We start from the raw sequence: 43,976 nt of genomic DNA, 5'->3' as shown, positions 1-43,976 counted from the left end.
TTTTAAATGTAAAAACTGTAGTTACCAATCTAATGATGATAGAATTGGAGCTATGAATCTTTGGAGAAAAGGTATTGAGTATATAGAAACTAACTCCAAAGAGACCGTAGAGTAAACTTTGTGGTCTTGGGCTACTGTCAACTAGCCTATCGTAACCTACGCTTGAGGAAGGAGATACAGAGTATCGTTTGTACTTCGTGTAGTAGAGTTACAAGCTTCCATCCTCTTTAGGTGGGAGTAGTTGACACTTACTATAGATGGTTGTTAGGAGAAACTTAAAGTATGGAGGAATAAAAATGAATTTAGACGAATTTGATTTAAATAAAGATAATTTAAAGATTCAGCCAGTTTTACTAGGAGGAGATATAAACTGTTATAGCGTAGCAAGAGCTTTTCATGAAGCTTATGGTGTAGCGTCTATTGCATTTGGAAGGATTGAACTGGGAGCTACTCAAGATAGTAAAATAATTGACTTTAGGATAAACAAAAATATGGATAAAGCAGATGAGCTTATAAAAACACTTATAAAACTTTCTAAAGAAATTAGAAAAGATGAGAAAGTTCCTATTTTAATGGGATGTACAGATGAATATGCAGAACTTATAATTGACTATAGGGATACTTTATCCGAGATTTATATAACTCCATATATAGATAAGGAATTAAAAGATAAGCTTATAGAAAAAGAATCTTTTTATAAGATGTGTGAAGAAAAAGGGCTCTATTATCCAAAGACATATATATTTTCTAAGGGAGATAAAATAACAGATTTTGAATTTAGCTATCCTGTTATAATAAAACCATCAGATAGTGTACTATATTGGCAATTTCCATTTGAAGGAATGAATAAAGTATATACTGCTAAAGATAAAGATGAATTTGTAGAGATTACAAATAAAATATACTCAGGAAAATATGATAAGAATCTAATAATACAAGACTTTATACCTGGTGATGATTCTCATATGAGAGTTCTTACCTGTTATTCAGATAGAAATGCAAAAGTTAAAATGATGTGTTTAGGTCATGTGCTTTTAGAAGAACATACTCCTACAGGTATTGGAAATCATGCTGCTATAATAACAGAATATGATGAAGATCTTATGAACAAAATAAAAAGATTTTTAGAGAGCATAAACTATGTAGGATTTTCTAACTTTGATATAAAGTTTGATTCAAGAGATAATAAATATAAATTGTTTGAAATCAATTTAAGACAGGGAAGAAGCAATTTTTATGTGACATCATCTGGAAATAATATAGCTAAATATGTAGTCGAAGATAGAATTTTAAAAAAAGATTTAGAATTAAAACTTCAAAAAGAACCATTTTATTGGCACGTGGTACCAAATGGAGTGGTGTTTAAATATGTAAAAGATGAGAAACTAGTTAAAAGAGTAAAAAAACTTATATCTGAAGGTAAAGAAGCTACATCTTTTGGATATAATAAAGACTTAAGTGGGAACTTTAAAAGAAGTCTTTATGTTTTCCTATATAACTTAAATCATTTTAAAAAGTATAAAAAATATCTAGGATAATAAATAATAAAACAAGAATATAACTTAATAATATTTAACGGGAGAAAATGATGAAATTAAAAGATATATTAAAAAACATTGATTTTAGTTCAGATAAAGAGCTAGTAGAATTATATGATATAGAAATAGAAGATATATCATATAATTCAAATAATGCAAAAAAAAACTATATATTCGTGGCCATAGAAGGTGAAGTAACTGATGGACACAAATATATAGATAGTGCATATGAAAATGGTAGTAGGATATTTGTATTAAGTAAGGAGATAGACTTGCCTAAAGGATGCATAAAGATTTTAGTAAAAGATACTAGAAAAGCTTTATCAAAGATGTCTGCTAACTTATTTAATAATCCTTCAAAAGAACTTAAGATTATTGGAATAACTGGAACTAAGGGAAAGACTACTACTAGTAATTATATTAAAGCTATACTTGAAGCTGGGGGACATAGCACAGGTATAATTGGTACAAATGGAGTGTTTTATAAAGATATAGTGGAAGATACAGAAAATACAACGCCTGAAAGCTACGAAACACAGAGAATTTTAAGGAAAATGTTAGATAATGGTATAGAATATGTAGTTATGGAAGCCTCTTCAGGTGGTCTAAAAATGAATCGTGTAGAAGATGTGGAGTTTGATTTAGGAGTATTTACAAATATATCTAAAGATCATATAGGTCCTAGAGAACATCCTGATTTTGAAGATTATCTTAATTCTAAATTAAGATTATTTAAACTGGCTAAACATGGAATTGTAAATATAGACGATAAATATGGTCAATATATAATAGATAATGCTACCTGTGATATTGATACAATTTCAATAGAAAAAGATTCAGATTTTAAAGCTAAAGACATAGAAATATCTAAAGACATAGAATCTCTAGGTTCTAATTTTGTGTGTGCAACTAGAGAAGATGAATATGACTATTATATTTCTTCACCAGGTATTTTTACTATATATAATGCACTTTTAAGTATAGTAGCTGTTACACACTTTGGAATTGATTATAAAGTTATAAAAGATGCGTTAAAGGATATAAAAGTAAGCGGAAGAGTAGAACTTTTACCTCTATTAGATTATGCACATATTGTATTGGATTTTGCTCATAATGGAGTAAGCCTTAAAAACATAGTTGAAACTTTAAAAGACTATAAACCAAATAGACTGATTTGTATGACAGGCTCTGTGGGAGGAAGATCTAATGTAAGAAGAAAGGAAATGGCAGATATTGCAGCTAAAGAATGCGATGTATGTATATTGACATCAGATAATCCAGACTTTGAAGATCCTATGAACATAATAAACGAGATGGCTCAGTCTTTTGAGGGTTCTAATTGTTTAGTAATAAAAGAGGCAGACCGAAAAGAAGCCATTAAAAAAGGAGTAAATATGTTAAAGAAAAATGATATATTATTGCTTGCAGGAAAGGGTCATGAAACTTATCAGCTGGTAAAGGGTGAAAAATTATATTTTAATGATAAAGAAGAGGCAATAAAGTCTGTCAATGAACTTCTTGGGAGAAAATAAGAGGTGATGGGATGAAAAAAGGTTTATTATATTTTTTAATATTGATTCTTAGTTTATCCTTTTTAACTGGATGCACTAAAGATAAATATAAAAAGTATGAAGATAGTTTTTTCGATACATTTGATACTGTTACACAGATAATAGGATATGCTAAAAGTGAAGATGAGTTTGAAGTTTATATGGATAAAATCCATAGTAGGTTTTTAGTACTTCACAAACTATTTGATAAGTATAAAACTTATGAAGGAATAAATAATATTAAGACTATAAATGATAATGCAGGAATAAAACCTGTGAAAGTGGAAAAAGAGATTATAGATTTAATCATCTTTTCTAAAGAATGGTACTATAAAGTTGGAAAAGAAACAAATATAGCCATGGGTCCGGTAATAAATATTTGGTCGAAATATAGAGATAAAGCAATTGAGAATCCTAAAAATGCAAAAATCCCACCTATGGAAGAGCTTAAAGAAGCATCTAAACACACTGATATTGAAAAAGTAATAGTAGATAAAGAAAAAGGCACTGTGTTTTTAGAAGATGCTAATATGTCATTAGATGTAGGAGCCGTAGCAAAGGGATATGCAGTAGAACTAGTAGCCCGAGAGATAGAAAAAGAGGGACTTGGATCGGTACTTATAAGTGGTGGCGGAAATATAAAAGCCATAGGAAAACCTATGGAAAAGACAAAAGAGAAATGGGGTATAGGTATTCAAAACCCCGATAAAGATTTGATAGACACAGGAAGCATACTTGAAACTCTATTTGTAAAAGATTATTCGGTAGTAAGTAGTGGAGATTATCAAAGGTACTTTATAGTAGATGGAGAAGTTTACCACCATATTATAGATCCCGATACTTTGATGCCAGGAGATTATTATAGAGCAATTACAATAGTTACTCCTGATTCAGGAGTCGCAGACTTCCTATCTACTTCAGCTTTTTTACTTCCATTAGAAGAAAGCAAAAAGCTTATAGAATCCATTGATGATACAGAAGCGTTTTGGGTTATGAACGATGGAAAGATAGAGACTACTAAAGGAATGGAAAAGATAATGTTAAGCAAAGGGGCTACGGGAGGAAAAGGGAAATAAAGATTAAAAGGCGGAATGTTTATGCAAGTACTTGGAATTTTAGGTGGAATGGGACCATTAGCCACTGTGAAATTATTTGAGATGATCGTGTCTATGACAGATGCAAACAATGATCAGGAACATATTCATATAATAGTAGACAATAATACTAAGGTTCCTGATAGAACTTCATTTTTATTAGATAAAAACAAAGAAAATCCAAACCTTTTATTGATAGAATCGGCTAAACGTTTGGAAAAAGCAGGCGTAGATTTAATAGTTATGCCTTGCAATACTGCTCATTATTATTATGAGGAAATAAAATCATATATAAATATACCATTTTTAAATATGATAGAAGAAACTGCTATTTGGATAAAAGAAAATTATCCAAGTTTAAAAAAGATAGGTCTTCTTGCAACTGATGGAACTATAAAAGCTGGGATATATGATGAAATATTTCTAAAATATGATATAGAGATAATAACACCTTCTAAAGATAAACAAAAGTATATATATGAACTTATATATAATATGAAAGAAAATAAAAATCAAAAGAGTTTAGATGGAATTTATAGTGCAATGAGTGAGATCGAAAACGAAGGAGCAGAAATATTTATTGCGGGGTGCACGGAAGTTTCTGTTGCACTAAATACTTTTAAAATAGAGGGCGAGTTTGTAGACCCTATGAAAATAATATCAGAAAAAGCTATAAAGCTTGTAGGTGCAAAACTAAAGGATAAAAACAACTAGAAACATTTAAAATTCTAGTTGTTTTTTAAATCTATAGTACAAATTCTATAATAACTAAATATAATAATAGATAGTTTACGAATAAAATGGATATCTATATTATAGGGAAAATTTTAAGATATAATATTAAAACAAAGGGAGAATAGTAGATGTCTAAATATTTTTATGCTGTAAGAATAGGAAATGCTCCAGGGGTATATACTACTTGGAGTGAGTGTGAAAGAGAAGTAAAGGGGTTTAAAGGTGCCCAGTATAAGAAGTTTAAAACATATCAAGAAGCTTTAGGTTTTGTAGAAAATAAAACTAGTATTCCGTTACAAGATAATATAGAGGGAAAAGAATTAGAAGAAGAAATAAAAGAAGAGATAAAAGAAGATGAGGAAAAAACTATATCAGAAGATGAAATGGTAGCATATGTAGATGGAAGCTTTGATCTTTCTACCATGACTTTTAGTTATGGAGTTGTTATTATAACCAGTGAAGATATAGAAACATTTAAGGGTATAGATAGAGATGAAGAACTTGCTAAAATGAGAAATGTTTCGGGAGAGCTAAAGGCGGCCATGGTAGCGATGGATATTGCAATAGATAAAGGATATAAAAAACTATTTCTCCATTATGATTATGCAGGAATAGAAAAATGGGCTATAGGAGAATGGAAAACTAATAAAAATGGAACACGTGCTTATAAACAATATTATGATTGTGTAAAAGGAAAATTAGATGTAAAATTTGTTAAAGTTGCAGCTCATACAGGTGTAAAATATAATGAATTAGCAGATAAATTGGCTAAAGAAGCAATTGATGAAAGCTTTATTTAAGGGATAATTTTTCGATATTTATACCATTTATATTTAAAAGTTCCATTGCATATTCGTCAACTCTATAATCGTTTTGGAAGTATATTTTTTTAATTCCAGCTTGAATAAGTGCTTTAGTACAATTTAGACAAGGAAAATGAGTTACGTATGCTGTGCAATCTTTTACAGAAATACCTTCCTTGGCACAATACAAAAGTGCATTTATTTCTGCATGAATAGTTGCTATACAGTGGCTATCTCTTATTTTGTGTCCTATATCATCGCAGTGAGGGTTCTTCTTAACAGAGCCATTGTAACCGGTAGATACTATTCTATTATCATCATTTACTAATAGACACCCTACAAGAGCCCTATCACAAGTAGAACGTGTGGCTACTAAATTTGTTATTTCCATAAAATATTCTTTCCAACTTTTTCTATTTGACATAAGCTTTCCTCCGTTTAATAATATTTTTCTCATAAATGGATAAGTGCAACCTTAATTTACTCCGTAGGACTAAAATGCGGAGTACCCGCGGTACAACATTAATTTACTCCGTAGGACTAAAATGCGGAGTGCCTGCGGTACAACAAGGCAATCAGAAAAGCATCTGATACAAGTTTTCTTTATATAAAAATTATACCATAAAAACATAGCATAGGATAGGAGATGATTTTTTATGTATGGCTTAGTTTTAGAGGGAGGTGGAGCTAAAGGTTCTTACCATATGGGGGTTTATAAGGCAATATTAGAAGAGGGTATAGAGATAAAAGCTATAGCTGGAACATCTATTGGTGCATTAAATGGTGCTATGATAGTACAAGGGGATTACGAACTTGGTTTAGAACTGTGGAATAATATTTCATATACTGATATTATACAAGCTAATGAAGAAGAGATTGATAGAATAATTAATTCTAAGCTAAAATTGGAAGACCTTAAACATTTGTCAAAGAAACTCCTTTCTTTGATATCAGATAGGGGTTTTGATATATCGCCATTTAAGCAAATGATACAAAAGTATTTAGATGAAGAAAAGATTAGAAATTCACCAATAGACTTTGGGGTTGTAACGGTAAATATTACAGATTTTGCTCCCATAGAGGTCTTTGTAGAAGATATTCCCAATGGAAGTGTTGGTGATTACCTATTAGCTTCTGCATACCTACCTATTTTTAAACTTGAAAGACTTGGCGGAAAACTTTATTTAGATGGAGGATTTTATGATAATTTACCTTTTAAATTGTTACAAAAAAAAGGCTATAATGACTTGATCTTAGTTAGAACTCATGCTAAGGGACTTATCAGGAAACCGCCTAATAGTGGAAATGTGATAATAATTTCACCTTCAAGAGATATAGGAAGATCGTATATATGTGATAGAGACAAGGTAAAAGAAAATATAAATATGGGTTATTATGATGCTTTAAAGATATTTAGAGGTTTAAAGGGAAATCTATATTATATAAAACCTAAAGTTGAAGAGTATTATATTCGTTATTTACTAGATTTAAGTGAAGAAAGAATTAAACAAATATTAAAAGAGCTCAATATAAATGCGCCTCCTACCAAAAGGGTACTCTTTGAATATATAATTCCAAAGATTGGCTCGTTAATGGGCTTAAAAGAAGACTTTAGCTATGAAGAACTATTGATAGCTTTACTCGAGAAAAAGGCAAAAATGTTAAAAGTGGAAGAATTTCAAATATATAGTTTTGAAGATTTGCTTGAAGAGGTAAGAACTGTAGAACCACCAGAAGAAGAAAATGTAGATAATGTAAAATCTATAGAAAAATTTTTAGAAAAAGTTGATTTGTCAAAGTATTTTAATAAAGAAGCATCTATATTAGAAATTGCAAATATAATATTTATGAATGAGCTATAATTTCATATAAGAACTCACCTAGAAATTATCTGATAATTTCTAGGTGAGTTCTTATATGAAAATTAATTTGTAAACATCTGTGTCCAGTAAATCGTTCCATTTGAAGAAGTAAATGAACCTACTCCTATAGTATTAAAACTAGAATTTAAAATGTTTTCTCTATGACCTTGTGAATTCATCCATCCTTTAACTACAGATTCTGCTGAATTATAACCCTTTGCTATATTTTCTCCTGCTGTTTTGTAACTTATTCCAAATGATTTCATCATATCAAATGGACTTCCATACTTTGGTGATTGATGGCTAAAATAATTTCCTTCTGCCATATCTTGTGACTTTAGTCTTGCAACATTAGATAATTTATTGCTAGGGGTAAAGGCCGAAAGAGAGTTTTTTTGCCTTTCAATATTTACAAGTCTTACAACTTCTGCTTCCATTTGTGATAGCCCTGTTTCTGTTGAAGGCACTTCTGGCTTAGGTGTTTCGGGTTTAGAAGGCACTTCAGGTTTAGGTTCAACCGGCTTTGGTATTTCTGGAACACTCGGCACTTCAGGTTTAGGCATCTCTGGTTTTGGTTTTACTGGTACTGATGGTACATTGGGTTTTACTATTGTTCCTGGTTTATTCCATATGTTCACATTCCAGCTATAATTATAATCTCTATTTGTATATGTATCATAGAAATTGGAATCCACCTTATAATTTGTAAACTTATTATAATTATAGTTAGATGCAGAAGCTACATTACTCCCTAACATAATTATACCTAAAGATAAAAATAATACTTTGAATCTTTTTAACATAATATTCCTCCTAAATTAATTTTGTAATAATTTTGTAACTTTTTAAAGTATAACATTTAATTTAAGGAGGATAAACCCTCAAACTATGGTTTATAAGGAAATTTATGTAAAAAAATACAAGCTCTAATTAGAGCTTATATTTTTACTTGATGATAAACTTTTTTACCTTTTTTGATTAAGATTTTTCCATCGTTAAAGTCTTCTAATGATATATTTTTATCTATTGAATTTACCTTTTGATCATCTATACTGATTCCACCTTGTTCAATGAGTCTTCTACCTTCACTATTAGACTTTATAAGACCTAACTCTCTTAATAAATCTAATATACCGATCCCTTCTTCAAATATTGAAGAACTCATCTCTGTAAATGGTATAGAACCTTGCTCATCTCCTCCTTTAAATAGAGCTTTTGAAGCATCTTGAGCGGCTTTTGCTTTTTCTTCGCCATGGATAGAACGTGTTACTTCAAAAGCTAAAATTTCTTTAGCTTTATTTATTTCAGCTCCTTCTAAAGCTCCCAATCTTTTTACTTCTTTCATAGGAAGGAATGTAAGTAGGCTTAAGAATTTTTCTACATCTCTATCATCTGTATTTCGCATATACTGGAATAATTCATAAGGAGGGGTCTTTTCTTCATCTAACCAAATGGTTCCAGCTTCAGTTTTACCCATTTTAGTTCCAGAAGCAGTAGCTAAAAGTTTAAAGGTCATTGCATATACCTTATCTTCTTCTATCTTTCTAACTAATTCGTATCCACCTATCATGTTTGACCATTGGTCGCTACCGCCAAGTTGCAATTTACAATTATAATCCCTATATAGTTTTAAGAAGTCATAAGATTGCATTAGCATATAGCTAAACTCGAAAAATGTAAGTCCTTTGTCTATTCTATTTTTATAGCAGTCAAAGTTAAGCATTCTATTTACATTAAAATGAACTCCGATGTCTCTCATAAACTCTAAAAAGTTTAAATCAAGTAGCCAATCTGCGTTGTTTACTATAATAGCTTTTCCTTCTCCAAAATCTATAAAGTTGCTAAGTTGATCTTTAAATTTTGAAGCATTATAATCTATCATCTCACGTGTTAATATCTTTCGCATATCTGTTTTTCCAGAAGGGTCACCTACCATAGTAGTACCTCCACCTAGAAGTGCTATAGGTCTATGCCCTGCCTTTTGCATATGAATCATAACCATTATTTGCAAGTAATGACCAAGGGTTAAACTATCTGCGGTAGCATCAAAACCAATATAAAATGGAACTGATTCTTTTCCTAAAAGTTCTCTTAATTCTTCTTCAAAAGTAACTTGGTCGATATATCCACGTTCTTTTAAAATGTCAAAAACATTTTCCATCTAAATTCTCTCCTTTAAAATAAAATAAAAAAAGGGCATTTCTCTCCTAAAAGGACGAGAAACACCCGTGGTACCACCTTAATTTGCATAAAGCCTCAAGTTTTCCGTAACGTGGAATAAGACGCAATAGTAATTGCTATTGAAACTCTAGATATGTAATTCACTTTAAATTAAGTTATAGACATTCCACCAGTAGTCTATTCTCTATATTTAACTAAATTAAGCTACTTTTATCCTTCACAGTTTTATATTAATTTACCCCACTGCACTATATAAGTATACTAATATATTTTCTTTTCTTTGTCAAGAATAAAGATTTAGCCTTCTACTATTAATTCTTGACTATTTTCCCAAAGACCATGAATATTGCAATAGGAAGTTGCAAAGATAGTTCCAGATTTTTCAGTATTAAATCTTACACTCATATCTGAAGATGTAAATAGTCCATTTTCTCCATGGGCTGAGAAATTATAAGTACCTATTTCTACTGGGAATTTAGAGCCTTCTGCTAAAAAATAAATCTTTATCCATGCTATATGATGTTCTAATGTGTTAGGATGAGGTATTTCTTCTCCTATAATAACTTTAACTTCTACTTCTTCGCCTTTTTGTATAGTTTCAGGCGCATGAATTACAGGGACGTGCTTTTCGCCTTTCCAATCTCCACTTTGATATAAATTTCCAATACTTTTCATAAAAAAACCTCCATAGTTGTTTATATTTTACCGCTTAATAGTATTCTTACCCAAAATTATTTATAAAAAACTAAAATAACTTTTTATTGATAAAAATATGAGATATAATAAACATATATTTAAAAGGAGAGATAATTGATGAATAATATAGAACTTATTGCAACAACTACATTTGGCTTAGAGGCAATAGCCAAAAGAGAATTAGAAGCGCTTGGATATAAGAACTTAAAGGTTGAAAATGGTAAAGTTATATTTTCGGGAAGTGAAAGAGATATCCCTAAAGCAAATATATGGCTTAGAACTGCAGAGAGGATACTTTTAAAGATGGGAGAATTTAAAGCATTTTCTTTTGATGAATTATTTGAAAAGACTAAAGCACTTCCATGGGATGAGTGGATAGAAGAAGATGCAAACTTTGTAGTAGAAGGAAAAAGCATAAATTCCAAATTATATAGTATATCTGATTGTCAAAGAATAGTAGAAAAAGCTGTAGTTGAAAAATTAAAGACAAAATATGATGTGGATTGGTTTCCAAAAACTGGAGCAAAGTATACTATAGAGGTTGCTTTGTTAAAGGATGTAGCAACGCTAACAATAGATACCTCAGGTGCTGGTCTTCACAAAAGAGGATATAGAGATAGAGCTGGAGATGCTCCTATCAAAGAGACTTTAGCTGCTGCTATGGTGCTTTTAAGTTTCTGGAATAAAGATAGAGTTTTATTTGATCCTTTTTGTGGATCAGGAACAATTCCCATAGAAGCTGCTATGATTGCAAGAAATATAGCTCCAGGACTTGACAGAAATTTTGCAGCAGAAGAGTGGAGTAGAGTTGATAAAAGTTATTGGGCTGAAGTAAAAAGAGAAGCTATGAAAAAAATAGACAACGACACCCAGCTTCAGATACTTGGTTCAGATACAGATAAAAGATCTATATTAAGAGCAAGAGACAATGCTGCAAATTTAGGACTTGAAGATGATATACAATTTTTTATGAAAGATATGAGAGATGTTGATTTAAAAGATGAATACGGTGTAGTAATTACAAATCCTCCGTATGGTGAAAGAATGGGAGAAGTAGAAGAAATTAATATGCTCTATAAAGACTTTGGTGAAAAGTTTAAAGAACTTAAAACTTGGTCAGTTTATGCAATTACTTCTAGTAAAAACTTTGAGGCGCTATATGATAGAAGAGCTGATAGAAAGAGAAAGCTTTACAATGGGAGGATTGAAACTACTTATTACCAGTTTTATGGTCCAAGGCCTGATAAAGGATTAAAATAGAAAGGAAGATTAAAATGGATATATATACTAAAACAGGAGATAGAGGAAAAACTTCTTTATATGACAATACAAGACTCTTCAAAGATGATATAAGGGTAGAGAGTTATGGAACAATCGATGAACTCATATCTTTTCTAGGTATAGCTAAAAACTATGTAGATGATAAAGAAATATATAATATACTAGAAGAGATACAAAATAAGCTATTTACTGTAACTACAAATTTAGCTACAAAAGATAAAACAAAGATTAAATTCTATATTGAAGAAATAGATATAAAAAGATTAGAGGAAATAGTAGATATATATATGGGAAGACTGGATAATCCTAAAGGTTTTATAGTCCCGGGTTCTAGTAAAAAATCTGCATACGTTCATGTTGCTAGAACTATATGTAGAAGAGGAGAAAGAAGAATTATAACTCTTGCAAGAAACGAAGATATAGATCAACTAGTGATAAAGTATGTAAATAGATTATCTGATACACTCTATGCAATAGGAAGATATCTAGAAGAAGATGAAATAAAAGTAAAATATTAATTTAAATTGATCTTTATCTATAGAAATAATTTATAATATAATATACAATGATAATATAAATAAAAATTTATCAGATGTGGTTTTAATCCTCATCTGACCTAAGCTATCGGATAAAATAAACGAATTGGGTGAGTGTATGTTAAAAGAAACTGATTTTATAAAGATAGATAAAAGATCGGAAAAATTAGATTATGGAAAGCTCAATTACCATGTCTTAGAAGGTATGGCTGATTGGGTTAGAGTTATAGATGAAGATGGTATAGTGATTTATGCAAATAAGGCTATGAAAGATGATTTAGGTGAAGATATTATTGGTAGAAAATGTTATGAAGTTATTTGTAATTCTAAGGCTTGTCGTAGTTGTATTACTAATAGAAGTATGGCAACAGGTGAAATAATACAAAAGGAAGAAATCATACAAGGGAAAACTTATTCTGTTAAAAGTTCTCCTGTAAAGAATTCAAAAGGTGTTATAATAGCTGCAGTAGAAGTGTTTAGAAATGTAACGCGTGAAAGAAAACTAGAACTAGAACTTATAAACAAAAATAGAAAGATGAATAGTGATTTAGAGTTTTCTAAAAGGCTCCAACAAAAGATGCTTCCTAAAAATGGAAAGATAAGAAATGTAAATTTAGATTATATATATAAACCTTCTGAGACATTAAGTGGGGACATGTTTGACATCTATACAATAGATGAAGAACATATAGGGGTTTATATAAGTGATGTTGTTGGAAATGGAGTGGCAGCTAGTCTTATGACTATGTTTATTCGACAAACTATGAGGGTTATGACAGATGACCCTGCTAGTCCATCAGATAGATTACAAGAGCTTCATAAGAGGTTTTTAAGCCTTAGTTTAGAAGCTGAATACTATTTTACTATATTTTATGGAATCTTAAATACTAGAACGAAAAAATTTAGATATGTAAATGCTGGTCATAATTGTATGCCTATAAGATATAATATAGAAAAGGATATAATAGAGGTAATAGAAAATAAAGGATACCCAATTTCTTCACTACTAAAGAAAATCACCTTTAAAGAGAAAGAGATACAAATAGATTCAGGGGACAAAATTCTATTTTATACCGATGGAGTAACAGAGGCAAGAGATTATTCAGGTAGAGAATTTGGAATAGAAAGGCTTATTGATGTGATAAAAACAAATCCTGATGAAATGCTTAGATCTATAGAAGATACAGTATTTAAACATAGCTTTGGAGAAATAGCAGATGACTTTGCACTAATGCTATTAGAAATATTATATTAAAGGGGGATGATTTTATCATAGATATTAAATTTAATTATGAAGATTCTTTTATAACAAAAGAAGAAATTGAAAAATTAAAACCATTTGTAAATATAAGTCATAACTTACTTCATGAAAAAAGTGGTCCTGGAAACGACTACTTAGGATTTATGAATTTACCCAAAGAATACGATAGGGAAGAATTTAACAGAATAAAAAGTTCGGCTAAAAAAATCAGAGATAATTCAGATATATTAATTGTAATAGGAATAGGTGGCTCATATTTAGGTGCTAGGGCTTGTATAGATGCTTTAAGTCATAACTTTTATAATAGCTTAGAAAAGGAAAAAAGAAATGGACCTGAAATCTATTATTTAGGAAATAGCATTTCAACATCTTACATGCTTCATTTACTTGAGCTAATAGAAGGCAAAGATATAAGTGTAAATGTTATATCTAAATCAGGAACTACTACAGAACCTGCTATAGCATTTAGGGTTCTAAAAGAGTATATGGAAAAAAGGTATGGAAAAGAAGAAGCTAAAGAGCGAATATATGCGACTACTGATAGAGAAAAAGGAGCTTTAAAAGAATTATCTGATATAGAAGGTTATGAAACTTTTATAATTCCAGATGATGTAGGAGGAAGATTTTCAGTGCTTACTCCCGTGGGACTTCTACCTATTGCTGTAAGCGGTATAGATATAGAAAAGATCATGGAAGGCGCAAAAAATGGTATGGAAGAATATTCTAATGAAGATTTAAATAAAAACATAGCTTATAAATATGCTACTGTAAGAAATATATTATACAATAAAGGCAAAGAAATTGAAATACTTGTAAATTATGAACCATCTTTAAATTACTTTTCAGAATGGTGGAAACAACTCTATGGTGAGTCAGAAGGAAAGGATGGAAAGGGGCTTTTTCCTGCATCTGTAAACTTTACTACTGATCTTCACTCTATGGGGCAATTTATACAAGATGGAAGAAGAAACTTATTTGAAACAGTTATAAGCATAGAAAATCAAGGTGAAGATATATTTATAAAAGCTACAGATGATAATTTAGATGAGTTAAACTTTTTAGAGGGAAAGAGTTTAAACTTTATAAACAAGAAAGCTCTTGAAGGCACAAAAGAAGCTCATGTAAAGGGAGGAGTTCCAAATTTACTCATAACAATACCAGAGTTAAATGAGTTTTATATTGGAAAGCTAATCTACTTCTTTGAAAAAGCATGTGCAGTTTCAGGTTATCTTTTAGGAGTAAATCCATTTGATCAGCCTGGGGTAGAGGAATATAAAAAGAATATGTTTAGACTTCTTGAAAAGCCAGGATACTAAAAAATGCATTAGGTTTATATAAACCTAATGCATTTTTTATACAACAGCTTTTTCTAAGATGTCTATGCTTTTAATATTAAGTAGAGATTCTCCCACCAAGTATATATTTCCCGCTCCCATGGTAAGAATTATATCACCTTTTTTAACCTTTAAAATTAAATAGTCTTCTACTTCTTTAAAAGTAGAAAGATAAATAGAGTTTGTTCCTTTCTCTTTTATCTTTTCTGATAAATCTCTAGAATGTATTTCTCCTGTATCTCGTTCTCTAGCGGCATATATATCAGTTATAATTACATTGTCTGCAAGTGTAAAAGAATCTGAAAAACTTTCAAGCAATGCTTTAGTTCTTGTAAATGTGTGGGGTTGAAATATGCAGTATAATTCTCCGCCCTTTTTATTATTCAAAGCTTCAAGTGTTGCTTTTATCTCAGTTGGATGATGAGCATAGTCGTCTAATACATCTATTCCACTAAAATTTCCCTTGTATTCAAGCCTTCTATGAACTCCACCATAAAGACTCATATATTTTAATATCTCTTCTATAGGAACACCATAAGTATCAGCTGAGGCCATACTTGCTATTGAATTATAGATATTGTGTTTACCCATAACTTTTAGTTTTATTGGGAACTTGCCTTTTCCTTTGATATTTAAGTTAAAAGAAGGATAGCCCTCTTTTGAAAATTTAATATCTTCAGCTCTATAATCTGCATCCTTTTTAATACCAAATGTTATAACTTTTGCTTTTGTGCTATCTATAACCCTTCCCATGTGAGGGTCATCTATATTTGCTATAAGATAAGAATCTTCTTTTAAATTTTCCCCATATTCTACAAATGTATCTACTATATGATTAATATTTTTAAAATAATCTAAATGATCTTCATCTATATTTAGAATAATTGCCATTGTAGGAAAATATTTCAATATATTTCCTTTATATTCACAAGCTTCAGTTAAGATATAATCATCTGAATCTATTTTTACATTTCCACCTATATCATCTAGTTGACCGCCTAAAAGTACTGTGGGTTCCAAATTTCCATGATTTGTAATACTTGCTAACATACTAGTTGTAGTAGTTTTTCCGTGCGTTCCAGAAACTGCTATAGAATATGTATAGTTTTTCATTAACGCACCAAGAAAACTAGCTCTGTCTATAGTTTCTATATTTGACTCTTTAGCTGCATTTAATTCTATATTGTCATTTGAAATAGCATCTGTATAAACTATTAAATCTGCACCGGAGATATTTTTCACATCATGATTTAAAAATACAACTGCTCCTAAACTTTTAAGTCTTGTAATTATAGAACTATCATTTGAGTCAGTACCGGTTACTTTATAGCCTTTGTTTAAAAGGATTTCGGCCAGGCCACTCATACTTATTCCACCTATTCCTATAAAATGTATATGGTTATGGTCTCTAGATTTTAAATTAAATTCAAACATAATTATTTCCTCCTGAATTTCTATTTGTATTTTATTATTACCAAGTTATATTTTAATATTATTGTATTCTAGTATGAAAAAAATGTCACTGATTGATTATATCATATCAAATTTAAATTTAAAGAACAATTTTAGACATATTTTAAAAAAGTCATAAAAATTTAAAAATAATCAAAACAAAAAGAAGGAATTTCAAAAGTTTTATAGAATAGTTTAAGTAAGCATTATCAGGTGGCTTACAATCTTACTAAAACAGAGATTTATACCTATAGCATTTCTGAATTTATTCCTAGATATAGTATTATTGGAATATTGTATAGCCACTAGATAAGTGTTAGTTTTGCTCTTTGCAAAGCATCTTATGCAAGTTTTCTTTATCCTGCAAAGCTAGATAAGTAAGAGTCTTGCAATCAGAAAAGCATCTGATACAAGTTTTCTTTAAATTGTCTTATGAAAGGTGGTGAAAGAGAGTGGAAGTTACAGATGTAAGAATTAGAAAGGTGACTGAAGAATCTAAGATGAAAGCTATTGTATCTGTTACTTTTGATGATGAATTTGTAGTTCATGATATAAAAGTAATAGATGGTCTTAATGGTATATTTATTGCTATGCCTAGTAGAAAGATGGCTGATGGAGAATTTAGAGACATAGTTCATCCTATTAATGCCACCACAAGAAAGAAAATTCAAGATGCAGTATTTTTAGAGTATCACAAAAGCTTAGCTGAATTAGAAAATTTGGTTACAGCAGAGTAAGATAGAGCCCTTATGGCTCTATTTTTCTTTTAAAATGGATAAAAGTATAGACATATCTTATAAATAGTATAAAATAAGAGTAGATAAGAAAAATTTGAAAGATGGAGTGGGAAGATGGATATTTCAATTATACTTGCAGCAGGTGAAGGAACAAGAATGAAATCAAAAATGCCTAAAGTACTTCATAAGGTATGTGGGAAACCTATTTTAGAGTATGTAATAGATGCTAGCTTAGGTGCTGGAATAGAGAAAAATATTGTAATAGTAGGACATGGAGGCGACATTATAAAGGATTTCTTCAAAGAAGAACCGATCACATTTAAAAATCAGCCTTTAGGAAAAGACGCTCCATATGGAACAGGATTTGCAGTTATGCAAGCAATAGAAGAGATAAAAGATGAAGATACAGTTGTTATTCTTTGTGGAGATACACCTCTTATAACTGAGAAAAGCATAAAACTTTTATTAGATTATCATAAAACAGAAGGTTTACATGGAACAGTTCTAACAACACTATTGGATGATGCAACAGGATATGGTAGAATAAAGAGAGATGTCTATGGTAAGGTTTCTAATATAGTAGAAGAAAAGGATGCAACAGAACTTGAAAAAGAAATTAAAGAAATAAACTCAGGGGTATTTTGCTTTAATGGAAAAGTTTTGAGATCTTTTTTAAAAAAGCTAGATAACAATAATGCTCAAAATGAATATTATATTACAGATATAATAGGTATCTTAAAAGAAGAAGGATATAGTTTAGGTGCAGTTATTATAGAAGATAAAAATGAAATTCATGGCGTTAATTCCAGAGAGCAACTTAGTTTTAGCGAAAAACTAATGAAAAGCAGAATAAATAACTTCCATATGAGAGAAGGAGTTACAATTATAGACCCGGAGAATACTTATATTGGGAAGAATGTCAAAATAGGAAGAGATACTGTTATTTACCCTGGAGTTTTCTTAGAAGGAGATACAAATATTGGAGAAGATTGTATTATAAGAGGAAATACAAGGGTTTTTAATAGTGATATAGAAAGCTTCGTGAAAATTGAAGGTTCAGTTATAGAAGATAGTACAGTAGAGATGGGAGCTTCACTAGGTCCTAATGCTCATTTAAGACCTAAAAGTTATATAGGTAAAAATGTACATATAGGTAATTTTGTAGAAGTTAAAAATGCTCGTATTGGAAACAACTCTAAGGCTGGACATTTAGCTTATATAGGAGATGCTATAGTAGGTGAGAATGTAAATATAGGATGTGGTGTTATATTTGCAAATTATAATGGGATAGAAAAATCTCAAACTATAGTAGGGGACAATTGTTTTATTGGGAGTAATTCTAATTTAGTTGCACCTGTAAAGATTAAGGATTGGGGATATGTTGCTGCAGGCTCTACCATTACTAAAGAAGTAGAAGAGGGTTCTTTATCAATTGAAAGAGCTACTCAGGTAAATATAAAGGGATGGGTAGAGAGAAAAGGATTAAAAAACAAATAATACATTGAAAACTTAGGAGGAAAAATTAAAAATGCAATTGCTTAGAGGAGAAATAAAACTTATTACAGGTAACGCCAATGTTGATTTAGCTAAAAAGATAGCTGAAAAATTAGGAAGAAAGATTGCTGATTCTCCAGTAAAAACCTTTTTAGATGGTGAAATAAACCTAAACATAAGCGAAACAGTTAGAGGACAAGATGTTTTTATAATTCAGCCAACTTGTAGTCCAGTAAATGATAATTTAATGGAAATCTTAATTTTAATAGATGCAGTTAAGAGAGCATCTGCAGGAAGAATAAATGCAGTTATTCCTTATTATGGATATGCTAGACAAGATAGAAAGACGAAGGCTCGTGAACCTATCACTGCAAAACTTGTAGCAAATCTTTTAACTACAGCAGGAGCTGATAGAGTTATTACAATGGACTTACACGCGGGTCAAATACAAGGATATTTTGATATCCCAGTAGATCATCTAACTGGCATTCCATTACTTGCCAATTATTTTAAAGATAAAATTGGAAAGGATGCTGTGGTTGTTTCTCCAGACTTAGGTGGAGTAACTCGTGCACGCCGTTTTGCAAATATACTAGATCTTCCAATTGCTATAATTGAAAAAAGAAGACCAAGACCAAACGAATCTGAAGTTATGAATATTATAGGAGATATAGATGGTAAAGATGTTATTTTAGTAGATGATATAATAGATACTGCAGGAACCATTACAAGTGCAGCAACTGTATTAAAACAACAAGGAGCTAAAAAAGTTTATGGTTGTGCAACTCATGGTGTACTTTCTGGTCCTGCTATAGATAGAATTTGTAATTCTGAACTAGACAAATTCGTTATAACTGATACTATCCCTTTAAAAAGAAATTGTGAAAAAAATAAAATTGAAGTTGTAAGTGTTGCAGAAACCTTTGCTGAAGCTATAAGAAGAATAAATGGCAACGAATCTATAAGTATAATATTTGATTAGAGCAGGAGATGATTTTTTGTATGTAGTTGTAGGTTTAGGTAATCCTGGAAAGGAGTATACTAATACTAGACACAATATAGGATTCAATACAATAGAGTTATTAGCTAAAAGAAATGATATAAAATTAAACAAATTAAAGTTTAAAGGGGTTTACGGAGAAGGAACTATTGGAAGTGAAAAGGTACTTTTAGTAAAACCACAAACCTATATGAATAATAGTGGAATAACAGTAGGAGAGATTGTTAGATTTTATAAACTGCCTATTGAAAACTTAATTGTTATAGTAGATGATATAGATATAGAATTCTCTAGCATAAGAATAAAGAAAAAAGGTAGTAGTGGTTCTCATAATGGATTAAAATCTATTATTTATCATTTAAATGATGATAATTTTCCGAGAGTTAAAATAGGAATAGGCAAAAAACATGCTAATGAGGATTTAGCAAACTTTGTACTGGGTAACTTTTCTAAAGAAGAAACTTCACCAATAGAAGAAGCGGTGCTAAGGGCTTCAGAAGCTGTTGAAACTATTATAAAAAGTGATATTAATAAAGCTATGAATAGCTATAATAAAAAATAGATATAGCCCAGGGGAAATTCCTGGGCTTAAAAAAGTTGTGAAGGAGTAAAATGATGAAAGACTTTTTAATTGACCCTTTAAAAAATTTAGATTCTTATAAAAAGATATTAGAGACAGTAAAAGATGGTATAAGTCCTATTGCAACTTATGGAATCATAGATGAATCTTTAAGCCAAATTGTTATGGGCTTGAACATTCACACTAAGAATCAAGTTCTACTTATAACTGAAAATGAACAAAAAAGTAGAATGATTTATGAAGATATTATAAATCTTTCAAGCCTAGATGTAGAATTACTTCCACAAAAAGAGACATTTTTTTATGATATAGATATATCAAGTGATGAAAATTTAAATCAGAGACTAAAAGTTATTTCAAAACTCAACCAGGGTGATGATTTTATAATAGTAGCTTCTATAGAGGCTTTATTAGATAAAATGGTAAAAAAAGATGTATTTGAAGAATTTACTTTAGAAATAACAAAAGATTCTATAATAGATTTAAGAAGTTTTTCACAAAAACTAATTTTATCTGGATATGAGAGAACTGCTACAGTAGAAGGAGTGGGATCTTTTAGTATAAGGGGTGGTATATTAGATATATTCTCTCCAGAGTCAGATTTTCCATATAGAATAGAGTTATTTGATGATGAAGTAGATAGTATTAGAAAATTTGATATAATAACTCAAAGATCACTAGATAGAGTAGATGAGATAAAAATTTCTCCAACAAAAGAAATGCTTATACTCGATAGAGATAGAGAGTTGATAATAGATTCGATAAAAAAGGATTTAAAATTATATAAAAAAAATGAAAAAATATTAGATAAATTTAATAATTATATAGAACTGTTGAAACAAGAATCTAGTTTAAAAAATAAAGATATAATAACTCCTTTTATTCCTAAGGAAAATTTAAGCTCAATTATAGACTATTTAAAAAAAGAAGCCATAATATTTATACAAGAGCCTCAGAGAATAGAGAATAAGTTTAAAAGATTAAATGAAGAAAGAATGCTTAAGATTACAGATTTACTAAGTGCTGGAGAGGTTACTAGGCGTCATATAGATACAAACTATAGATATGAAGAAATAATACCTTCTATAAAGGAAAGAAGTGTCATTACCAATAGTGTGATTTTAAAGGGAGAAGCATATTTTCATCCAAAAGCAATATATAATTTTTCAATGAAAGCAACTAATAGTTATCATAGTAAGATTGATTTACTCGTTGAAGATTTAAATCATTATAAATATAGAGGTTATAAGATAATCCTTCTCTCTGGAACAAAGGAAAGGGGGCTTAGGCTTAAAAAATCTCTAGAGGATTTTAAATTTGAAGCTAGTTTTTCCCAAGATAGAGAAAAGGAAATAAAATCAAACCAAGCAATCATAACTCCAGGAAGTATTCATGGAGGATTTGAATATTCAAATCTAAAATTTATAGTCATAAGTGATAAAGAAATATTTGGAGCTCAAAAGAAAAAACTTCAAAAGACTAAGAAAGAGAAACAGAAACAAACTATAAACTTAGGAGACTTAGAAGTAGGTTCTTTTATAGTGCATGAAAATCATGGAATCGGAAGATATGAGGGGATAGAACAACTTGATATCCAAGGAGTAAAAAAAGACTATCTCACTATAAGGTATAAAAATGATGACAAACTTTATATAGCAATAGATCAAATGAACTTAGTTCAAAAGTATATAGGCTCTGATACTATAAAGCCCAAATTAAATAAACTTAATAGTGTTGAATGGAAAAATACAAAAGCTCGTGCAAAAAAAGAAGTAGAAGATATGGCAGTTGATTTATTAAACCTTTATGCAAAGAGGGAGAGTCAAAAAGGATTTAGCTTTAGCAAAGATACAATTTGGCAAAGGCAATTTGAAGACCTCTTTCCCTATGAGGATACACCTGGACAGGCGAGTTCTTCCTTAGAAATAAAAAAAGATATGGAAAAGGAAAAACCTATGGATAGACTGCTTTGTGGAGATGTAGGTTATGGTAAGACTGAAGTTGCACTTAGGGCTGCTTTTAAAGCTATAATGGATGGAAAACAGGTAGCAATACTTGTGCCTACTACAATTCTAGCTCAACAGCATTATAATTCCATGGTGGAGAGATTTAGTGATTTTCCTATAAATATAGGGCTATTAAGTAGATTTAGAACACCGAAACTTCAAAAGTTAACAACTGAAGGATTGATGAATGGGAGTGTAGATATAGTAGTTGGAACCCATAGAATATTATCTAAAGATATAAAATTTAAAAACTTAGGGCTTTTAATAATTGACGAAGAACAAAGATTTGGAGTTAAACATAAAGAAGTTCTAAAGGAACTAAAAACAAATATAGATGTTCTTACTTTAACTGCAACACCTATTCCTAGAACACTGCACATGTCACTTGTAGGAATAAGAGATATGAGTGTTATAGAAGATCCACCTGAAGAAAGATATCCTATACAAACATACATAGTAGAGTTTAATCCTCAGATGATAAAAGATGCAATATTAAAAGAAATGTCAAGGGGAGGTCAAGTTTACTTTGTTTACAATAGGGTTGAAACAATAGATAAAATGGCTAACGAAATAAGAAAACTAGTTCCCCAGGCTAGGATAGTGATAGGTCACGGTCAAATGGGAGAGAGACAACTTGAAAAAGTTATGATGGATTTTTTAGATAAACAATATGATGTATTAGTTTGTACTACTATTATAGAAACGGGACTTGATATACCAAATGTAAATACCATAATAGTATATGATGCAGACAAGATGGGTTTATCGCAACTTTATCAACTCAGAGGAAGGGTTGGAAGAACTAATAGAATGGCCTATGGATACTTTACTTATCAGCCCAATAAAGTATTATCTGAAGTAGCAGAAAAAAGGCTTCGTGCTATCAAAGAATTTACTGAGTTTGGATCAGGCTTTAAGATAGCTATGAGAGATTTGGAGATAAGAGGTTCTGGAAATCTTCTAGGGCTTAAACAACATGGTCATATTGAAGCGATAGGCTATGATTTATATGTAAAGTTTTTAGGAATTGCTATTAGAAGATTAAAAGGTGAAGAAGTAGAAGAAGAAATAGAAACTACAGTAGATCTAAAAGTAGATAGTTTTATACCGTCTAAATTTATAGAAGATGAAGAAATAAAAATAGAAGTTTATAAAAAAATTGCAGTAATTGAAAACCTAGATGACTATAGTGAACTATTAGATGAACTTATAGATAGGTTTGGAGATATTCCAATTCAGATAGAAAACCTTATGAATATATCTTTAATAAAATCAATTGCAAATAAAAACAAGATAAAAAACATTATTCAAATAGATGACAGATTAAAAATAGAACTAGTTACAAATAAAGATATGCCACTTCCGCTAATAAATGAGCTATCAAAAGAATATGGTAAAAAACTTACATTTAGCTTATCAGAAAATCCATATCTAGAGTTAAAGATAGAGGGAGATATATTAAAGATAATAAAAGAATTCCTTGAAAAAATTAATGATTTCAATAAAGAGGAAAATAATGTATAATAAATAAAAGAAGTACAAGTTAAACAAAAGAAAGGATGTTTTAATTGCACAAACTTAAAAGAAAAGGTTTACTCTTTATATTTACGATTATAGCAATGTCTATTATAATAAATGGATGCACTAATAAAGCACCTGAAGGAGTAGTTGCAACTGTAAATAAAGAGGATATAAAAAAAGAAACTTTGGATAGAGAATATAGTATTGAAGCTAATCTAGTTCAAAAACAATTAGGAGAAGGAGTTTTGGACCAAGTAGGCCCAGATGGGAAAATATATAAAGACAGTCTTAAAGATAGTGTTTTAAGTAAGCTAATAATAGAAAGAGTAATTCTTCAAGATGCTAAGAAAAATAAGATAGAAGCAACTGAGGAAGAAATAGATACTCAGATAAATAATATAAAAGAAGGCATGGGTGGAGAAGAAAAGTTAAATGAATTTATAAAAGATTCCGGAATAGATAAAGACTATTTTAGAAATTATATTAAAAAGCAACTACTAGCACAAAAACATAAAGAAAATTTTATTGAAAAATTCAATCTAGAGGATAAAGACGCAGAAAAGTTTTTTAATGAAAATAAAGAAAAGTTAATAATTTTAAAGGCTAGACATATATTGGTTGAGACAGAAGAAAAAGGTAATGAAATCTTAGAGAAGCTAAAAAATGGTGAAGATTTTAAAAAACTAGCAATAGAAAACTCTCAAGACACAAGCACTCCATTAGCTGGTGGAGAATCTGGATATTTTTCTAGAGGATATTATCCAGAAGAATTTGATAAAGTTGTATTTGGATTAAAAGAAGGAGAATTAAGTCCTTTAATCCATACTGAAATAGGTTATCATATAGTAGAATTAGAAGAGAGAAAAGATACTTTTAAAGCGTTGAAGTCTGACCTTACACCATATATAAAAGAAAACAAATATGATGAATATATTAAAAAATTACAAGATGATGCAAAGATAAAAAATTATGTAAAAAAAGAGAATAAAGATAAAGAAAAGAAATAAATTTAGCAAGTTTTATAAAATACGAATAAAATCTTCCATTTAGTGAACAATAAGTTTACTATATTTACTCTTAGAAGGAGGATTAATTTGAAAGCTACAGGAATAGTTCGTAGAATAGATGATTTAGGAAGAGTTGTTGTACCAAAAGAAATTAGAAGAACTTTAAGAATAAGAGAGGGTGATCCTCTTGAAATATTTACCGATAGAGAAGGTCAAGTTATACTTAAAAAATACTCTCCTATTGGAGAATTAACTGAATTTGCTAATGAGTATTGTGAATCTCTTAATGAAAATACAAGTTATATTTCTATTATAACAGATAGAGATAATGTTATAGCAATTTCTGGTGGTTCAAAAAAAGAGTTTTTAGAAAAGAGGATTAGTCCAGATTTAGAAAAGATAGTAGAATCTAGAGATACTTTTATAACTGACGAAAAAAATCTTCCTATAAAACTTTTATATGAAGATGAGAGTCCAGAAGTATATACAGCACAGGTTGTTTGTCCCATTGTAATGCAAGGAGACCCTATTGGCTCCCTAATTTTACTCTCTAAAGACAAAGAGAAGACCATGGGGAATTTAGAAAAAGTATTACTAGAAACTGCTTCAAAGTTTTTAGCCAAACAATTAGAACATTAATACCTACTTTCAAGTAGGTATTTTTTATTCTTCTTTAGAGTATATTTTAATTATGATATACTATTTTAGTAGAGTAAGAAGTGGGGGTAAATATATGAGCAAGAATAATAATTTTGTAAAGGGTGCGATTGTTTTAAGTATAGCTGGAGTAATAGTAAAAATACTTGGAGCTCTTTATAGAATACCAATAGGTAATATTATAAAGTCAGAAGGCATGGGTTATTATTCTACTGCCCATCCATTTTATACACTTATGCTTACAATAGCAACTGCAGGATTTCCCGTAGCAATAGCAAAACTTGTCTCTGAAAAAAGAGCAATTGGAGATTTTAAAGGTGCATTTAGAGTATTTAAAATTGCTTTAACTCTTCTTACATTTGGAGGCATTTTTTCTTTTTTATTTTTAACTTTTAAAGCAAAAGACATAGTAAAATCCCTTGAAAATGAAAATGCATATTATTCTCTTATATCTCTTGCTCCAGCACTCTTTTTTGTACCTATAATGTCAGCTTTTAGAGGCTTCTTTCAAGGACAGTCAAATATGTTTCCTACTGCGATTTCTCAGATAGTAGAACAACTTCTAAGAGTATCTGGTGGCTTATTTTTAACCATCTACCTTTTAGACAAGGGAATACCTATAGCAGCTGGAGGAGCATCCTTTGCAGGTTCTATAGGTGCGTTCTTTGGGTGTGTTATTATAATCTTTATATTTTTAAGGAAGATAGGAACAATCAAAGAAGAAATAAAGTTAAATCCCTCAGAAAAAGAATATCCATTAAATGATATTCTCTATGATTTAATGATCATAGCAATTCCAATAACAATAGGATCTGCCATTGTTCCTATAATGGATACTATAGATGCAGGGATTGTACTTAAAAGACTTCAGGCTATAAACTATAGTAAAGAAATGGCAAATGATATGTACGGACAGTTAAAAGGATATGCTCAAACACTTATAAACTTACCTCAAGTGTTTTCTATGGCAATAGGAATAAGCTTAGTCCCTGCTATCGCCTCTTCATATGCAAGAAATAATAAAAGAGAGGTTCAAAGAACTATAGGTTCTGGTATCAGAATAACTCTTCTTTTAGGATTACCTTGTGCTTTTGGACTCTTTGTTCTGGCTAAGCCTATAATAGAACTTTTGTTTTTCAACAATACAGATGAAGTTATAAGAAACACAGGAGAAATACTCAAAGTTCTTTCGTTTGGAGTCATATTTTTAACTATTACTCAGACATTAACTTCTATACTTCAAGGATTAGGAAAACCCTTAATACCAGTTATAAATTTGATTATAGGAGCTGGTTTAAAGGTGATTTTAACTTTTGTATTGACATCTATTCCTAGTGTAAATATAAAGGGAGCAGCTATAAGTACTGTAGCAGCTTTTGCTACAGCTGCAATTTTAGATTTAATAATACTTATAAAAAGATTTAAAATAAAATTAAGATATAAAGATGTGTTTTTAAAACCATTTATATGTGCATTAAGTATGGCAGTTATAACTTCATTGTCCTATAGTTTTTTATTTAGAATATTAAATAGTAGACTTACAACAGTTATATCTATTTTAATAGGTGCTTTTACTTATATATTATTACTTATAATTACAAAGACTATAACAGAAGATGATTTGAGCTTTATACCTAAGTCAGAAAAAGTTTTAAAAAAAGTAAAATCAAAAACAAAAGAATAAGGAGAAAAATAAAATGGCTAAAATTTATGTAATAGGACTTGGACCAGGAAGCATAGAGGATTTAACGCTTGGAGCAATTAATAGAATTCATAATGAAAATAAAAATTTTTTAAGGACTGAAAATCATCCTACGATAAAATATTTTAAAGATAATGATATTCTTTATAAATCTTTTGATTATTTATATGAAACTAAAGAAGAATTTCAAGATGTATATGAAACAATAGTTGACTCTCTAGTGGAAGAAGCGTTAAAGGGCGAAAATATAAACTACTTTGTTCCCGGAAATCCATTAGTTGCAGAAAGAACAGTAGAAATATTGCTAGAGCGAGAAGAAGATATAGAAATAATTACAGGTATGAGTTTTATAGATCCTCTTATAATGAGTGTTAAGAGAGATCCTATAAATGGACTTAAGATAGTTGATGGAACAGTATTTGACTTTTCTATGATTGACATAAATACAGATATGATAATAACCCAAGTTTATAACAAAAGAATAATATCTGAAATAAAGTTAATTCTATCAGAGATATATGGGGATGAATACAATATTTTTATAGTAGATAGTGCAGGAATAAAAGGACAAGAAAAGGTAAACAATACACCTATATATTCATTGGATAGGTTTGAAGATATTGGGTATTTAACAAGTATATACATTCCTAGAATAGAAAAAGAAAAGAAAAACATCTTCGATTTTAATGATATTACAAACATAATGAAAAGACTTAGAGGAGAGGATGGTTGCCAATGGGATATAAAACAAACTCATAGCTCCTTGAGAAAATGTATCATTGAAGAGGCCTATGAAGTAGTAGATGCAATAGATAAAGGTGATATAGATTCTCTTATGGAAGAACTAGGGGATGTTCTTTTACAAGTAATATTCCATGCAGAAATAGCTTTTGATGAGGGAGAATTTAATATAATAGACATAACAACTTCTTTAGCAAATAAATTAATCTATAGACATCCACATATTTTTTTAAATGAAAAGGTGGTAAATTCAGAGGAAGTAGTATATAATTGGGATAGACTAAAGGATTTACAACGAGGATTTAAAACCATAGGAGAAAAACTAGATAATATTTCTAGTCTACCATCTTTAATGAAAGGCTTAAAAATTCAACAAGTTGCTGCTAAAGTTGGATTTGATTGGACAGATATAAAAGGTGCTTTAGAAAAAATAGAAGAAGAATATAACGAAGTATTAGAAGTTATAGACTCTTTGGAAGAAAACTGGGAAAGACAAGAAGAAGAAATAGGAGATTTGTTTTTCTCTATAGTAAATTTAGCTAGATTTTTAAAAATAGATCCGGAAGTTGCTATGAATAAATCTAATAATAAGTTTATAAATAGATTTAAATTTATGGAAAAAGAATGCTTAGAGCAAAATGTCAAATTAGAAGATTTGACTCTAGAAGAAATGGAAAGTTTATGGAGTTTAGCTAAAAAAAATAAATTTTAGTTGTAAAATTATTAAATGTTTATTAAAATGTAACAATAGTATAAACAATTATTATAAGGAGGAATTTATAATGAACAAAGCTGAATTAATAGCAAGTATGGCAGATAAGAGTGAACTTACTAAGAAAGATGCAGAAGCTGCTCTAAATGGTTTTATAAAATCAGTGGAGGAAGCATTAGAAAATGGAGAAAAAGTTCAACTTGTTGGATTTGGTACATTTGAAGTTAGACAAAGAAAAGCTAGAGAAGGTAGAAATCCAAGAGATCCTGAAGAAGTAATTCAAATACCAGCATCTAATGCTCCTGTTTTCAAAGCTGGTAAATCTTTAAAAGAAACTGTAAACAAAAAGTAGATTTTTAAAATCAGGTCTTAGACCTGATTTTTGTTTTTCAAAGGAGAGGGAGTTATGAGAATTGATAAATTCTTGAAAAATTCTAGAATCATAAAAAGAAGAACTATAGCAAAAGAAGCATGTGAACAAGGTAAAGTTACTATAAATGGCAAAACAGCTAAACCGGGAGATGAAGTTAAAGTATTAGATGAGGTTACCATTAACTTTGGAAACGGTAGCAAATCATTTCAAATACTAGAGATAAAAGAGAATGTCCAAAAAAGTGAAGCAACAAATTTATATAAAATATTAGATTAGAGCTTTTGTCATAAAAGCTCTTTTGTTTTCATAAATATTATTATGAAGAGGAGTGATAGTATGAGTGAAAATAAATTAAGTCTAAAGCCACAAAATATTACTTTACAAGATAGAGAGCGATTAAATATTACAGGGGTAAACAATGTAGATAGTTACAATGATACTACCATAATTCTCTCTACAATAAAGGGAGGATTAAATATAAAAGGAGAAAATTTAAATATAAGTAAGTTGAATTTAGATGATGGGTCTCTTAAAATCTCAGGTACTATTAATAGCTTAACATATATAAGTAAAGAAGGAGCCCCCAAAAATCTCTTAGAAAGACTTTTTAAATAGATGGAGGATTCTTTATGATAGATATAGATTCATCTAAAGAACTTTATATTTTTTTGTTTTCTATAAACCAAGGCATTGTTTTAGGGCTATTATATGATGCCTATAGGGCTATGAGGAAGATTTTCAAACCTAAAAAAGTTTTAGGGATTGTAGAAGATTTGCTATTATGGGTAATTATAACTTTTGTAGTATTTATCTTTTTATTAAGATATTTAAATGGAGTATTTAGGGCATTTGTCTTTATAGGATTTATAATTGGTGCATTTTTTTATCTTAAAATATTATCATATTTTATTTTTCCTATCATATTTAAAACTTTCGAGTTGATATTTTACTTTATTAGTGAGATAATTGAAATAATATCATATCCTTTTAGAGCTACAGTCAATATATTTAAAAAAGGAAAAGATAAAAACAAAAAAATGTTTTCTAGTTTTCTGCATGAAACTAAAAAGTATTTAAAGATTATTTCTAAAAAAAAATAAACTATAAACATAAAACTCAAATTGGTGGGATAATTATGATTAAGAAGAAAAACAAAAGGAAAATAAAATTACGTCATTTTATGATGTTGTTTCTTATAATATATATTTCTATAATAGTTATAAATCAAAACAAATTAAAGAAAGATTTAAGAGCTAAAGAAAAAGAAGTAGAACAAGATATAACTGTTCTTCAAGAAGATATAGAAGAACTAAATAAACAAATTGAAAAAAGAGGTAGTATTGAATTTTTAGAAAATGTAGCCAGGGAAGAACTTGGAATGGTAAAACCTAATGAAGTAATATATATTGACAGAGGGCGATTTAAAAATACTGTTTTTAACTTTTTTAATAAGCCAAGAGATTGACATTAAAGGGTTTCTAATATATACTAAAATTGAAAATATTATTAAGGAGGAATTATTTATCTATGCCTGTATCTGTTGGAGAAATAATTGAAGGCACTGTAACTGGCATTACAAATTTTGGTGCATTTGTTCAGTTGCCAGAGGGAAAAAATGGTTTAGTTCATATTTCAGAAATATCCCATGACTATGTGGAGAAAGTAGGAGATTACTTAAAAAGAAATGAAAAGGTTAGGGTGAAGGTACTTTCTATAACGACAGATGGTAAAATCAGTCTTTCTATTAGGCAAGCAAAACCTAAGACTAAAAAACCTGTTGAAATAGATTGGGACAAAACTGAAGATGTACAAAAAAATATGTCTTTTGAAGATAAACTAAATTATTTTTTAAAGGATAGTAATGATAAAATGGATCAATTAAAATCAAGAGAACCTAAAAGAAGTACTATAAAAGCAAGAAAAGATATTTAGATAATGAAAAAGATAAAAAGCTATAAATTTATAGTTTTTTATCTTTTTTTATCTGTCATAAAATTACATTTAAAGGACAAAGATTGCTTTAAGGCTTTGAAGTCAGTAAATTCCCATGTTATAAGCTTAAGGTAAAATATTAAAGCATTAAGTTTTATTTTTAATTTAAACTTAAAGAAAGGTATATTTATCACTTGTTTCACTAAAAAGACTACGATTAAATGACAAAATAATAAATTGTTTTTTGCTATGATAGACTCAACAACAAAATCGTAAGGAGTGGTATAAGTGATTAGGATGGAATCGGTAACTAAGAAAAGGGATTTGGAAGTTGGATTAAATGATATCATGTTGGTTTTTATCGGCTTTTTTATAAGTAGAGTAAGCATATTAAATGAATTAACCCCTTTTGGAATTGCATTTTTGGGAACTTATCTTTTAATGAAAAGAGCAAATGCAGCATTACTTATAAGTGTTATATTTGGAATGTTTACAATTCATGGATTTTCTGGATCACCATATTATATAATAGCTATTATAAGCTACTATATTTTTACAAACATTTTAAGAGAAAAAGAATACACTCTATTAAAGTCTTCATTTATATTAAGTCAGATCTTTTTAAGTATAAGAATTTTGACATTTATATTGTTTGAAAAGGTATTATTATATAATATGTTTGTGATTGGATTTGAAAGTGTATTAGTTTTTACTCTCTCCTATATATTTTCTTTTAGTTTGCCAATTGAAAAGATGTATATGGATAAGGCTAATAAAGAAAAACTTGCATGTACCTTTATAACTATGGCCTTAGTATTATCTGGTTTTAATAATATGGAAATATTAGGAGTTTCACTTAAAAACATTTTAAGTATAATGACTATAATTTATTTTAGCTATTATAGTGGAATCTTAATGGGTGTAACAAGTGGTGTAATAATAGGGATGATAGCTTTTATATCTAATACAGAAATGCCATTTATAATATCAATTTTAGCTGCAGGAGGACTTCTTGCTGGACTCTTTAGAGATCTGGGTAAATCCGGTTCTATATTAGGTTTTATTCTTGGAAATGGAATTATAAGCTTTTATATAAATTCACTTGGTACAAGTTTCTTAGATTATAGAGAACTATTTATTGCTTCTATTATGTTTTTAATAGCATCTAAATTTATAAAAATAGATTTAGAAGACTATTTTATAAAAACTTCTCATATTAAAAAGTATTATGAAAATAAGAAGGATGAAATAGCTATAAAAAGATTAAATGAAATGGAAAGTCTCTTCAAGGGTTTGGCAGAAGTTTTAAATAGATCTATAGATGAAGAGGTAGAGTATCCTTCTGTTGAAGTATATAGTCTAATAGATGACATATCTAAAAAAACTTGCGAAGGATGCCCAAGTAGTGGAAAGTGTTGGGGAACTGATTATTATAATACCTATTATAATATTTTGAACTTAGTCAATAAACTAGGCAATGGTGAAGATAAAGAAAAAGTGTTTCATAGTATTGAGGAATGTGAGAATAAGGATAGCTTAATAGAAAATATCATGGAAATCTATTCTGAGTTTAAAGAAAATAAAAGTTTTAATATAAAACACTTAGAACATAGAAAACTTTTAGCAGAACAGATGGAAAACTTGAGTAAGATAATAAATGATATGGGAAATGACTTCTACTCTACACCTATATTCAATGAAGAACTAGAAGAGCTTATCTTAAAAGAATTAAAAAATAAGAGAATGGATATTGCAAGTTTATCTGTCATAGAGCTGCAAAAAGGAGAAAAAGAAGTACTAGTAGAGATGGCTTCAAATATAGAATCATTTGAAACTATAGAGGCAGTAAGAAAAGAAGTTACTAAAAATTTAGGTTTTCCACTAAGTACAGACTATACACTTGGAAACTTAAATGGAGACAAAAGGAGTTTTAAATTAGTAAGGAAAAAAAGATTCAACTCTCTAACAACTATCTCTAAATCCTCTAATTCTGAAGATGAGATATGTGGAGATAGCTACACATTTGGAGAAAGAGAGAATATCCACTTTTCTGCTATTAGTGATGGTATGGGAATAGGTAAAAAAGCTCATAAAGAAAGCAGTATAGCTATAGAACTTTTAGAAAAACTTATGGATATAAATATGGATAAAAATCTTATTATAAAGACTTTAAACTCAGTATTAAGAGCAAAATCTACAGATGAAATATTCACCACTCTTGATTTAAGCTTTATAGATTTATATACGGGTAAATTACAAATTATTAAAAATGGATGTCCAGCTACTTTTATAAAAAGAGGAAAAGAAGTAAAGGTAATAAATTCTAGTTCTCTACCAATAGGGATATTAGAAGATATTCATTTAAATATATATGAAGAAGAATTGCAAGATGGAGATATAGTTATAATGATGAGTGATGGTCTTATAGAAAGTAATAGAAGAGAAAAAGACCAAGAAAAGTGGATGAAAGATTGTATAGGGGCAATTGATTCTTTAAATCCTAAAACGATTATAAATGAGATACTTAATATAGCTCAATTTGTAGGAAAAGATAATCCTCAAGATGATATGACAATCATAGCAACAAAGATATGGAAAAATGTATAGGGAGATTTTGCTCCCTATATTTTAATGTATTTGACTTTTTTAAGGAAAAAGTATACTTTATACTTATCATATTAAAAAACAAAGTGGTGAAAAGACTTGGAAGAAAAGGTATTGAAGACAATAGATAAATACAATATAATAGAAAAAGATGATAATATAGTTCTTGGTTTATCTGGAGGACCAGATTCTATGGCTTTATTATATTTGCTTATAGAGATTAGAAAGAAGATTTACTTTAATATTTTAATAGCACATGTAAATCATGGAGTTAGAGGAGATGAAGCTTTAAGAGATGAGATGTTTGTAAAGGAAGTCGCTAACAATTTAAACTTACCATTTTTCGCTACTAGGGTAGATATGGTAGGAATAGCTAAGAAAGAAGGAATAACAGCAGAAGAAGCAGGGCGGAAACTTAGATATGGTTTTTTTAGAGAGATAATTAAAGCACAAGGATCTGGTAAAATAGCAGTAGCACATAATAAAAAAGACCAAGCTGAAACTCTTCTTATGAGAATTATGAGGGGTACAGGAGTTGATGGACTTAAAGGTATGGACTTTCAAACTGGAGATATTATAAGACCACTGCTAAACATAGATAGATGTGAGATAGAAAAATATATAGAAGATAGAAAAATTCCAACAGTGCTTGATAAGACAAATTTAGAGTCAATATATACTAGAAACAAAATAAGAATAGAACTTATACCATATATAGAAAAAAACTTTAATCCAAATATAGTAGATACTCTCTATAGACTTTCAGAAAACGCTTCTTTAGACAGTGGGTTTTTAGAAGAATATAGTATTAAGAAATATAATTCTATAATTAAAAAAAAAGATGATACCTGTATAATACTTAATTATGAAGGTTTTAAAATGCAAGATAAAGCTATAAAAAGGAGAATAATCAGAAAAACCATATTAGATTTAATCGATACTCTCCAAGGCATAGAAGAAGTCCATATATCTTTAGTAGTAGAAGTCTTTGATAGAGAAGAAACAGGCAAGGTGATAAACTTACCAAGTGGTATAATAGCTAGAGTAAGTTATAAAGACTTAATAATAGAAAAAGTTAAGGTTAAATCTAATAAAGAAGAGTCTATCAGTAAGGAGATATATGATTTAAATATTGGGAACAATATTTTAGAGGACTATGGATTAGAAATAGACTTAGAAATAGTAGAGAGAAAAGACATTGATTTTAAAAAAACTTCAAAAAATATTAAGTATTTTGATTATACCAAGATAGTAGGTGGTATCTTTATAAGAACTAGAGATTTTGGAGATAGGTTTAATCCTTTTGGTATGAAGGGAACAAAAAAACTAAAAGATTATTTTATAGATGAAAAAATTCCTAGAGATTTAAGAGAGAAACTTCCACTCTTTGTAGATGAAGAAAACATTATTTGGGTAATAGGATATAGAACTAGCGAAAAGTATAAAATTTCGAAAGATACAACAAAGGTTTTGAAAGCAGAAGTTAAAAGATTAAAACCTAAGGAGGAAAATGATGAAAAATGATATTAAAGAGATACTTATTTCAGAAGAAGAGGTATCAGTTAGAATTAAAGAACTTGGTAAAGAGATAACAAAAGATTATAAAGAAAAGAATTTAATGGTAGTTGGAATATTAAAAGGTGCTGTCGTCTTTATGTCAGAACTTTGCAAAAGGATAGATCTTCCTATAGACATGGATTTTATGAGTGTTTCAAGTTACGGAAAATCTTCTCGTTCTACTGGGGAAGTCAAGATAATAAAAGATTTGGATGATTCTGTAGAGGGTAAAGATATACTTATAGTAGAAGATATCATAGACACTGGACTTACACTTTCTTATTTGACAGATAACTTGAAAAAACGTGGAGCAAACAGTGTAAAGATAATTACATTACTAGATAAGCCAGGTAGAAGAAATATACAAGTTAAAGTGGATTATCTAGGCTTTGAAGTTCCAAATGAGTTTATAGTGGGGTATGGTCTTGATTTTTCTGAGATGTATAGGAATTTACCTTATATTGCTGCTTTGAAAGAAGAAGTGTATAATGATGAGATATTGAATAAGTAATTTCTATATGGTATAATAAAAAAATATTAACTACCCATATAGGGAGGGAGGACTAGGATTGAAGAGAATTTTTAGGGGGCTAAGCATTTATTTACTCATCTTAATTCTTATTATGTTTGGAGTAAGAGTTATGCAACAAAATGTAGATGAAGTAACGACTATGGATGTTACAGAACTTGTTGAGAATTTAGAGAGCGATAAAGTAGAGAGTATAACGATTCAAGGAAGAACAGTTGGAACTGCAGAAGGAAAGCTTAAAGATGGAACTAAGTTTACAAGTTTTTTACCAGAAGAGGTTAGAAGAGATTTTTATGCTAACTATTTAAAGGAAAAGGTAGATAACAAAGAAATAAGATTAATTGGTGAACCAGAACCAAAAGAACCTTGGTACTATAATCTTTTACCAACATTTTTACTTCTTTTTGCTTTTGGTATATTTTGGTTTGTATTTATGCAACAATCTCAAGGCGGTGGCGGTGGTAAAGTCATGAGCTTTGGTAAAAGTAAGGCAAAGATGCATAAAGAAGAGGAGGGTAACCTCATAAGTTTTGAAGAGGTAGCAGGTCTTGAAGAAGAAAAAGAAGAACTAAAAGAAATAGTAGACTTTTTAAAAGGACCTAAAAAATATGTGGAAATCGGAGCTAGAATTCCTAAAGGAGTGTTACTTGTAGGGCCACCAGGTACTGGTAAAACTTATCTAAGTAGAGCAGTAGCGGGAGAAGCCAAAGTACCATTTTTTACTATTTCAGGTTCTGATTTTGTTGAAATGTTTGTAGGAGTAGGAGCAAGCAGAGTTAGAGATTTATTTGAAAATGCAAAGAAAAATGCCCCTTGTATAATATTTATAGATGAAATTGATGCAGTAGGTAGAAAAAGAGGAGCAGGAATGGGCGGAGGCCATGATGAAAGAGAACAAACTCTAAATCAACTTTTAGTTGAAATGGACGGGTTTGGAAAAAATGAAGGCATTATTCTTATGGCTGCAACTAATAGACCTGATATACTTGACCCAGCACTTTTAAGACCGGGTAGATTTGATAGACAGATATATGTAGGATTGCCTGATGTTAGGGGAAGAGAAGCTATATTAGAAGTACACAGCAAAGATAAGCCATTTGATTCAGATGTAGACCTTAGTGTAGTAGCAAGAAGAACTCCTGGATTTACTCCAGCTGATCTGGAAAATCTACTAAACGAAGCTGCACTCTTATCAGCTAGAGCTAATCTTAAAACTATACCCATGCATTTAGTAGAAGAAGCTTCTATAAAGGTTCAAGCCGGACCTGAGAAAAAGAGTAAGATTGTAACTGAAAAAGAAAGAAAACTTACCGCTTATCACGAAGCAGGTCATGCTGTAGTTTCAAGATTACTTCCAAATACAGACCCAGTTCATATGATAACTATAATTCCAAGAGGTATGGCAGGGGGATTCACAGCTTATATCCCTGAAGATGATGTAAACTATATGACTAAAAAACAAATGGAAGATGATTTAGTAAGTTTACTTGGAGGAAGAGTGAGTGAAGCCTTAGTACTTGAAGATATAAGTACTGGTGCTCAAAATGATATTGAAAGAGCTACTAAGATTGCTAGACAGATGATAACTCATTATGGAATGAATGATAAGCTAGGACCTATGACTTATGGTTCAGATCAAGATGAGGTATTCTTGGGAAGAGATTATGGTAGAAGTAAAAATTACTCTGAAGAAGTAGCTGCAACTATTGATAGTGAAATGAGAAAATTGATAGATACAGCTTATAATAAAGCAGAAAGATTATTAAAAGATAATATGGATATACTTGAAAGAGTGGCTCAGGCACTACTTGAAAAAGAAACAATAGATGCTAGAGAGTTTGAAGAGCTATTCTTAGGAAGACCTTTAGAACCTGGTGAATTTGATAGAGAATATAGTAAGACAAAACGATATTATGAAAAAGAAGAAACTGAAAAAACTATCAAAGAAACTAAAGATAATGTTATCGAAGAAACTAAAGATAATTTTAGAGAGGCAGAAGAAGGTTTTAAAAAAGAAGATCTCGAAAAAACTGAAGAGAAAGAAAAGAAGGATTATAAAGAAGAAAGAGAATAATTTTAAAAGGCATGGAGAAATCCTGCCTTTTTTTATATAAATTATATGTAAATATAAAACTTTAATTTGTTTATATTGACTATATAGGATATGACAATTATAATTTTATATATTAAGCTAGTATCTTTAAAAGAACTAGACTATTTAAATAGATAATCAATAAAAAAATCGACTGGTATCTTAATGAACTAGAGCGGAGGGATTAAAGTGAAAAGAAAAAAAAGATTTAACGTCAGAAGAATCACAATCATAGGGGTGCTTGGAGCTATATCAATAATACTTGGGTTAACTCCTTTGGGATTTATTCCAATAGGGCCAACAAGAGCTACTATAATGCATATACCTGTTATAATAGGTGGTATTACTCAAGGACCAATAGTTGGAGCTATGGTGGGGCTTATATTTGGGCTCTTTAGCCTATTTCAAAACATTACAAACCCAACTGTAATTTCATTTGCCTTTTTAAATCCACTAGTATCAGTACTTCCTAGAGTCTTAATAGGAATAACATCTTATTATACTTACAAGGGTTTTAAAAAGATGGGGCTAAAAAATACTAGAAATATATTATATTTGTTATGGACAAGTATAATTATTTATCTAAGTTATGGAATTTATAATGCTTTAGCGAGCCATTCTTATAATATTTGGATGATTTTAATCAACATAGTATTGATAATTATAATACTCTTAATTATATATTTTACTAGAAAAGGCTTAAAGACAAAATCTTTAGACATAATAATAAGTGCAATAGTAGGTTCACTTACAAATACTGTGGGAGTATTATTTTTAATTTATATTTTGTTTGCTGAAAGATTTGTGCTGGCATTAGGGTTAAATGCTGCTAATACTAGAAAGGCTATCATAGGGGTTGGTATTACAAATGGAATCCCAGAGGCCATAATAGCTATTATAATAGTAACAACTGTAGTAAATATTTTACAAAAGGGGAAAAATTGAAGGTGAAGACATGTTATTAGTAATAGATGTAGGAAATACAAATATAGTATTTGGAGTTTATAGGGGCAAAGAACTTCTTTACAATTGGAGAATTACAAGTGATAAAGATAGAACTTCAGATGAATATGGACTTTTATTTGATCAGATTTTTAAATTTAATGGATTAAGAATACAAGATGTTAAAGATATAATTATATCCTCAGTAGTACCTCCTCTTATGCATACACTGCCTACTATGAGTAGAAGATACTTCAATATAGAACCAATAGTAGTAGGCCCTGGTATAAAAACTGGCATAGATATAAAATATGATAATCCTAAAGAAGTTGGAGCAGATAGGATAGTAAATGCAATATCCGGCTATGAAAAATATGGAGGTCCGCTTATAATTGTAGACTCAGGAACTGCTATAACATTTGATGCAGTAGGAATTGACGGAAGCTATCTAGGGGGAGTTATAACACCTGGTATAAAGATATCTTCTGAAGCACTGTTTTTAAGAACCGCAAAACTACCTAAAGTTGAAATAGCTAAGCCAGAAAAGGTAATAGGTAAAAATACGGTCAATAGTATACAGTCAGGTCTTGTGTATGGATATATTGGAATGATAGATTATATTTTAGAAAAAATGATAAGAGAAATGGATTATAAGGAAAAGTATGTAAAAGTAATAGCTACAGGAGGATTTTCTAGTCTTATTTCTAATGCGAGTAAATATATAGACATCATAGATGGCTTATTAACTCTAGAAGGACTTAGGATTATATATGAAAGGAATAGGTAAGTGGTTTGCTCCACTTACCTATTGGCATGGAGGTTGGATATGAAAATAAAAGATATAGAAATAAATAAAACTGTTCTTTCACCAATGGCTGGAGTGACAGATTTGGCCTTTAGACTTATTTGCAAAGAGATGGGAGCTGGTCTTGTAGTAACAGAAATGGTAAGTGCTAAAGGGTTATATTATAAGGATAAGGGTACAGAAATGCTTACAACTATAAGAGAAAATGAAAGACCAGTTTCTTTACAAATATTTGGTTCGGATCCAGATATTATGAGTTATGTAATAAAAAACGACTTAAATTTTAGAGAAGAAATAGATATAATAGATATAAATATGGGGTGCCCTGCTCCTAAGATTGTTAAAAATGGAGATGGTTCAGCACTTATGAAAGATCCAAACCTTATATCTAAGATATTAGAAAAATGTGTAAAGGTATCCAAAAAGCCATTAACTATTAAGATAAGGTCTGGATGGGATAAGGATAGTATAAATGCGATAGAGATATCAAAGATGGCGGAAGAAAGTGGTATAGATGCCATAACAGTTCATGGTAGAACTAGAGAGATGTATTATACAGGAGAGGCTGATTGGGATATAATAGGAGAAATTAAAAGCAGATTAAAAATACCAGTTATAGGAAATGGAGATATATTTGATTCTTCTGATGCTATAAAGATAATGGAATATACAGCTTGTGATGCAGTAGCCATAGGAAGAGGGGTTATGGGAAATCCATTTTTATTTAAAGGGATAAACAACCTTTTAGCTGGAGAAAAAGATTATTCTCCAACATATGATGAAATACTAAAGACTATACTTCTACATATGGACTTATCTTGCAAGCTAAAGGGTGAAAAAATGGCCATAAAGGAAATGCGAAAACATATAGCTTGGTATTTAAAGGGATTAAAAAATTCCAATGAAATAAAAAATCGGGTTAATACTATGGAAAAAAGGGAGGAAATAGAAGAACTTTTGAAAAACTATTTTCTAAATTAAAAAGATATGAATACTAATAGATATTTTTACATATAAATGTAAAGCATCTGTGAAGTGGAAGGTGGTATTTATTGGTGTTATATATAATAAACCCTCAAAGGTATAAAGAATATTTAGAAGAGAAAAATTATAAATATATTTTCCCTTTATTTACTCCAATGTTTAAAACTAAAATACTTGAAGATATTATTGTAGAAGATAAGTTAAAGGGAAAAATAGTAGGGATAAATTTAAAACCTATAGATTATAGAAATGAAAATCATATTAAAAAATTTATATCCAATATAAACAAATTAAAAGATGAAGCTAGTAAAAATATCTATATGGAAGGAATAGAAAAATGGCCTTTAGATATTAAAAAAAGAATTGAAATTGAAACAGATTTGATTTTTCCAGATGAATTAGATTTAAAAATTTCTAATATAAGTTTTATATTAGAAGAAATCTTAAAAATAAAAAGCTTTTTAATAGAAGAAGAAGTTTTGATTATATGTAAAGATAAAGATATTATTTTTAAAATAATAATGATAATCTATGAAAAATTTCCATTTATATCTATTCTACCTAATATTGAAGGTGGAGAGACTATATTTGAAGAGATTCTAAGTGAAACTGGATTATCTGTTTTTAGTGTTAATGATATAGATAGATCTATAAAGAACTATGGTATAATAATAAATATTGAAAAAGACATGGACATAGAGTTAAAAATGATAAAAAAGGATGCTATAGTTTTTGATTTTAGTAATAGCCATGAGTTTAGGAATATAAAAAACTGTGTACTGATAGAGGATATAAATATAGAGGATATCATCGATGTAAAAAGTCTTCTACTACCAAGAGAACTTGCATCTTCAGTATATGAAAACTTGACAGGAAATGATAAAGCTAGATTTAGTAAAATATATAGTAGAGATAAACTTTGTACTTTGGATGCTCTTATAAAGAGTAAAAAAAGTTTAAAGGGAAATATATAAGTAAAACAAAACTATGCTAAATAGAATTATCTTGACATATAGACCTAGCTTGTTTATAATATTCTGCATATAAGGTTAAAAGCGTTATATTTTTAATGGAGAAATTAAAGTTGTTGTGTAAAGAATATAGATGATCTTAAGTATCCATAATAGAAAGGGAGAGGGAGTTAATGACAGAAAGACATGTCTTTTTAACTGAACAAGGTTTAAATAAATTAGAAGAGGAATTAGACGAAGCAAAGTCTGTAAGAAGAAAAGAGATTGCTGCTAGAATAAAAGTTGCTTTAAGTTTTGGCGATATTAGTGAAAACTCGGAATATGATCAAGCTAAAAATGAACAAGCTCAATTAGAAGAGAGAATTGCAAAGATTGAAGGTATGCTTAGAAATGCAAAATTGATAGATGAAGATGAAATAACTACTGATGTAGTTAGTGTAGGATCTAAAGTATTAGTAAAAGATTTAGAATACGATGAAGAAATGGATTATATAATCGTAGGTTCAGCAGAGGCAGATCCATTTGAAGGTAAAATTTCTAATGAATCTCCACTAGGGGGCTCTTTAATTGGTGGCAAAAAGGGTGATGTAGTTAAAGTTTCAGTTCCAGATGGAATTATTGAATATGAAATACTAGATATTACAAGATAAGAATCAACCAAGGAGGAAATTTGATGTCGGAAAGTACTAAAGATTTAAATGAAATGCTTTTAATGAGAAGGGAAAAATTAAACCAACTAATAGAAAAGGGTAAAAATCCATTTTTAGTAGAAAAGTTTAATAACACTCATTATAGCAGTGATATACAAGATAATTTTGAAGAGCTTGAAGAAAAAGAAGTAACTGTATCCGGAAGAATAATGTCTAGAAGAGGTCATGGAAAGGTAAGCTTTATAGATCTTCAAGATAGTAAGGGCAGGATACAAATATTTGCTAAGTTTAATATATTAGGAGAAGAAACATATAATGATTTAGATTTATTAGATTTAGGAGATATAGTAGGCATTAAAGGAGAAGTATTTAAAACTAAAATGGGTGAAATATCAATCAAAGCTAATGAAATAACCATTATGAGTAAATCCTTACAAATACTTCCTGAAAAGTTTCATGGTTTAAAAGATCAAGATTTAAGATATAGACAAAGATATGTAGATTTAATAGTAAATCCAGAAGTGAAAGAAACCTTTATATTGAGATCTAAGATGTTAAAAGCGGTTAGAGAGTACTTAGATGAAAGAGATTTTTTAGAAGTGGAAACTCCTATACTTAGTACTATAGCAGGTGGAGCAAATGCTAGACCATTTACTACTCATCACAATGCCTTAGATTTAGACATGTATATGAGAATTGCAAATGAACTATATCTAAAAAGGCTTATAGTTGGAGGATTTGATAAGGTTTATGAAATGGGAAGAATGTTTAGAAATGAAGGTATGAGTCCTAAACATAATCCTGAATTTACAAATATAGAAATTTATGAAGCTTATGCTGATTATGAAGATATGATGACTTTAACAGAGGAACTTATAGCTCATGTAGCAGAAAAGACACTTGGAACTACAAAGATAAATTATCAAGGTGTAGATCTTGACTTGACTCCTCCATGGAAGAGAATTGACATGGCAGATGCTATAAAAGAGTTTGTAGGAGTAGACTTTTCTGAAATAAATACAGATGAAGAAGCTAGAGCGATTGCAAAAGCTAAAGGTATTGAAGTGAAAGATGAAATGACAAGGGGACATATAATTTCCGAAATGTTTGAAGAGTTTTGTGAATCTCATTTAATACAACCTACATTTGTAACAGGACATCCTGTAGAGGTTTCTCCTTTATCTAAGAGGAACCCAGATGATCCTAGAAAAACTAATAGATTTGAAGCTTTTATAAATACTTGGGAGATAGCAAATGCTTTTTCAGAGTTAAATGATCCCATAGACCAAAGACAAAGATTTGAAGATCAAGTTAAACAAAAAGAATCAGGAGACCATGAAGCACATCCTATGGATACTGATTTTATAAATGCAATAGAAGTAGGACTTCCTCCTACAGGAGGACTTGGTATAGGAATAGACAGAATGATTATAATACTAACAAATCAGCCAAGCATAAGAGATGTATTATTATTTCCAACTATGAAACCTATAGAATCTTAATACTATAAAGAATTTAAAATAGCCCTCATGGGCTATTTTTAATATTAATAAAAGTTTTTTAAAAAGAGTATTGACATAATATATAAAAATATGGTATTATTATTACTCAGTCACCTAGTGATTGAACAGAGTTTTAAAAGAAATAAAAAAGATTTTAAAAAACTATTGACTTATCACTAAAAAGATAGTAAGATAGTAAGAGTCGGCTAAGGGGCACGACAGAAAAGTCAAAACAAACTTTAAAAAATATTTTAAAAAAAGTGTTGACAAGCTTCCTTGAAAATGATATACTAAACAAGTTGCCTCGAGAGAGCAACAAAAAGTAACACTGAACATTTGATAATTAAATAGTGTGAGATACTTTGAATTGAAGATTTAAAACATGACAGTCAATGTCAAACAAAAGCAACAAGTCAGCAAATAAACGAGAGCTATTTTCAAACTTTTAAATGAGAGTTTGATCCTGGCTCAGGACGAACGCTGGCGGCGTGCCTAACACATGCAAGTCGAGCGAAGTAATTATCTTTGATCCCTTCGGGGTGACGAGATAATTAT

General features: G+C 29.7%; 40 protein-coding genes, 1 rRNA gene and 1 other annotated feature. Of the genes, 36 read left to right on the top strand and 5 right to left on the bottom strand.

Annotation, left to right across the window (positions count from 1 at the left end; all coding sequences use genetic code 11):
- The first annotated feature begins 296 nt into the window (after positions 1-296).
- The 5 genes from TICRE_RS05015 (at position 297) to TICRE_RS04995 (ending at position 5,717) form a co-directional block, all read left to right on the top strand.
- A complete protein-coding gene (locus TICRE_RS05015; protein WP_075725796.1) occupies positions 297-1,538 on the top strand; it encodes a carboxylate--amine ligase in 1,242 nt (413 codons plus the stop codon).
- 50 nt (positions 1,539-1,588) lie between these two features.
- On the top strand, positions 1,589-3,070 hold the full coding sequence (locus tag TICRE_RS05010) for a UDP-N-acetylmuramoyl-L-alanyl-D-glutamate--2,6-diaminopimelate ligase (protein WP_075725794.1): 1,482 nt from the start codon (positions 1,589-1,591) through the stop codon (positions 3,068-3,070).
- Between the two features lie 11 nt (positions 3,071-3,081).
- A complete protein-coding gene (locus tag TICRE_RS05005) occupies positions 3,082-4,164 on the top strand; it encodes an FAD:protein FMN transferase (protein ID WP_075725792.1) in 1,083 nt (360 codons plus the stop codon).
- Between the two features lie 21 nt (positions 4,165-4,185).
- A complete protein-coding gene (cuyB, locus tag TICRE_RS05000) occupies positions 4,186-4,896 on the top strand; it encodes a cysteate racemase (protein ID WP_075725790.1) in 711 nt (236 codons plus the stop codon).
- A 149-nt stretch (positions 4,897-5,045) separates the two neighbouring features.
- Positions 5,046-5,717: a ribonuclease H1 domain-containing protein gene (locus tag TICRE_RS04995; protein ID WP_075725788.1), complete on the top strand. Its 672-nt coding sequence runs from the start codon at positions 5,046-5,048 to the stop codon at positions 5,715-5,717.
- Here the strand turns inward: TICRE_RS04995 and TICRE_RS04990 are convergent.
- Entirely contained in the window at positions 5,710-6,144 is a 435-nt protein-coding gene (locus TICRE_RS04990; RefSeq protein ID WP_075725786.1) for a deoxycytidylate deaminase, read from the bottom strand. The genes TICRE_RS04995 and TICRE_RS04990 overlap by 8 nt on opposite strands.
- Positions 6,145-6,376: 232 nt before the next feature.
- Here TICRE_RS04990 and TICRE_RS04985 point away from each other — a divergent pair, with 232 nt between their 5' ends.
- Positions 6,377-7,582 (top strand): patatin-like phospholipase family protein, encoded by a 1,206-nt coding sequence (locus tag TICRE_RS04985; RefSeq protein WP_075725784.1) that lies wholly within the window; start codon positions 6,377-6,379, stop codon positions 7,580-7,582.
- 62 nt (positions 7,583-7,644) lie between these two features.
- On the opposite strand, the gene TICRE_RS04980 is transcribed toward TICRE_RS04985, so the two are convergent.
- The 3 genes from TICRE_RS04980 to TICRE_RS04970 all read right to left on the bottom strand — a co-directional run bounded on the left by TICRE_RS04980 (position 7,645) and on the right by TICRE_RS04970 (position 10,438).
- Positions 7,645-8,385 (bottom strand): CAP domain-containing protein, encoded by a 741-nt coding sequence (locus TICRE_RS04980; protein ID WP_075725782.1) that lies wholly within the window; start codon positions 8,383-8,385, stop codon positions 7,645-7,647.
- Positions 8,386-8,519: 134 nt separating this feature from the next.
- The gene (gene tyrS / locus TICRE_RS04975) at positions 8,520-9,743 is read right to left on the bottom strand and encodes a tyrosine--tRNA ligase (RefSeq protein WP_075725780.1); all 1,224 of its coding nucleotides are present in this window, start codon (positions 9,741-9,743) and stop codon (positions 8,520-8,522) included.
- Positions 9,744-9,790: 47 nt separating this feature from the next.
- Positions 9,791-9,993: a binding site (T-box leader), on the bottom strand.
- A 67-nt stretch (positions 9,994-10,060) separates the two neighbouring features.
- On the bottom strand, positions 10,061-10,438 hold the full coding sequence (locus tag TICRE_RS04970; protein ID WP_075725778.1) for a class II SORL domain-containing protein: 378 nt from the start codon (positions 10,436-10,438) through the stop codon (positions 10,061-10,063).
- Between the two features lie 138 nt (positions 10,439-10,576).
- Here TICRE_RS04970 and TICRE_RS04965 point away from each other — a divergent pair, with 138 nt between their 5' ends.
- The 4 genes from TICRE_RS04965 to TICRE_RS04950 all read left to right on the top strand — a co-directional run bounded on the left by TICRE_RS04965 (position 10,577) and on the right by TICRE_RS04950 (position 14,853).
- Positions 10,577-11,719: a THUMP domain-containing class I SAM-dependent RNA methyltransferase gene (locus TICRE_RS04965; RefSeq protein WP_075725776.1), complete on the top strand. Its 1,143-nt coding sequence runs from the start codon at positions 10,577-10,579 to the stop codon at positions 11,717-11,719.
- Between the two features lie 14 nt (positions 11,720-11,733).
- Positions 11,734-12,258 carry a cob(I)yrinic acid a,c-diamide adenosyltransferase gene (locus TICRE_RS04960; RefSeq protein ID WP_075725774.1) on the top strand — a complete coding sequence of 175 codons (525 nt, stop codon included), beginning with the start codon at positions 11,734-11,736 and terminating at the stop codon, positions 12,256-12,258.
- Positions 12,259-12,394: 136 nt separating this feature from the next.
- Positions 12,395-13,531, top strand: a complete 1,137-nt coding sequence (locus tag TICRE_RS04955) for a SpoIIE family protein phosphatase (protein WP_075725772.1) — start codon at positions 12,395-12,397, stop codon at positions 13,529-13,531.
- Positions 13,532-13,545: 14 nt separating this feature from the next.
- Positions 13,546-14,853, top strand: a complete 1,308-nt coding sequence (locus TICRE_RS04950) for a glucose-6-phosphate isomerase (protein WP_075725770.1) — start codon at positions 13,546-13,548, stop codon at positions 14,851-14,853.
- Positions 14,854-14,889: 36 nt separating this feature from the next.
- Here TICRE_RS04950 and murC read toward each other — a convergent pair whose 3' ends face one another.
- On the bottom strand, positions 14,890-16,305 hold the full coding sequence (gene murC, locus TICRE_RS04945) for a UDP-N-acetylmuramate--L-alanine ligase (RefSeq protein ID WP_075725768.1): 1,416 nt from the start codon (positions 16,303-16,305) through the stop codon (positions 14,890-14,892).
- 470 nt (positions 16,306-16,775) lie between these two features.
- Between murC and spoVG the strand changes: the two genes are divergently transcribed.
- The 26 genes from spoVG to TICRE_RS04815 form a co-directional block, all read left to right on the top strand.
- Positions 16,776-17,060: a septation regulator SpoVG gene (spoVG, locus tag TICRE_RS04940; RefSeq protein ID WP_075725766.1), complete on the top strand. Its 285-nt coding sequence runs from the start codon at positions 16,776-16,778 to the stop codon at positions 17,058-17,060.
- A gap of 114 nt (positions 17,061-17,174) precedes the next feature.
- Entirely contained in the window at positions 17,175-18,557 is a 1,383-nt protein-coding gene (gene glmU / locus TICRE_RS04935; protein ID WP_075725764.1) for a bifunctional UDP-N-acetylglucosamine diphosphorylase/glucosamine-1-phosphate N-acetyltransferase GlmU, read from the top strand.
- Between the two features lie 31 nt (positions 18,558-18,588).
- Positions 18,589-19,536, top strand: a complete 948-nt coding sequence (locus TICRE_RS04930) for a ribose-phosphate diphosphokinase (RefSeq protein WP_075725763.1) — start codon at positions 18,589-18,591, stop codon at positions 19,534-19,536.
- A 16-nt stretch (positions 19,537-19,552) separates the two neighbouring features.
- Positions 19,553-20,116: an aminoacyl-tRNA hydrolase gene (pth, locus tag TICRE_RS04925; protein ID WP_075725761.1), complete on the top strand. Its 564-nt coding sequence runs from the start codon at positions 19,553-19,555 to the stop codon at positions 20,114-20,116.
- 53 nt (positions 20,117-20,169) lie between these two features.
- The gene (gene mfd, locus TICRE_RS04920; RefSeq protein ID WP_075725759.1) at positions 20,170-23,664 is read left to right on the top strand and encodes a transcription-repair coupling factor; all 3,495 of its coding nucleotides are present in this window, start codon (positions 20,170-20,172) and stop codon (positions 23,662-23,664) included.
- Between the two features lie 44 nt (positions 23,665-23,708).
- Positions 23,709-24,668: a SurA N-terminal domain-containing protein gene (locus TICRE_RS04915; RefSeq protein ID WP_075725757.1), complete on the top strand. Its 960-nt coding sequence runs from the start codon at positions 23,709-23,711 to the stop codon at positions 24,666-24,668.
- Positions 24,669-24,755: 87 nt separating this feature from the next.
- Complete coding sequence (gene spoVT, locus TICRE_RS04910; RefSeq protein WP_075725755.1) at positions 24,756-25,307, top strand: stage V sporulation protein T; 552 nt, start codon at positions 24,756-24,758, stop codon at positions 25,305-25,307.
- Between the two features lie 94 nt (positions 25,308-25,401).
- The gene (locus TICRE_RS04905) at positions 25,402-27,009 is read left to right on the top strand and encodes a putative polysaccharide biosynthesis protein (protein ID WP_075725753.1); all 1,608 of its coding nucleotides are present in this window, start codon (positions 25,402-25,404) and stop codon (positions 27,007-27,009) included.
- A gap of 13 nt (positions 27,010-27,022) precedes the next feature.
- A complete protein-coding gene (yabN, locus tag TICRE_RS04900; RefSeq protein WP_075725751.1) occupies positions 27,023-28,480 on the top strand; it encodes a bifunctional methyltransferase/pyrophosphohydrolase YabN in 1,458 nt (485 codons plus the stop codon).
- Between the two features lie 70 nt (positions 28,481-28,550).
- Complete coding sequence (locus tag TICRE_RS04895) at positions 28,551-28,832, top strand: HU family DNA-binding protein (protein ID WP_075725749.1); 282 nt, start codon at positions 28,551-28,553, stop codon at positions 28,830-28,832.
- Positions 28,833-28,886: 54 nt separating this feature from the next.
- On the top strand, positions 28,887-29,129 hold the full coding sequence (locus tag TICRE_RS04890) for an RNA-binding S4 domain-containing protein (protein WP_075725747.1): 243 nt from the start codon (positions 28,887-28,889) through the stop codon (positions 29,127-29,129).
- Positions 29,130-29,189: 60 nt separating this feature from the next.
- Positions 29,190-29,468: a sporulation protein YabP gene (yabP, locus tag TICRE_RS04885; RefSeq protein ID WP_075725745.1), complete on the top strand. Its 279-nt coding sequence runs from the start codon at positions 29,190-29,192 to the stop codon at positions 29,466-29,468.
- 14 nt (positions 29,469-29,482) lie between these two features.
- Positions 29,483-29,953, top strand: a complete 471-nt coding sequence (gene yabQ, locus TICRE_RS04880; RefSeq protein ID WP_075725743.1) for a spore cortex biosynthesis protein YabQ — start codon at positions 29,483-29,485, stop codon at positions 29,951-29,953.
- 35 nt (positions 29,954-29,988) lie between these two features.
- Positions 29,989-30,318 carry an FtsB family cell division protein gene (locus tag TICRE_RS04875; RefSeq protein WP_075725741.1) on the top strand — a complete coding sequence of 110 codons (330 nt, stop codon included), beginning with the start codon at positions 29,989-29,991 and terminating at the stop codon, positions 30,316-30,318.
- Positions 30,319-30,380: 62 nt separating this feature from the next.
- Positions 30,381-30,785 carry a S1 RNA-binding domain-containing protein gene (locus tag TICRE_RS04870; protein WP_075725739.1) on the top strand — a complete coding sequence of 135 codons (405 nt, stop codon included), beginning with the start codon at positions 30,381-30,383 and terminating at the stop codon, positions 30,783-30,785.
- A 297-nt stretch (positions 30,786-31,082) separates the two neighbouring features.
- A complete protein-coding gene (gene spoIIE, locus TICRE_RS04865; protein ID WP_233120149.1) occupies positions 31,083-33,392 on the top strand; it encodes a stage II sporulation protein E in 2,310 nt (769 codons plus the stop codon).
- Positions 33,393-33,503: 111 nt separating this feature from the next.
- On the top strand, positions 33,504-34,913 hold the full coding sequence (tilS, locus tag TICRE_RS04860) for a tRNA lysidine(34) synthetase TilS (RefSeq protein ID WP_233120148.1): 1,410 nt from the start codon (positions 33,504-33,506) through the stop codon (positions 34,911-34,913).
- Positions 34,903-35,457: a hypoxanthine phosphoribosyltransferase gene (hpt, locus tag TICRE_RS04855; protein ID WP_075725733.1), complete on the top strand. Its 555-nt coding sequence runs from the start codon at positions 34,903-34,905 to the stop codon at positions 35,455-35,457. Before tilS ends, hpt begins: the two co-directional genes overlap by 11 nt.
- A gap of 58 nt (positions 35,458-35,515) precedes the next feature.
- Positions 35,516-37,549, top strand: coding sequence for an ATP-dependent zinc metalloprotease FtsH (gene ftsH, locus TICRE_RS04850; protein WP_075725731.1), 2,034 nt, complete (start codon positions 35,516-35,518; stop codon positions 37,547-37,549).
- Between the two features lie 207 nt (positions 37,550-37,756).
- Positions 37,757-38,512: an ECF transporter S component gene (locus TICRE_RS04845; protein WP_075725729.1), complete on the top strand. Its 756-nt coding sequence runs from the start codon at positions 37,757-37,759 to the stop codon at positions 38,510-38,512.
- 10 nt (positions 38,513-38,522) lie between these two features.
- Positions 38,523-39,296, top strand: a complete 774-nt coding sequence (locus TICRE_RS04840) for a type III pantothenate kinase (protein WP_075725728.1) — start codon at positions 38,523-38,525, stop codon at positions 39,294-39,296.
- Positions 39,297-39,335: 39 nt separating this feature from the next.
- Positions 39,336-40,295, top strand: coding sequence for a tRNA dihydrouridine synthase DusB (gene dusB / locus TICRE_RS04835; RefSeq protein WP_075725726.1), 960 nt, complete (start codon positions 39,336-39,338; stop codon positions 40,293-40,295).
- Positions 40,296-40,369: 74 nt separating this feature from the next.
- The gene (locus TICRE_RS04830; RefSeq protein ID WP_075725724.1) at positions 40,370-41,272 is read left to right on the top strand and encodes a hypothetical protein; all 903 of its coding nucleotides are present in this window, start codon (positions 40,370-40,372) and stop codon (positions 41,270-41,272) included.
- Between the two features lie 170 nt (positions 41,273-41,442).
- Positions 41,443-41,919, top strand: coding sequence for a transcription elongation factor GreA (greA, locus tag TICRE_RS04825; protein ID WP_075725722.1), 477 nt, complete (start codon positions 41,443-41,445; stop codon positions 41,917-41,919).
- Between the two features lie 23 nt (positions 41,920-41,942).
- Positions 41,943-43,421, top strand: coding sequence for a lysine--tRNA ligase (gene lysS, locus TICRE_RS04820; RefSeq protein WP_075725719.1), 1,479 nt, complete (start codon positions 41,943-41,945; stop codon positions 43,419-43,421).
- Positions 43,422-43,866: 445 nt separating this feature from the next.
- A 16S ribosomal RNA gene (locus tag TICRE_RS04815) occupies positions 43,867-43,976 on the top strand; the annotation flags it as partial.

Origin of the sequence: Tissierella creatinophila DSM 6911 (genome assembly GCF_001940565.1) — a bacterium.
Classification (GTDB): Bacteria; Bacillota; Clostridia; order Tissierellales; family Tissierellaceae; genus Tissierella_A; species Tissierella_A creatinophila.
This window is presented reverse-complemented; position numbering and strand designations above follow the sequence as displayed.

Bases quoted from the DNA above. Each gene is read 5' to 3' on its own strand.
- TICRE_RS05015 (WP_075725796.1), top strand. From the start codon at position 297: ATGAATTTAGACGAATTTGATTTAAATAAAGATAATTTAAAGATTCAG.
- TICRE_RS05010 (WP_075725794.1), top strand. From the start codon at position 1,589: ATGAAATTAAAAGATATATTAAAAAACATTGATTTTAGTTCAGATAAA.
- TICRE_RS05005 (WP_075725792.1), top strand. From the start codon at position 3,082: ATGAAAAAAGGTTTATTATATTTTTTAATATTGATTCTTAGTTTATCC.
- cuyB (WP_075725790.1), top strand. From the start codon at position 4,186: ATGCAAGTACTTGGAATTTTAGGTGGAATGGGACCATTAGCCACTGTG.
- TICRE_RS04995 (WP_075725788.1), top strand. From the start codon at position 5,046: ATGTCTAAATATTTTTATGCTGTAAGAATAGGAAATGCTCCAGGGGTA.
- TICRE_RS04990 (WP_075725786.1), bottom strand. From the start codon at position 6,144: ATGTCAAATAGAAAAAGTTGGAAAGAATATTTTATGGAAATAACAAAT.
- TICRE_RS04985 (WP_075725784.1), top strand. From the start codon at position 6,377: ATGTATGGCTTAGTTTTAGAGGGAGGTGGAGCTAAAGGTTCTTACCAT.
- TICRE_RS04980 (WP_075725782.1), bottom strand. From the start codon at position 8,385: ATGTTAAAAAGATTCAAAGTATTATTTTTATCTTTAGGTATAATTATG.
- tyrS (WP_075725780.1), bottom strand. From the start codon at position 9,743: ATGGAAAATGTTTTTGACATTTTAAAAGAACGTGGATATATCGACCAA.
- TICRE_RS04970 (WP_075725778.1), bottom strand. From the start codon at position 10,438: ATGAAAAGTATTGGAAATTTATATCAAAGTGGAGATTGGAAAGGCGAA.
- TICRE_RS04965 (WP_075725776.1), top strand. From the start codon at position 10,577: ATGAATAATATAGAACTTATTGCAACAACTACATTTGGCTTAGAGGCA.
- TICRE_RS04960 (WP_075725774.1), top strand. From the start codon at position 11,734: ATGGATATATATACTAAAACAGGAGATAGAGGAAAAACTTCTTTATAT.
- TICRE_RS04955 (WP_075725772.1), top strand. From the start codon at position 12,395: ATGTTAAAAGAAACTGATTTTATAAAGATAGATAAAAGATCGGAAAAA.
- murC (WP_075725768.1), bottom strand. From the start codon at position 16,305: ATGTTTGAATTTAATTTAAAATCTAGAGACCATAACCATATACATTTT.
- glmU (WP_075725764.1), top strand. From the start codon at position 17,175: ATGGATATTTCAATTATACTTGCAGCAGGTGAAGGAACAAGAATGAAA.
- TICRE_RS04930 (WP_075725763.1), top strand. From the start codon at position 18,589: ATGCAATTGCTTAGAGGAGAAATAAAACTTATTACAGGTAACGCCAAT.
- mfd (WP_075725759.1), top strand. From the start codon at position 20,170: ATGAAAGACTTTTTAATTGACCCTTTAAAAAATTTAGATTCTTATAAA.
- TICRE_RS04905 (WP_075725753.1), top strand. From the start codon at position 25,402: ATGAGCAAGAATAATAATTTTGTAAAGGGTGCGATTGTTTTAAGTATA.
- yabN (WP_075725751.1), top strand. From the start codon at position 27,023: ATGGCTAAAATTTATGTAATAGGACTTGGACCAGGAAGCATAGAGGAT.
- TICRE_RS04895 (WP_075725749.1), top strand. From the start codon at position 28,551: ATGAACAAAGCTGAATTAATAGCAAGTATGGCAGATAAGAGTGAACTT.
- TICRE_RS04890 (WP_075725747.1), top strand. From the start codon at position 28,887: ATGAGAATTGATAAATTCTTGAAAAATTCTAGAATCATAAAAAGAAGA.
- yabP (WP_075725745.1), top strand. From the start codon at position 29,190: ATGAGTGAAAATAAATTAAGTCTAAAGCCACAAAATATTACTTTACAA.
- yabQ (WP_075725743.1), top strand. From the start codon at position 29,483: ATGATAGATATAGATTCATCTAAAGAACTTTATATTTTTTTGTTTTCT.
- TICRE_RS04875 (WP_075725741.1), top strand. From the start codon at position 29,989: ATGATTAAGAAGAAAAACAAAAGGAAAATAAAATTACGTCATTTTATG.
- TICRE_RS04870 (WP_075725739.1), top strand. From the start codon at position 30,381: ATGCCTGTATCTGTTGGAGAAATAATTGAAGGCACTGTAACTGGCATT.
- spoIIE (WP_233120149.1), top strand. From the start codon at position 31,083: ATGGAATCGGTAACTAAGAAAAGGGATTTGGAAGTTGGATTAAATGAT.
- hpt (WP_075725733.1), top strand. From the start codon at position 34,903: ATGAAAAATGATATTAAAGAGATACTTATTTCAGAAGAAGAGGTATCA.
- TICRE_RS04840 (WP_075725728.1), top strand. From the start codon at position 38,523: ATGTTATTAGTAATAGATGTAGGAAATACAAATATAGTATTTGGAGTT.
- dusB (WP_075725726.1), top strand. From the start codon at position 39,336: ATGAAAATAAAAGATATAGAAATAAATAAAACTGTTCTTTCACCAATG.
- greA (WP_075725722.1), top strand. From the start codon at position 41,443: ATGACAGAAAGACATGTCTTTTTAACTGAACAAGGTTTAAATAAATTA.
- lysS (WP_075725719.1), top strand. From the start codon at position 41,943: ATGTCGGAAAGTACTAAAGATTTAAATGAAATGCTTTTAATGAGAAGG.